Origin of the sequence: Psychromonas sp. SR45-3 (assembly GCF_014163575.1) — a bacterium.
Taxonomy (GTDB): Bacteria; Pseudomonadota; Gammaproteobacteria; order Enterobacterales; family Psychromonadaceae; genus Psychromonas; species Psychromonas arctica.
The window spans coordinates 115,344-165,999 of the sequence record NZ_JACJDP010000007.1 but is presented as its reverse complement, the minus strand read 5'-3'; the positions used below and the strand labels follow the sequence as shown (position 1 = coordinate 165,999).

Here is a 50,656-nt window from a genome sequence, read left to right as displayed (position 1 = left end):
TATTTCACCTATTTTAGCTATTTAAAAATAATAATTTTCCTCATTTTTCTGAATCATATCAATGTAATGTGACTAACAAGTCTCATCTTCAATACTTGTTCACTGTGCTTAATTTTTGTTTTTTATTTTTTGCTTTATTGATAACAAAGGAACATGCTTACGTAGTAAAGTTATTTGAGATTGGTGTGAGATCTGGGAGAAAGATATGTTTTTAACTTGTGATGGTGTTCCTGATAAATTAGGCGTTACATTTACATCTGAAGGTGTAAACTTTTGTGTCTATGCACGCCTTGCTAAAACAGTTGAGTTACTTTTTTTCGATCATAAAGATGCAAAAAAACCTTCTCATATTTTTAAACTTTCTGATGTCGCTAACAGAACCGCCTATTATTGGCATATTTCAGTCAAAGGTGTGAAAGCAGGGCAATTATATGGTTTTCGTGTGGACGGGCCTTATAGACCCTCTAGAAGAAATGAATTTTATCCTGAAAAAGTACTACTTGACCCCTATGCGTTGTTAGTAGAGCGTGGGAAAAATTTCTGTCGAGATGCCGCGCTAGGGAAACAATCCAATATCGATAAATGCCTAAAGGGTGTGGTTGTTGATATCGATGATTATGATTGGGGAGAGGATTTTCATCCACGCCATACTTTTGCCAAAACGGTAATTTACGAAATGCATGTAGGTGGTTTTACTCGTCATCCAAGCTCTGGTGTCGGCGATGATAAACGGGGTACTTATGCGGGCATAATAGAAAAAATACCTTATTTAAAAGAACTTGGGATCACTGCTGTTGAGTTAATGCCTGTGTATCAATTTGATCCTAGTGAGCATCATGCTGGTTTAGTCAATTATTGGGGTTATAGCCCTATCTCTTTATTTTCTGTACACCGTGAATATAGTGCTGACCAATCATTACTCGGTCCTATTAATGAGTTTCGAGATATGGTTAAAGCATTACATGCCGCCGATATAGAAGTTATTTTAGATGTGGTTTATAACCATACTGCAGAGGGTGATAAACAAGGCCCTACCTATTCGTTTAGAGGTTTTGACAGTTCAGATTATTATATTTTATCGCAAGATAAGAAACATTATATGAATTTTAGTGGCTGTGGTAATACCCTAAATGGTACCCATTCAGTTGTGCGTCGTATGATCATTGATAGTTTGCATTTTTGGGTTGAAAAAATGCATATTGATGGTTTTAGATTTGATTTAGCCTCGATCTTATCGCGCGATGAATCAGGGCATCCAATGCTAAGCCCACCGACGTTATGGAGTATCGATACTGACCCAATACTTGCCCCTGTGAAATTAATTGCAGAAGCATGGGATGCTGGTGGTTTGTATCAAGTTGGCAGTTTGGCAGGGCAGCGTTGGCGTGAATGGAATGGACATTTCCGTGATGACGTACGTCGTTTTGTCAAAGGTGACCATGGCATGATCACGCAATTTGTTGCACGTTTAATCGGTAGTCCGGACATTTATGGCGACCGCTCACTTGAGCCGGCAAAATCGGTTAACTTTATTACCTGTCATGACGGTTTTACCTTGGCTGATTTGGTCAGCTATAACGATAAACATAATCAGGAAAACGGTGAGAATAATGGAGATGGTTGTGACCATAACTTTAGTTGGAATCATGGTGTAGAAGGGCACACTACTGACCCTCATATTTTAAAATTACGTAATCAACAAATGAAAAATATGATGGTGATTAATCTACTTTCTTTAGGTACCCCAATGTTATTAATGGGTGACGAGATAGCACGAACACAAAAAGGCAATAACAATGGTTACTGCCAGGATAATATTGATTTTTGGCTGGATTGGGGTGACTTAGAAAAAAATAGTGAACAATTTCGTTTCACTAAAGCATTACTTGATCAACGCAATATGTTGGAATTTGTTTGTTTTGATGAATCAAAGCGTAACTCTTTGCATGACATTATTGCACAGGCTCGTATTAGCTGGCATGGAGTCAAGCTTAACAAGCCTAACTGGGGTGAAGATTCACATTCTATTGCATTAGAAAGCCAACACCCAGATTGTGGAGGAGTTTCATTTGTCATTTTTAATGCCTATTGGGAAGCATTACAATTTGAATTACCGAAAGCTCGACATGGTAAATGGTTACGTGCAGTGGATACCTCTTTGTCGGACGGAAATGACATACATATTGAAGGAGATAAAAAGCACTGGTTCAAGGACAGTTACTTAGCAGCGCCACGTTCAGTGGTTATTTTGACATGCTAAAGGGCAGTGGTTATTTTGATATGTTAATGGGTAGTGGTTATTTTGATATGTTAATGGGTAGTGGTTATCTTGACATATTAAAGGCGATTTTATTATTTTATGTTAAACATTGATTGGCCGATACAGGTATCCGTAACCAACTGTATTTTATTAATTTATCGTTTTGCTCTGATAATGAGCCTGCTAGTACCAGTAACTCTGCGCCTCCCGGAATCTTCATACTGATTTCACTAAGAGGCGAAAAATGCATTAAACTTACTTCTTCATGATTATCTTTGTAAAGTGGGGTGACATCGACACCTTTATGATCAGGATAGGCAACTTATCCCGTAAATTGTGTTTGTAATTGCACATGAGTCCTCTCTTCAGGTGAAAATTTCCACAATTTAACTAACCAATGATCATAGTTATTTTAAGCTGTTAACTAAATAGACTTTACTTTTATTGGTTAAGTCATAAGTTATAAATCATAAGTCATTAAATTGGGGGGGAGTTGTTTTCTTATCCAGCCCCTGAGATCTTAAGTATGCTTTTTAAACCAGAACTTGGCCGCTGTGATTGGCTAACTGTAACGCTTTTAGCCTTAGGGTATTGTTAAATAAACTAGGGTTACTTATGTGTTTTAACATCTGTTCATTGGGCAAACAGTCATCATCAACATAATCTACAAAATCGCCTGTTGAATCAAACACTAAAATATCAAAAGCTAATCGATCTAAACCGTATATACCACGATGGATCATATCCGCTGAGAATACTAATAGATCACCTGCTGCTAATTCAATTTGTTTACCCGTCGATAAACTATCACTGCTAAATTTTCGTTTACGTGCGAGTCGAACATCCAACTCTTCAGTACTATCCCAGCGTTTGTGAGAACCAGGTACAAGCTCCATGCCTGGTTCGTCAAATAGTGGCACGCGAAGATGTAATACTTGTGTTTCTTGAATTGCTTTTTGTTGACCTACGAGGTCGTGATCGTATTGGCAATCTCGATGCCAAAAGTTCTCTTGTTGCTGATTGTATGGATTAAAGAATAATTGCGTATTCATAAAAGCAGGGTGATTAGGGAGCACCGTATTAACCATATCCATTACTTTATTTGAGCTAATAAAATTAAATAGAGAAACACGATCATCATCATTTAAATATTCACTCCCCGTAATCAGTGAAGAATTAAATGCCTCTTCTTGGTAGAACCTTTTATTGGCCTGCTTCCATGCATTATGAAAGGTCAATATCACTTCTCTCAATGCACTTATTTCAGCTTCATTAAAATAGTTACGCATCACAAAGTAACCTTGATGGTCATAGCTTTGTTTGATGTTTTGGATGTTGTTGGCCATTAACGAGTGGTGCCTCAAGCGGTAAAAGTACATTTAAGGTATAACGGGTATAGCTGTTACCCAGTTTTTGGGAAATTAACCATTATGAATGTTAAGCGATATTAATTATCGCGTTATGATAACTGTAAATTAGTTAAAATCAAAAAACTAATCATGCTAACCCTGTAAGAACAAGTTGTATGCTGACCAATTTCATTAAGTATGTGATCAGCTATCTAGAGGAATGGGTATTAATCCTGTTCTTGTTTCGCGATATAAAAGCCAAGTTGTTGTATACCTTGTTCACGTTCTATTTCTGTTTTTTCACTAAAGTTAAGACGCATACAATGCCGATATTTGCCAGTAGCTGAGAATAAAATGCCAGGTGCAATACTGACGTTACCTTGTTTACATTGTGTCGATAGTTTTACTGCGTCATAGCGTTTGTTCAACTCTACCCACAAGATATAACCTCCCTTCGGAAAGCTGATACGCGTATCACTAGGAAAGTGTTGTTTGATGCATTTGATAAGATGATCTCGTCCTTGTTTATACAATAACCGTACTTTTCTCGTATGTCGTTCATAACCTCCACTTTTAATGAAATCTGCTATCGCCAATTGCGGTAAAGTTGGGCACATTGAACTGCTTACATATTTTACGTGGGTCACTTTATCTCGGTAGCGGCCAGGCGCGATCCATCCGACACGAATCCCTGGAGCAACGGTTTTAGAAAATGAGCTACACAATAAAACACGGCCATCTTCATCAAATGATTTGATACTTTTAGGACGGGGAGATTGGTAACTTATATCACCATAAATATCATCTTCGATGATGGTAATATCATAACTCTGAGCGAGCTGATAAAGGCGTTTTTTCGCTGCTTCAGGCATACTGTAACCCATTGGGTTATTGCACGTAGGGGTCACTAAAATAGATTTGATTGGCCACTGCTCTAGTGCAAGTTCTAAGGCTTCTAAACTTAATCCATTTTCAGCATTAGTTGGGATCTCGATAGCTTTTAAGTTGGCGGTTTTAATGGCTTGCATTGAACCATAAAAACTCGGTGATTCAACGGCAACAACATCACCAGGTTCAGTAACGGATCGTAAACAAACCGATAAACCTTCTTGGCAACCGGATGTGATCACTAGATCATCCGGGTGCAATACACAGCCCGAATGAGCAGCGAGCTTAGCTATTTGCTCTCTTAACACTAATGAGCCTTCAATATTACCATAGGGTAAACTCAGTGACGCTTGATGACGCATTAGTGATGTCATCTTTTTTAACAGTGGGGCCAAACTGGGCACTGTCATATTAGGCATTGCATGTTGCAGTTGTACCGTTGAAACATTTTCTTTGGCAAGCAGTACTTCTAGGACTTGTTGCCATTGTGATACTTCGATTGGTCTTTGGGCTGGACGAGAGGTCACTGGTAGAGTGGCTGCAATGGGTTTATAGGCAACAAAATAACCAGACTTAGGGCGGGCTTCAATTAAGTTTTCCATCTCAAGTTGATGATAAGCTTGTTGCACGGTTGAAATGCTGACGCAATGCTCTGTAACCAGTTGCCGAATTGAGGGCAATTTATCTCCCGCTACAAATAAACCATTGTGAATATTTTCACGTAAACCCTTTGCGACTTTATCGTATAATTTCATGCTATCCTTGCTTTCCTATTAATATCTACCTCAATCATTAAGTGCTGAAACTCTAAATTCAACTTGTTGTTTCTGATTTAATGAAAACGCACTGTTGCAGTTATGATGTTTTTATCTGTATTAATATACCTGTCAATATGAATTTATCACCATACAGTTTGTTCTTTTGTGCGCCATACAGTCATTTGTATTGGCTATCTGTATCTACAAAGTTATTTTATTTGAATCTGTATTGAGTTGTCGGCTTGTTTACAATGATCATTCACAGTAATTGTTAAGGAGAATGGGCATGCAAAAAAAAATAAATAAAATGGGGGCGATGATGAGACTTTATAAAACACGTCAACAATTGCAAAAATTGCCTGATTTTATACTTCAGGATATAGGCAGAACCAAAGCAGAGATCACACATGAATTAAATAAAAATAACTTGCTTAATCTTGCTGTTAGTCATTTCCGCAATCTGCTAAAGGGAGGCTAATATGGATTTATCATTATTGATGGCTATTGCCATCTTTGCATTTGTTATGTCAGTAACGCCCGGACCTAACAATGTAATGTTACTTGCCTCTGGCGCTCAATTTGGTTACCAAAAAACCTTGCCACATATTTTTGGTATTGTGATCGGTATTGCCTGTTTATTAGCATCTATACTATTAGGCTTTGGTGTTGTGTTTGAGCGTTATCCTGAGTTATATCAAGCATTAAAAGTTGTCGGTTCATTGTATTTATTTTGGCTAGCCTGGAAAGTAACAACGGCATCTACTGAGGTTACAACGTTATCTCCTTTACAGGTTGAAGGCCAACATACTGAGAGTCAACCAATGAGTCTGTTTTCAGCATCCTGCTTTCAGTTTGTAAACCCGAAAGCTTGGGCAATGTGTGTTGGTAGTATCAGTAGCTTTACGATTGCAGGGGAACAGTATATTGAGTCTGGGTTATGGATCATGTTCTGTTTTGCGATCACTGGTTTTGTTGCGATTAGCCTTTGGGCTTATCTTGGTGTAACCATTTCTCAACTATTAACTACACCAAAACGAAAAAAACGCTTTAATTATGTAATGGGTGGAATGACAGTAGGCACGTTGTTTTTCATTTTAAATTAGCTGCTTTAAAAAAATGTATATATAACCACTCTTGCTGTTAAAGTGCATTGAGTATTTGCAATAGCATCATTGAAATATAAAACCACCAGTTTAGTTAAATATGAACAGGTGGTTTTTAACAAGGATAGATAAAAAAACAATATTTAAAGGCTATTTATTAATTGCTTTTATCGCTTTTTACTATGGTTATCTGTTTATGGTGCCTGCCTCTGATTGTCTATTATCATTGTTTACTATCGTTGTCTTCTATCGCTGTCTTCACTGATTATCTGCTCAACCACATCATTCATATTGGTGGCATCAATGACTGGTTTCAAATATTGCGGGTGATAGGGGGCACCAGAACGATCGATATAAGCGGCAAGCATTCCGGCTGACATCGCGCCATGCGTATCCCAATCATGTGTAGCAACTAAACGAAGTGCTGAAATAGGCTGACCTAAATGATCTGCTACAAATTGATAAACTTTAGGATCTGGCTTAAAGCTACCGGTTTCTTCAACTGAAACGACTTCATCAAAATAATCAATTAACCCAGCGTTTTGTATTTGCTTGTTAATTAATGCTAATGAAGAGTTTGAAAAAGCAATCGTACGATAACCATTCTCTCGTAAATGTGTTAATGCAGATTTTATGTCCTCATGGGCTGGCAAACTTGCAAAAGTAGCTAGGATACTATCTCGATCATCCGCGCATAAAGTCACGCCTTTGCGGGCTGCGACGATATCTAAAATATCTGCCGCTAAGGCAGCAAAGCCTGTTTTTAGTCCCGTTACTGCAGCAACCGTTGAAGAATGCAACAGTGTTGCAAACCAAAGGGAACTGACTGAATCATCGCCAAAGGCTTGAGCAAACTTAGGTTTTAATAAATCTAAATTAAGCACGGTTTCATTGATATCAAATAATATAGTATTGCGAGTCATCATTATTCCTATTTAGTTTAATGGTTTAAGTTGAGTTAATTAACTATTTGCTAGAACAATACAAATAAAAAGCCGCACATGCAAAGTGTACGGCGAATCTGATGAGTTTCGACTTGGGCTAGGGTGATTAGCCGTCAAGGGCTAATATTCAACCCTTAACACACAATCAAAGACGCTCATTTTATAATTTAACAATCAACTTGCCTTTATTTGCTCCGGTGCTGAAAAGATTTAAACCATCAATGGCAGAAGTTAATCCATTCAATAAATGTGTGCGGTGTTTAATTTTTCCTGCCATCACGTAAGGGGTTAATTTTTCTAATAACTCTGGTACTTGATGGAAGTGATCCGGCATAGTAAAACCTTGGACAGTAATACGGCGCTTAATGATATTTAACCAACTTGGACCGGCTGCAGGCACTTCATTATGATAATCTGCAATTAAACCACATACCACCACACGGCCATGCGCATTAATACGGTCAAAGATTAAGTGTTGAATAGGGCCGCCGGTATTTTCAAAGAATAAGTCGATACCGTCAGGTGCCGCTGCGGCTAATTGTGCATCCAAATCATCCGTTTTATAATTGATTGCTGCATCAAAGCCTAATTCATTGATTATCCAGTCTGCTTTTTCTTGGCTACCTACAACACCAATGACACGCAAACCTTCTGCTTTAGCAAGTTGACCGACAATAGAGCCTACTGAACCGGCAGCGCCTGTCACAATTAATGTTTCACCTTTTTTCGGTTTACCGACATTAAATAAGCCTTGTACAGCAGTTAAACCAGGTAATGCAAAAACAGAGAGAATGCTCTCATCAGGCAAAGGTGCGGTTACTTTATTGAGACCTTCACCATCACTGACAAAATATTCTTGCCAACCCATCATGCCCATCACACGGTCACCAACAACAAAATCTGGATGGTTGCTAACAGTGACTTCGCCAATACCAGAACTACGCATAACATCGCCCAATGCAACGGGAGGAATATAACTATTTGTATCTGAGCTCATCCAACCAAACATAGCAGGATCTAATGACATGTAATTTTGTTTAACCAAAACCTGTCCCGGTGCAATCGTTGGGATCTGTTTTTCTACAACGTCAAATATTGATGAATCAATTACACCACTTTGAGGGCGTTTAATTAAGTTAATAGCGGTAAATGTTGTCATTGTTTGTTCCTTTTAATAAAGATTGAACGTAAAACGTGAAATAATTATGGCAATTTTAAACGGTAAGATATAGTAGCCAATTTAGTATTTACTATTGTCTTTATGACAATAATAAAACGCAGTAACATTGCCTCTTTATGCTATGTTGCCCGCTTTGTTTCAAATATTTTTGTGATAAGGAATACCATGGATCAACTACGAGCCCTTAAATATTTTGTTCAAGTTGTTGAAACGGGAAGCTTTACTAAAGCCGCGACGCTATTTTCTGTCCCTCCTTCCTCTTTATCTAGACGCATTGCGGATTTAGAGAAAAGTTTGGGGGCTACATTATTAAAACGTTCAACACGTGTGGTGACACTGACTGAAATTGGACAACGTTATTACCATCAAGTCAGTGATATTTTAAAGTCGTTGGAAATAACTGATGAATCTGTGCGTTCTTATCAAACCACTCCAATGGGGGTGTTAAACATCACTTCAACAGTTGGCTTTGGCGAACAAATTTTATTACCATTATTAGATGAGTTTTCAAGTTTATATCCGCAAATAACTTTGAATGTAAATTTAAGTGATGAATTAAGTACCCTCGCTCGCGATGAGGTGGATTTAGCTATTCGAGGTGGTTATGCGCCAGATGAGCGAGTGGTTGCCATTAAATTAATGAATAATGAATTTATTGCAGTGGCTTCTACAAACTATATCGAACGTTTTGGTTATCCCACTGATGCATTGAGTTTGCAGCAACATCATGGATTATATTTTAAAACACCCGTTGGCCCCACTCCTTGGTTATGCGAAATAAATGGGCAATGGCAGGATGTCTCGGCTGCGCCTGTGTTAATTTCTAATAATGGCCCTTGGTTATTGAAAAAAGCGATTGCGGGCAAAGGTATTTTAATGATGCCACGCTGGGCACTAGCGCATTATTTGCACTCTGGTGAGTTAATTGAACTCTCAATAACCCCGACTTTGACCATTACACAGAGCCCAAATTTAGGCATTTATTTGCTGTATCAGAAACAACGTTATCAAGTGCCTAAGTTGAAAGCCGCTATTGACTTTTTAGTAGCGAGAATCAAAGCTTATCAGTTAGACTCTTAGCAAATATAGCGTTAAAAAGTGATCAAACTTATCATTAGGCTCGATTAAATGGCAGCATTTCTAGATGTTATAAATAGTCTATCACTTCAGTGGGTATCTTGGTCTGTGGCTCAGTTAGCAGCCTTGTGTGGTCATTTGGGAATGTTTTTTGTGTTGGTCGGGATCCTATTTCTTTTGCAAAAATGGGTGTTGGTACTGGCAAATAACATGTTAAGCGGACGCCTTATCTACATCAGCGCTTGGATTGGTACGCCTGTTCATGAGTTGTCTCATGCATTGTGTTGTGTTTTATTTGGCCATAAGATTCAGCGGATTGTTTTATTTAACCCTGACCGACGTGGCACATTAGGTTATGTGACACACTGCTACGATAACCGTCAACTATGGAAAGTGTTGGGCAACTTCCTGATCGGTATTGCACCTCTATTCGGCGGGCTAGGCTGTATTTATTTGTTAACATTGTTATTATTAAAGGATAGCGATTCTTTATTGCTTATCATTCAAAACACACTTCTGAACGACTTATATTCCCTTCATTGGCATTCGTTGCTTGCTTTAAGTGGTGATCTTTTTTACTTCTTTAAAAACGCTTATTTAGCCTCTCCTTATCATGTTGTAACTTGGGCTTATTTATGTGCCGCGATCAGCTTACATTTATCTCCTTCAAAGGAAGACCTAAAAGGGGCATGGAGCGGCTTGCTCCTTTTTTTGGTCTTTTATCTAATAGGACAAGGGGGGTATCAATATTTAGGTGGTGAATGGGACTCTGGTTTAACAGGGGGATTGAATCTATTATCAACGCTGTCTGTGATAGGGATTATCTTTGCCAGTTTGTTATTATTATGTTTATTAGTCTATAGGATGACATGGCAGTTATTTAAAGGGCTGAGCCCATTTAAGCATTAAGTCCGTTTAAACATTAAGTACATTTAAACCTTAAACCATATTGATACGTGATTTAACAAGTACAGGCATTGATTAAAGTACTATTTATCAATGCCTGTTATTTGGTCATTCCCTGACTAACTATAACTATAATGATGGCTATCGCTATCGCTGCAGTGTTTCACCTTTAAAGCTAACCATTATTATTCGAGTCATTAGGCAAAACGGTGTTTTTGCACCGTATACAGACGCTGGCCTAATAAGATCGCTGCTACGGTTAAACCAACCGTAATACCTATCCAAAACCCTTTGGCTCCAAGCGGCGAAACTAATAAGTCGGTCATGCCTAAGATATAACCCAGTGGTAATCCAACTACCCAGTAAGAGATGAAAGTCCGTGTGAAAATAGCTGTCATTTCCTTGTAACCACGCAATGCACCTGCTGCCACCACTTGTATCGAATCAACACATTGGTAAATCGCAGAGAAAAGAATTAGGGTAATAGCTAGGTCGATAACTGCTCGGTTATCTGAATATAATAAGGCAATGTTTTCTTTGAAAATAACTGTGGATAGTGCTGTTATTACTGACAAGCCTAAACCAATAGCAAGTCCTGCATAGCTAGCTTGTTTCGCCTCATCATTTCTTTTTTGGCCGAGGTTAAAACCAACACGAATACTGACCGCATTAGCGATACTCATTGGTAACATAAAGACCATTGAAGAGAAGTTAATCGCAATTTGATGTGAAGCAACAATATTAGCACCTAATGGCGCAATTAAGACTGCTATTGCGGCAAAGATGGTGACCTCAAAGAACATAGCAACGGCTACAGGTAATCCTAATTTACTAATCGACAATAGATGTCTGAAGTCGGGTTTTGTAAATTGTTTAAACAGAGGGTAATGCTTTAATTTTCTTGTATAAAAAGCATAACCCGCTAATGCAAACGCCATCAACCAATACACAATTGCTGTGGCGACTCCACAACCAGCCCCCCCTAAAGCTGGCGCACCGAATTCACCGTAAACAAACATCCAGTTAAGTGGAATATTTGCTATTAGACCTAAAAATCCAATCACCATTGCCGGTTTGGTCAGTGATAAACCTTCGATGTAATTGCGCAAAGCCTGAAACAGCAAAAAAGCAGGTATAGCAAAAATCATGGCATACAAATACTGTACGGTTATCGACGCCAATAAATCGTGAATATCCATTATATTCATTAATAAGCCGGCGTTAAATAAGATCACCGCTATCGGAATAGATAATAATAAAGCCAGGTATAAACCTTGTTGTCCAGTTTTAGGGATTTGTAGCAGATCGTTTGCACCATGTGCTTGTGCGGTTAAAGGCACAATGGCCATTAAAACGCCTACTCCAAACAGAATACAAGGAAGCCAAATGCTCGATGCGATGGCTACTGCTGCCATATCTGTTGAGCTTACACCACCTGCCATTACCGTATCTACAAAGCCCATTGCTGTTTGTGCAAACTGTGCAATAAATATCGGAAAGCTGAGTTTAATAATTTTTTTAGATTCAATAATAAAAGGCACAAATCACTCCGAACTGGGCAAAAGGGCGAGTGTAAGCCTAGTACTCTGAGTGAGCAAATGAATTCGTAAAATATTTAAATGATATGGCTCTGATTTTATTTAAAAAACACAGCAGGATTCCTTTGAAAGGGTAAACTTATAGCGGTTAGATTTTTACTTTTATGCTCAGAATCAGTTTATTCTTAGGCTGGTGATTTGTGGGTCGTGAATGATAACAAGTAGCAATTATTTTTAATGTTTATATGAGGCGAGTTTTCTATGAGTTTGCAGTTACTTAAACACTTCTTCAATCCGCAGTCGATCACCGTTATCGGGGCATCTATTAATGTTAAGCGAGCGGGTTATTTAGTGATGAATAACTTATTAGCTGCAGGCTTTAACGGGCCTATTATGCCTGTAACGCCTAAATATACTTCGGTACATGGGGTACTTGCTTATAAGCAGGTGAGCGATTTGCCGATTGTGCCGGATTTAGCGGTTATTTGTACTAATGAATTTCGTATTCCTGACATATTAGAAGCCTTAGCCGAAAAAGGCTGCCACTCAGCAATTATTGTGACAACTGAAAGCGACCATGCGGTTTCTAATCGTATTTACGATATTGCTGCAACACATAAAATTCGTCTGCTAGGCATGAGTAGCTTAGGTATTATTAACCCACACAATTTAGTGAATGCTAGTTTAGCGCACTGTAATGCGTTACCGGGAAATATTGCTTTTATTTCTCAATCTGCGGCGGTTTGTACCACGGTATTAGATTGGGCAACCAGCAAGGGGATCGGTTTTTCTGCCTTTATTTCGTTAGGTGATGCGCAAGACATCTCCTTTGCTGAATTGCTAGACTATTTAGCGCGAGACCCTAAAACTCAATCTATTTTGCTGTATATCGATAATATTGATAATGCGCGCGATTTTATCTCTGCAGCACGTGCTATTGCACAACATAAAACGGTATTGGTGATTAAATCAGGGAGTTCAGTACTTGGCGCTAAAGCAGCGGCGTTGCACAGCCGCGGTGATTTTGGTCATGATAGCGTTTATGATGCGGCAATTAAGCGTGCCGGTATGCTAAGAGTACATGACTTACACGAACTATTTGCAGCAGTAGAGACACTTGCCTATTCCAATTATTTACATGGTGAACGGCTTGCCATTATTAGTAATGGGGGAGGTTTAGGCGTTTTAGCCGTAGATAATTTAGTGGAAGAAGGCGGGCGGTTAGCTGAACTAGATAACTCTGTGATGGATAAATTAAATGCTTGTTTGCCAGTAAATTGGTCGCATAATAATCCCATTGATATGATTGGTGATGCAGATCCGAAGCGATATGCTACGGCATTAGGGCATTTAATGGATAATGATAAAGTAGATGCGGTACTGATCATGCATTCACCTTCTGCTTTATCTGATAGTGAAGAGACAGCTCAAGCGATTATTGATGTGATTAAGCAGCATCCAAAACGAAAACAGATTAATATTTTGACCAACTGGACCGGAGAAGAAGCTGCTAAACCGGCGCGACAAATGTTTGCTAATGCAAAAATTCCGACATTTCGTACTCCTAATGGTGCGATCACCGCATTTATGCACTTAGTACAATATCGTCGAAATAAGAAGTTATTAATGGAGACTCCGACGACATTGCCTGATCATTTAATTTACGAGGCAGATATCGCAGCCGAGTACATTAAACAGCGTTTTGAACTGCAAGCCACTTGTGAATTTTCTGATCATGATCGACAAGCATTGCCACAAAACGTTAAATTGGATACTTATGCGACTAAACCTTTATTAGATGCTTATCATCTTAATACTATTGATACCGCTATCGCTAAAGATATTGAAGACGCTATCGAAAAAGCCAAAGTTATTGGTTATCCGTTGGCAGTTAAAATTAATTCGCCTGATATTCAATATAAGTCACAAGTGCATGGCGTGATGTTAAACATTAATAATGCCAGAGAATTAGACTCTGCTTTAAATTCTATTAAATTACGTATTAAGACCGCTTTGCCTGATGTACGATTAAATGGTTTTACACTGCAGAAAATGGTTGCGTCAGGATTAGCGTTAGAGCTGCGAGTCATGATCAAGCAAGATGCTATTTTTGGCCCTGTTATTGCCATTTCCCAAGACAGCGATGCACGCGACTTACAAACCACTTTAGAGAATGCCGTGGTTGCCTTACCCCCATTAAATATGGCGCTCGCACGCTACCTAGTGATTCAAGGTATTAAAGATAAAAAAATCAAAGTTAAGCAACATGCTAGGGACTTTGATATGCAAGCGGTATGTTTAATGCTGACGCAGATCTCGCAAATGTTGTTGGACAACCCTGAAATTAACGATTTAGATTTAAATCCGGTATTAGTTTCCGGTAGTGATGTGATCATCGTTGACAGCCAAGTCAAACTATCACGCACTAATGCTAACAGTCGCGATAATTCAGTTAATCGCTTTGCTATTAGCCCTTATCCCAAACAATTAGAAGAGATAGTCACGCTCAAAGATGGTCAGAAGGTATTAATTCGTCCGATTAAAGCTGAAGATGAAGTCAGGCATAAAACTTTTGATGATGGATTAACCAAAGAAGATAGATATAAACGTTATTTCTCACAACGAGGCTCAATGACTCACGAAGAGATGGCGATGTTAACGCAAATAGATTATCAACGAGAAATGGCTTTTATTGCGGTGCGTTTAGTCGGGGCTGAAGAGCAAGAAACGTTAGCAGTGATCCGCGCTTCCACTGACCCTGACAATACCGAAGCTGAATTTGGAATGGTGGTTAGCTCTGAGATGCAAGGATTAGGGTTAGGCAAAGTTTTACTCAGTAAATTGATTAGTTATCAAACAACAAAAGGAACCAAATACCTTGCAGGAATGACCATGTTAAGCAATCGAGGCATGGCAACATTAGCCAAAAAATTAGGCTTCTCTACAGAAAGAGATATAGAAGAAGGGGTGATTAATATGCATATGGAACTAAACAAAGGTCCTTCGGTCTGATTAGCCTAGATTACATATTAGTTAAACCCTATTAACATGACTCATCAATGTTTAGATCATTGTGTGTCACAGGTTCTATGCAAATAAGGCTTAGCAAATAGTAAGCCTTCTTGTATATTAAGCGTATTATTTCCCCAGACTTAAGAGTGTATAAATAATGAGCCAAGTCGACTCTCTCGTAGCAGAGAATATAGAAAAAAATCCACAAGAAAAATACCTAAGTGATTACCGTCCATCAGATTATACGATTACCAGTATTGACCTTGAATTCGATTTGTTTGATAACCAAACAAAGGTCAAAGCCGTGAGTCGTGTTGAACGAGTTAGCCAAGCGATCACGCCTTTATTTTTATTCGGTGAAGCACTAAATTTAGTTTCTATTTTAGTTGATGATGTTGATTATACTGACTTTGAATTAGTTGAAGGCGGCTTGAACATTCACAATCTGCCTGCGTCATTTAAGTTAGAAATTAACACTGAAATAGACCCTGCAGCTAACCAAGCCTTTGAAGGGTTATATAAATCGGGAGATGCTTTCTGTACACAATGTGAAGCTGAAGGTTTCCGTCGTATCACTTATTACCTAGACCGTCCCGATGTGTTGGCTAAATTTTCGACCAAAGTGATTGCAGATAAAGCGCTTTATCCTTTTCTATTATCTAACGGTAATCAATTAGATCAAGGTGACCTTGATAACGGTCGTCACTTTGTTTGTTGGCAAGACCCATTCCCTAAACCTGCTTATTTATTTGCTTTGGTAGCAGGTGACTTTGATCGTTTAGAAGATAACTATGTGACAAAAAGTGGACGCGATGTGAAATTGGCCTTGTTTGTTGATAAAGGCAATTTAGATAAAACACAACACGCGATGATTTCACTTAAAAAATCCATGCAATGGGATGAACAACGTTTTAATTTAGAATACGATTTAGATATCTATATGATCGTTGCCGTTGATTTCTTTAATATGGGCGCGATGGAGAACAAAGGATTAAATGTTTTCAATTCTAAGTTTGTATTAGCTAATTCTCAAAGCGCGACAGACCAAGATTACCTAGGTATTGAAGCCGTTATTGGACATGAGTATTTCCATAACTGGACTGGGAACCGTATTACTTGTCGAGATTGGTTTCAATTAAGCTTAAAAGAGGGATTAACGGTTTTCCGAGATCAAGAGTTCAGTTCAGATTTAGGTAGCCGCAGCGTGAATCGTATTGCGAATGTGATGACTATGCGTGACCACCAGTTTGCTGAAGATGCCGGACCTATGTCTCATCCTATTCGTCCTGAAAGTGTCATGGAAATGAACAATTTTTATACTTTAACCGTGTATGAAAAAGGTTCAGAAGTGATCCGTATGTTACATACTCTATTAGGTGAAACAAAATTCCAACAAGGTATGCAATTGTATGTGCAACGCCACGATGGTCAAGCTGTGACCTGTGATGATTTTGTTGCTGCAATGCAAGATGCAAGTGGCGTTGATCTAACCTTATTTAAACGTTGGTACTCACAATCGGGTACACCTAATGTATTTGTTACTGATCACTATGATGCAACCAATCGTACCTACCAGCTTACATTTAAGCAAAAGACGAAACCAACTGCAGACCAAAGCAAAAAACTTGCACTGCATATCCCCATCGATATTGAGCTGTTAGATAGTAATGGTAATTCAATTGAATTATTAGCAGGTAAAAAGAATCGCGTGTTAAGTTTGACTCAAAAAGAGCAAACCTTTGTCTTTAAAAATATACAAAGTCACCCAGTTCCTTGCTTGTTCCGAGGTTTCTCTGCACCGGTTAAATATCAATACGCTTATAGTGATGAACAACTATTAGATATTATGAGCTTTGCTACCGATGAGTTTTCTCGTTGGGATGCCGGACAGACCTTATTTAATAAATATTTAGTGAGTAATGTACGCGCCTTCCATAAAGGTCAAACACTGTCATTACCTTCTATTTTCATTGATGGGTTCAAATCTGTATTAGTCAGTGAAACATTAGATCCTTCTCTCGTCGCTGATATGTTTACTTTTACTAGTGAAAATGGTGCGCGAGAACTGTTTGACGTGGTTGATATCGATGCTATCCATCACGCACGTGACTTTATGTTGCAAGAGATTGCGACACAATTGCATGAATTGTTTGTAGATACTTATCTACGCCATAAACAGTTAAAAGCTTATCAACCCGATATTAATGATATTGCGATACGTAAACTAAAAAATCTAGCGTTAACCTTCATTGCGCGCGTTGATAAACAATTAGCAGATGAATATGTATCAGCACAAATTGCTAATTGTAATAACATGACCGATTATCTTGGTGCGTTAACTGCTGCTAACAACGGTTTATTACCTTGCCGTGAAGCTGTTATGCAGGCATTTGATGATAAATGGCATGAGAATGGTTTGGTGATGGATAAGTGGTTTGCACTGCAAGCTTGTATACCTTCAGATAATGCACTTAAGAATATCGAAGCGTTATTTACACACCGTAGTTTTGATTTTAATAATCCAAATCGATTACGCTCTTTAGTGGGGGCATTTGCACAGAGTAATACTTATCGCTTTCATAATATTGATGGTAGCGGATATGCGTTTTTGACGGATCAATTGATTAAACTTAACCGTCAAAATCCACAAGTCGCTTCACGTTTGATTACACCATTAACTCAATTTAAACGTCTTGATAAAAAGCGTATTGAGCTAATAAGAATGCAGTTGAATCGTCTACTAGCGTTGCCTGATCTGGCTGTTGATCTATATGAAAAAGTGACTAAAGCGTTAGCTCAAAAATAAACTTATACTTGGTAAGTAGTTATTTTAAAAACGCTTAATTGTAGTGGTATAGTTATCGAATCTGAGAATAAGCCTTTCTAAATTAGAAAGGCTTTTTTGTAAGGAAGAAGAATCGAAGGATAGATCCTTAAAATTTGTATTCAATCCCCGCTAATAATTCTGCGTCGACATACAGGTGATCGGAAGCATCTAATAAACAGCTACCATTATCACAAAACAGCTCGTCACTATTTTCTAAAAAGGTGCCGTAAACACGTAAATCACTACGTAATGCAAACTGTTTACTCAATTGATAACGTATACCCGCTGAAATACTGCCAGAAAAAGCAAATTTTGCATCATATCGACTACCCGATGGATTAAAGTGAGTTGCACCCATTCCTAATCCAATACTGGATGAGAATGGCGAATTAGTTCTAAATAATATTCTGCCACCTACATGTAGGTATTGCACGTAAACATCAACATCAAAGTCATTTGGTGATGAGAAGTTTTGCTTACTATTAGAAAAAATCAATTCTCCCTCTGCGTTTTTAGCGTAATACCAACCTAGAGAGACGGCCTGTGCGAGTTCAGAACTAATATCAACATCTTGTCCACTGTAATCATTCTTAATATCTTGATCGAGGCGTGCCCCTAAATAGCCTGTAACAGTCACATAATTGTTACTAGAAACGGTCTCGTTACTTAAGCTTTCTGCCAACGTTGGTAATGAAAAAGCGCTGAGTAGTAAAGTAGGCATTATGTATTGATACATTTTCATGGGAGTTCCAGTGTTAAAATATTGAAGAACATCATTAATAACTGACTTCAATAAAAATAAGTAAAGTTGTAGGGCTAACCGAAAACAAGCAAGCATTGATAACAATAAAAAATATTCAATATTATTGATAATGCCGATGTATAGATAGGATAAATTAAATAAACCATAAACTCGAGCGCTTTATTAAGGTTCAGTTACTACTTGAATTCAATATTTAATAATTTGCCTTGAAGCGCACAAAATTAATCGTATTGTAATATTTGAAACTTAATTAATTAGTACAATGACAGTGTCCACATTTGCTACCCCAAGATAAAATAAAATGAAGATGTGATATCAACCAGCCTCATGTCGTTAAACGAAATCGCATAAGCTTGGTTACAATTTAGTGATAAACATTAACAAAATATAGCGTATTGATATTATTTTCGCGATTGTTAACTAAGCTTAATGATGCTTTTGGTATAGCATTTAATCATCAGGTTATTGCTTTAGGTTCAAAGCTTAATAGATAAGTTAACGTTTTGGCGTACGTTTTCTTTTTTTCCATTTTTGTACAGAACTATAACGCCAGAATACGGTAAAGCCCCAATAACCAACAAATGCGCTAATACAACCAAGTATCAAGCAACCTAAAAACATAACCGGCGCAATGGTTTCTAAGGCATTAATAATCCAATGAAATGAAAGTTTAAAATGAAAGTCCATTAGAGGTTGTTGCAGTATGAATGCGCCTAAACGGTAAGCGCCATAAAACAACGGCGGCATAGTGAAGGGGTTAGATAACCAAACCAATGCAACTGAAATAGGCAGGTTAACAGAAAAAAACATCGCCACAAAAGTGGCAAGTAGCATTTGAAAAGGGATCGGCATCCACGCACAAAATAATCCAACGGCAACCGCACCTGCAGCACTACGCCTATTTATATGCCATAAGTTGGGGTTTTGTAATTTAGCGCCAAAATGTTTTAAATGCGGGTGAGCTTTTAATGTTTCTGGATTAGGGGAAAAACGTTTAATAAATTTTTTTGGCATATAATTAAACTTTATCTTTGTAAACGGGAAAAAATGAGAATAACAATATGGCTCTCAATCGCTGTTTTTGTTACCACTCTGTATTGGCCACAACTAGTCAATTATAGTGGTATATTTAGTTGTGTGCTGTGTATTTTTGTTTTTTTATGTTGGCCAAGGTGGAGATATTTGGCTATTTTGCCATTTACAGCACTTTATTTTAGCCTTTTTAGTTACGTTAGTTTATTTGGCGGGTCTTTTGAATCCATTAATTATAAACCGCTACTTGCCAATGATCTGTTAACAACACCTTTAGTAGCAAAAGGTTTAGCACCACTGCGGTCACCTTCACGTGCTTCAATATCCAATCCTGAACAAGGAAAACATCAATTAGCAAATAATATTTCAAACATTAAAGAACATAAGCAACAAGTAAGTCAGACCTATTCTACACTTAGCAGACAAGACAATACCATAATTGTCAGGGTTAAATCATTAATCAATACAAAAAATACTGGTTATTTTATAGCAAGAATTATTTCCATCAATGACCAATACTGTGATTTTTGCCCATTAGTTGAAATGCGTTGGTATAAACCCAATCTGCAAGTTCAAGCAGGCCAAGTACACCAATTTAAAGTGAGGTTTAAAGCGTTACAAGGTAAAGCTAACCCCTATGGTTTTGATCGGCAAAAATGGCGCTATTCACAGCACATAGCTTATATCGTGAATATTAAACAACATATTAAAGTCATTGATAAGCGCGTATCAATACGGGCAAGTTTGTATAAAAAAGTGATGCAAGCTACTAACGAACTGTCACAGCAAGGTAGTCTACTGACTCTTATTTTTGCTGATAAAAGTCTATTAAATGAGCACGATAAAAGCTTGATTAAGCAGCTTGGTATTGCCCATTTATTTGCCATCTCTGGGTTGCATATCGGGTTGTTGTTTATATTGTCTACGGTGATTTTAAATGCACTATTTAAGCAATTATTACCAGAAAGATATTTAGGTTGGTTTCGTTGGCGCTTAGTAAACATCGTTGGGTTGTTGGTGTGTGTAAGTTATGGCTATATTTCCGGGTTTTCTTTACCGACAGAGCGTGCATTATTGATGTTGTTAACGAGTGTGTTAGTTCTCTCAAGTAAACAAAAAGTCAGCCTGTTAGATTTACTCCTTTTATGCCTGTGGATCATTTTGATGCTAGATCCATTATCTATTTTGAGCAGTAGTTTATGGTTATCTTTTATGGCAATGAGTATCATATTGGCATTTATTTGGTTATTACAACGGCCTCAGCAAACTGCAGAACAGAAAAAATCATGGTATCAGGCCAAATTACAACGATTATTCATTACCATTAAAGGTTTATTGCTATTGCAGTTAGTTTTAACCTTATTTATGTTGCCAATTCAATTAATTAATTTTTCAGCAATTAGTCTTTATGCACTACCGATTAACTTGATTGCCATTCCATTATTTTCTTGGTTCATTATTCCATTGACGTTACTCGGCGTTCTGTTTTTACTGTTAATAGAACCCGTAGGGGTTGCTCTATTCACCATCAGTGATCAATTACTTAGCTATTTTCTGCATTACTTCTCAATACTTTCTGCTGGATACTTAATGTTATCTCAATTGCATATTGTATTGATCTTAACCTTTATCCTTTTCAGTTTATCCTTTTTATTATTGAGTTTAATACAGCGTTTTTTTAATATCAGCCACACTAAAATGTGGCTATTACCGTCAATACTGTTGGTCTTTGTCGGTATTAGAGCTGTGGAGCAAAAATGGCAAAATGAGCAGCAGTGGCAACTAGAGGTTTTTGATGTTGGACAAGGTTTAGCAATCTTAATTTATAGTGACGGCCATAGCATATTGTATGATACGGGGCCAAGTTATGGCGGTCGCTATGCTGTCGCAGAAAGCACTGTTTTACCTTATTTACAAGCGCGTGGTATAACGCAGTTAGACTATTTTTTTATTAGCCACAGTGATAATGACCATGCAGGAGGAAGAGAGGCGATTCAAAATAACCTGCACATAAAACAGGCTTATGCAGGTGAAGCTGATTTAATGAATCAAAGAAATAATCTTCAGCCTAATCGTTATATAAATTATCAACAATGTATCAGTGGGCAAGTACACCAGTTAGGTAAATTAACGCTGACCACCTTATCTCCCTCATCAGTAGGTAGCAATAACAATAATAATTCCTGTGTATTACAGATCAGTGATGGCGTTAATAAAGTGCTATTAACGGGCGATATCAGTAAAGCTGTAGAACACAAATTAATAGTCGAAAATCGTCAATCTATCAGTAACAAAAATGTTAATAATTTACAGGCTGATATTTTAATTGCTCCACATCATGGTAGTAACACCTCTTCAAGTTTGGCATTTATAAATCAGGTTAACCCGCAATGGGTGGTGTTTTCGGCGGGGTACAAAAACCGTTGGCGTTTCCCTGTTGAGAAAGTGGTAGATCGTTATCAACAGTTAGGTATTAAGCATTTAACCACAGCAAATACTGGATTTATTAGATTTAATGTGCAAAATCATCACATTGAAGTAAAAACTTATAGAGAAGATCTTGCCGCTTATTGGTATCATCGGCATCTTGCATTGTAAATGGCTTATTTGGTGTATTCATGACAGAGAATAAAGAAAACGGTTGGTCGGTATTAAAGCGACTTGTGAGTTATATTAAAGAATTTAAACTGGCGTTATTTGGCGGGATTATCGGTATGATCGGTTACGCCCTCGTTGATATGGCGCTTATCTGGTCCTTACAACCTTTAATCGACGATGGTTTCACAGGTAAAGACCCGAGTGTGTTACAAATGATGCCCTATTTTGTGATCATTGTTATTGGACTCCGTGGTATATCTGCATTCTTGAGTTCATATTGTATGGCTTGGGTAGGCACACATGTTGTGATGAAGCTTCAACGACAGCTCTTTTCACAGTTGATACTGTTACCTATCTCATTTTTTGATAAAACCAATACCGGTGACTTATTATCAAAAATAACCTATGACGCAAGCCAAGTTTCTAACGCGGCCAGTAATGCGCTTGTGAAAATTTTCCGTGAAGGAGCCACTGTTATTGGCCTTGTCGCGTTAATGTTTTACCAGAGCTGGCAGTTGTCATTAGTATTTTTTGTGGTTGCACCGATCGTTGGCATTGCTATTAGTATTGTCAGTAAACGTTTCAGAAAAATAAGTAAAAACTTACAAAATGCGATGGGGCTCGTTACTACATCATCGGAACAAATGTTAAAAGGGCATAAAGAAGTCTTAATGTTTGGTGGTCAAAAAGTCGAGAATGAAAAATTCAAAAAAGTCAGCAACACGGTGCGTTCTCAAAATATGAAAATGGCGAGTGCAAATGCGATTAGTGTTCCAGTAATTCAAACTATCGCTTCATTCGCTTTAGCGTTTGTGCTTTATCTCGCGACCTTCCCGCAAATCATGGATACCTTATCATCGGGTACTTTTGTGGTGATCATCAGTTCCATGATGGCGTTAATGAAGCCAATTAAAAATGTGACACAAGTGAATAACGAAATTCAAAAAGGGATCTCTGCTAGTACTAGTCTTTTCAATATGTTAGATATGACACAAGCGAAGGATGAAGGAACATATGAAGCAGAACGTGTTAAGGGTGACATCAGTATTGATAATATTGTTTTCACTTACCCTACGGCTGAAAAGCCAGCGTTAAACAAAGTCAGCTTTGAAGTTAAATCAGGTCAATCTGTGGCGTTAGTAGGTCGTTCTGGTAGTGGTAAGTCCACCATTGCTAATTTGTTAACTAGGTTTTATGACATTGACTCCGGTGAAATTAGATTAGATGGTAAAAATATAGAAGAATATCGTTTAACCTCATTACGTAGCCAAGTTGCTATTGTGTCTCAAAATGTACATTTGTTTAATGACACAATTGCTAATAATATTGCGTACGCCAGTGAAGATAAGTTTACTGAACAAGATATCATCGATGCTGCAACGACAGCCCATGCGATGGAATTTATTAATGGATTTCCCGATGGACTGAACACCATTATTGGTGAAAATGGGGCAATGTTATCTGGTGGTCAACGTCAACGCTTAGCCATTGCTCGTGCGTTATTACGTGATGCACCTATTTTGATTTTAGATGAAGCGACTTCTGCACTTGATACTGAATCTGAGCGTCATATTCAAGCTGCATTAGATGAATTACAGAAAAATAGAACCTCGATCGTCATTGCGCATCGTTTGTCTACTATTGAGCATGCAGATCAAATTTTAGTGATTGACCATGGCAAAATTGTAGAGCAGGGTACGCACGCAGAATTATTAGCACAAAGAAAGATTTATCATAGCTTAAACCAGATGCAAGCATCGGGAGAGTTGTAATGCCATTTTGGTATCAACCAACACGTTGGTGGGCATGGTGCCTATGGCCTTTTGCGTTGTTAATGCAATTTATTAACATTTTTCGCAGCTATTTTTACACAAAAGGGTGGTTAAAAAGTTATCAAAGTGCATTACCCGTGGTGGTGGTTGGTAATATCTCCGTAGGTGGCAATGGCAAAACGCCTTTTGTGATCAGCTTGTGTGAATTATTAATGGCACAAGGTTATAAACCGGGTGTGATCAGTCGAGGCTATGGCGGTAAAGCAAACAGTTATCCTTTGTTGGTGACTATAGATAGCACGGGAAAAGAAGCGGGTGATGAGCCTGTTTTAATCCACAAACGCTTAAATATTCCGGTAGTGGTTGATCCAATACGTGCAAATGCGGCGGCTTATCTTAATCAACATTGTGATGTTGATGTCATTATAACCGATGACGGTCTACAACATTATGCATTGCAACGCGATATTGAAATTGTAGTCGTTGATGGTAAACGTCGTTACGGTAACCAACACATTATGCCGATGGGGCCTTTAAGAGAACCAATCAGTCGTTTAAATAGTGTAGATTTTATTATTAATAACGGCGAACAGCACGCAGGTGAATTTACGATGATTTTAGCTCCATCTGCTGCTAGGAAAGTGAATGGAGAAGGGGCTTCTCTAGCTGTACAAGAAGTGAATGCCTGCGCTGCTATTGGCTATCCTCCACGTTTTTTTGATACCTTGGTAAAACAAGGTTTTAGTGTTAAAAAACAGGTGGCATTTGCTGACCACCACCCCTACAGCCAAGAGGATTTCAAACAATTTGACGCTAATATGCCATTATTGATGACAGAAAAAGATGCCGTTAAATGTGTCGCATTTGCGCAACCAAATTGGTGGTATTTACCTATTGATGGACAACTATCCATTGACTTTACTCAGCCTTTTTTAGAAAAATTAAAACAGATTAAGGAATCGAAATGTTAGATATTAAATTACTGGATATTATTGCTTGTCCAGTGTGCAAAGGTAAATTAGCTTATGACAAAGTTAATAATGAATTAATCTGTAAATTTGATCATTTAGCTTATCCAGTTCGAGACGGGATCCCGGCTTTATTGTATGTTGAAGCACGAAAACAGAGCGCAGACGAGGAATAACTATGTCATTTATTGCTGTCATTCCTGCCCGTTATCATTCAACACGTTTACCAGCGAAACCACTGGCGGATATTTTGGGTAAAACCATGATTGAACGCGTTGCAAATCAAGCTCTACTGAGTGGAGCAAAATTAGTTATTGTTGCAACTGATGATCAACGGATTGTGGATGCGTTACAGAATGTACAAAATATCGATGTTTGTTTAACGTCTCCAGACCATGAGTCAGGCACTGATCGTCTTGCTGAAGTTTGTGCTATTTATCAGTTTGCCGATGATGAAATTATTGTCAATGTGCAGGGGGATGAACCGCTTATTCCACCGGTTGTTATAGAGCAAGTCGCCAATAATTTATTTGCTAATCAGCAGGCCAGTGTTGCAACATTAAGTGCGCCTATTACCGACCAATATGATGCATTTAATGTTAATGCGGTCAAAGTGGTGACAGATAAAAATAACCTCGCATTATATTTTAGCCGAGCAACAACCCCGTGGGATAGAGATAACTTTACGCCACAAAATCAACAGGCCAAACAGGTTAATTTAGCACACTTACAACGCCATATTGGTATTTATGCCTATCGAGTTAGTTTTTTAAAACAATATGCTGAACTATCGGTTTCACCATTAGAAGTGATAGAAAAATTGGAGCAATTGCGCGTATTATGGCATGGTTTTAAGATCCACGTAGAGGTCGCTTGTGAAATACCACCTGCTGGTGTTGATACAGCCCTGGATCTGCAGCGTGTGATTGATGTTTTAGCAAATACAAGCCAACACACTATGGAGTTATAACACTTATGCGTATTTTTATTATCTGCTGTGTGAGTTGGTTATTAATCGCTTGTGGTGATGAGCGAGATGATCGTTTACAAGCAAATATTAAAACCGCTGATTATTTGATCGAGAATCTAGGCACAGACTTAGATGCAGGGCGTATTCGTAATGCGATTATTTTACAGCAATACGCTCAGTTACTCGCAGCACAAAAACCGTCACTTAAACCCTTAGTTACTGAGCTATCTAAGGATGCTAGTCGATCTGGACCAATGTATTATTCATTGAGTCATCGTTTGTCTACGTTGCAATCAAAGCCTGAATTATTGGGTGATATTGATGCGCAGTTGTCAGAAAGTGATACCTTAATAGAAGCGTCCGACCCTAACTTGTTCAGTGATGCATTGTCAGATCCAATCAATGTAATCGCAGATATGTCTGAAGGAAAGCTAGCGCGTGTTAATGCCATCAGCCAAGCACAAAGTTTGCAAGCGAACGCGGCAGAAAATAATGGTGCGGGGAGTCAGTTAGTAGGTAATCCAAGTTACGGGCAGTGGCAAACAAACAGTAGTGGCGGTTCATTTTGGCAATGGTACGCTGCGTACTCTCTGTTTTCTGCTATTTCCCCACGTTCGATTGGTTACCATAACTGGTCATCTCGACGTGATTATAGTTATTACAATGATGTTGGTCGCCAACGTTATACCTCACCACAACAAAAACAGTCTCAAAATGATTTAGCACAACGAACTAAAAAACAGTTTGCCAATAAAGGCGGTTTTAATAGCCCTTATGCCAAATCAAAAACGGGCGCGAGTCGGATGTCTACAGCGAGTAAAAAAGCACAAAAAGCCCCAAGTTTTGCATCTAAGTCTAGTTATTCTAAGCAAAAGTCTACCAGTACTGGCAGTAGTAGCTTTAGAAATAGTAAATCGACCACGTCACGCGGCGTTAGTCGCGGTAAATAAGGTATTGATATGAATGAGTTAATTACAACATTGGAAAACAATAGTTCCCTAATCGGTTACTTAGCTATTGATATGGCAGTCGCGATGTTTTTTCTCGGCTGTATTCGCTATATGATGGGGCTGTTTAATAAGTTAGATACTACCGATGAACTGGCTACCAAGGACAACTTTGCATTTGGTATTAGTATGGCTGGCGGTGTCGCGGCTATGGGCATCGCACTAAGTGGTGCAATTACTGGCGAAGTGGCAGGCTCTTATAAAATAGAGTTAATTGGTATGCTCAGCTACGGAATAGCGGCATTAGTCTTGATTAAAGCAGGCCGCTATATTCACGATAAATTTGCCTTACCTTCTTTTAATAAACAAGATTTGATCGGTAATCGAAATATTGCTGTTGGTTTAGTTGATGCTGCTTCTGCTATTGCAACGGCTATTGTGGTGCGTGCTGCCATTATTTGGGTAGAAGGGATCAGTGTTGATACCTTTATTGCATTAACGTGCGTGTGGATAGTGTCACAGGTAATGCTAGTGATTATTACGCGTATTTTTGAATGGAAGTACTCGAAAAACAACGGTATTACGTTTCAAACTGCATTAGTGAATGAGCATCTTGCATTATCCATTCGCTACAGCGGCTATTTAATCTCTACGGCAATGTCAGTTACGGCAGCTAGTTACTTTATTGAATTTAATATCGACGAATTATGGTTAGGGCTAGCACAGTGGGTCGTGATCAGTGTGGTATTAATGGTGCTATTAACTCTGTTAACAACCGTTGCTAAATTATTAGTGTTATGGGGCATTGACCGTCGACAAGAAGTTGAAGATCAGCAAAATATCGGTGTTGCAACGATTGAGTTAACAACCTCATTTTCTATTGCTTTATTACTAATGGCATTAATGTCGTAATTTACAACCTCCTAAATCGATCAGGCCATCTTTAAGATGGCCTTTTTTATAAGCGAATATCAATCTATGTCCTTCAATGCTGACAAAAATAACAAAATAAAACTTCTTGTTGACGATACACTATTAATTTTAATCATGGCTACCTTAGCCTGCTGTGGTTTGATTTACGAATATCTTTTATCCCATTATTCAGCTCGAATTTTAGGCAGTGTTGAAACGGTTATTTATGCCATTATCGGGATCATGATAGTGTCTATGGGCTTGGGAGCGTTTGCTGCAAAAAGAATAAAGGATGCATTTCAAGGGTTTGTGGTATTAGAGTTAATCGTTGCATTGATCGGTTGCAGTGCAACGTTGTTAATTGCTTCGGTGATCGGTTTTAGTCAAACCTTGCCACAAATTATCGCTGATACCTATCAAATACCTAATGATGTATTAGTGAATGGCGATTTTCTATCAACGCTAAGTTGGATAAGCCTGCAACTACCTTACCTCTTTGCATTTATTCTGGGCTTTTTAATTGGCATGGAAATCCCCTTAATTGCGCGTATTCGAGAGACAGTTTACGGTCATCACCTCGCCCATAATGCAGGGACTATTTACGGTGCCGACTATATTGGAGCTGGTATAGGCGCGGCTATCTGGGTATTGTTCATGCTGAAAATAGAAATCAGCCAAGCAGCAGCATTAACTGCGTCATTAAACCTTATCGCAGGTTTCATCTTTTTAGTTCGCTTCAGAAGCTATCTTCGTTTTAAAGTTAAACTGATCCTAGGGCATGTGTTGTTAGGGCTGTTAATTGTATTAATTTTTGTTTCTGGAGGGCATTGGCAAAAGCAAATGCAAAATATGTTGTATTTAGATAAGGTGGTTTATCAAACGCAGACACCCTATCAGAATCTAGTTTTTACTGAGCGTCTTCTAGGCGGTGGTTATGAACCTATTTATAATTTCTATATTAATGGTCGATTACAGTTTTCGAGTTTAGATGAACATATTTATCACGAATTTTTAGTGCACCCTGCGATGCTGGCGTCTGCACGTCATGACAGTGTTTTGATCATTGGTGGGGGTGATGGTCTGGCGTTAAGAGAAGTACAAAAATGGAAACCTACCGACATTACTCTAATTGACCTTGACCCTAACTTAGTCGCTTTGTTTAAACAACCTGAGCAATTTTTGCCTCCTCATTTAAGCAGCAAGATCAAGTCGTTAACACTGGATAGTTTTAATCAACCAGGTGTTGAAGTGATTCATGATGATGCTTTTATTGCGATTGATCGCTTGTTAGCTGCTAACACTCACTTCGATACGATTATTGTAGATTTACCGGATCCTAGCCATCCTGATCTAAATAAATTGTACAGTGTGAATTTTTATTACCGATTACAGCATTTATTAAATGGTGATGGTGCGATTGTAGTTCAATCTACATCGCCATTTCATGCAAAGTCTGCCTTTATTTCAATCGGAAAAACCTTGCAGCAAGCGGGCTACCAAACTCAACAATATCATCAAAATGTACCTTCATTTGGAGAGTGGGGGTGGACCATTGCAAGTAAAACTGGGTTGCCTCCTTTACAACGATTATCTGCATTCAATGATATTGATGTTTCAACAAAATGGTTAACGTTGCCGTTATTAACGGGGTCATTTGTATTTAATAAAGATTTTTATGCAGATAAAGCAAATATCAAAATTAATTATTTAGGCAGTAATGCTTTATATCAATACCATCAACAGGCTTGGGAGGTTGAAACAGAGTTTTCTAATTAAGCGCTTCTATGTAGTTCAAGTTAGCTTATTTTTAACACTTTTTGATGCAAGCTTTTTTATAAGGTCTCAATCTATTAGTTTAATATACGCTTGGTTATTGCTGACGGTTTGATAACGAAACTGTTGATCAACACTAGCAGCTAGTTTCAGAAATGTTGTAAAAACTAAGCGTATATGTGTTATAGCATCGCTAATGACAGGATTAACAATAAGCACAGATATTAATTGATTTTTATGTGAAATGGTTGTTTATCAGCTTTAAATTACTTTAAATAAATATTAATTAATCGCCGCTTCCTTTTCTTTAGTCATAAATACATCTTATTTTTGCAACCCAATTGTCATTGTCATTTCTTATCCTAGTTTAAAAGCATAAGAGGTGTAGATAACATGATTTCAAGCCAGCAAATTTTTAAAAAGTACTTTCCTCAATTAAAAGAAACATCTTTTAAACATAAATTGTTACATTCTGTGTGTAAAAAACTACTCCACGAAACTACCTTTATTCACTTCGCAGAGTGTTATCCGAATTTACAGGGGTTTGACCTAATAGAGAAAACACTAGAATACTTTGATTTTAGTTTTGCCACTATTGATAAACAAATTGAGCGTATTCCTGTCACTGGTCGTGTCGTCATTGTTGCAAATCATCCAATAGGCACGTTAGATGGATTAGCATTGTTACATTTAGTCAGAAAATTGCGCAGCGATGTGAAAGTAGTGGCCAATGAACTCTTAATGGAAATAGAGGCATTGCATGAATTATTATTGCCGGTTAATAATTTCTCTGGTAATACCGCCAAAAAAGACCTGTTAAATATCCATGATTTTCTCAGTTGCGATGGTGCTGTGATCATTTTTCCTGCAGGGGAAGTGTCTCGCTTTACTGCTACCGGGGTTAAGGATCGCACTTGGCATAAAGGCTTTTTAAAAATTGCGTCACGGGCTAAAGCACCGATTTTACCGGTTCATATAAAAGCACGAAATTCTTGGACATTCTATGCATGCTCTTTGTTCTATAAACCACTCGCTAGTTTATTGTTAGTGCAGGAGATGTTTAATCACAACCAGCAGAGCATTCAAGTTAGTATTGGGAAATTAATCCCCTTTGATAGTTATGGTAAAAACAAGCTTTCCACTAAGGTTAAAGTTAATTTATTACAAAATGAAGTGATCAGAGTCGCCAAAGGTAAAGTAAGTTATTTTAAAACGGAGTCGGTTATTGCACATCCTGTGGCCAGAGTCGATTTAAAGCAAGCTATTGAAAAATGTAAGCTGTTGGGCTGTACATCAGATAATAAAAGTATTTATTTATTAGAGAAACCAGAACACGGTGTGATTTTAAAAGAGTTAGGTCGTTGCCGTGAAGTCACCTTTAGATCGGTTGGAGAAGGTACTGGGGAAAAGCGAGATTTAGATAAATACGACCTTAATTATATGCATCTGATATTGTGGGACCAAGAGCAACTGGAAATAGTAGGAGCTTATCGTTTCACGCCCACTTCAAAAATAATCTCGAGTCAAGGGGTAGAGGGACTTTATAGCAGTAAGTTATTTCGATATGAAGCAGATATGCAACCTGTATTTGAACGGGGGATTGAGTTAGGGCGCAGCTTTGTACAGCCTCGTTATTGGGGGAAGCGTAGTTTGGAATATTTGTGGCAGGGGATTGGCGCTTACTTAGCGATGAATCCGGAAATCCGTTATTTATTCGGGCCTGTTTCGCTGAGTTCAGCGCTACCTAAGAAGGCTCATGCATATCTTGTCTATTTTTATCAATTATATTTTCCTGCTCAAGGTACCTTGGCAAGTGCACGAAATGCTTACTTAATATCCGATGAATTAGATAACGAGTTATTTAATTATTTTACTGGCGAAAATTATGCAAAAGATTTTATGAAGTTAAAAACCATGATGAGTAATATTGGTGTGAGTGTACCAACACTATATAAACAATATACTGAGCTTTGTTCTGAAGGAGGCGTGCAGTTTGTTGATTTTAATATTGACCCTGACTTTAATCATTGTGTCGATGGGTTAGTGGTGGTTGATTTAAGCTTTATAAAAGAAAAAAAGCAACAGCGTTATATTGATATGCATTTACAAGGTAATAAACAAGGTCATGTCGCTTTATAAAGGTGACAAGTTAATGGCGATTTTTTAAATATTTCTTGAATATTTAATAAAAATGAGAGTTAAGACACTTAAATTTTGTTTGTTTTGCTGTTCGCTTCAATGGGCGCTATAATACGCGCCCTATATTTGACCTTACAAGGAACTAATCGGTGTTCGAATTCCCCCAAATTAATAAAAGCAGTATTAAAAATGATGTGCTTTCAGGTTTAACCGTTGCATTAGCACTGGTCCCTGAAGCGGTAGCCTTTGCCTTTGTGGCTGGTGTTGAACCAATGGTAGGCTTATACGCTGCGTTTATGGTGGGATTAATTACTGCTATATTTGGTGGTCGTCCGGGTATGATTTCTGGTGCAACGGGTGCAATGGCTGTAGTAATGGTTGCATTAGTGAGTGAACATGGTGTGCAATATTTATTTGCAGCTGTGTTATTAACAGGTCTATTACAAATCTTATTTGGCGCATTTCATTTGGGTAAGTTTATCCGTATGGTACCGCATTCTGTAATGATAGGATTTGTTAATGGCTTAGCGATTGTTATCTTTTTAGCACAATTGGGTCAATTCAAAGTAAAAGATGCAAGCGGGGGGCTAACGTGGTTACAAGGCGAAGCGCTGTACATCATGCTTGGCCTCATTTCATTAACAATGGCTATTATTCATTTTTTACCAAAATTGACTAATGCGGTGCCTTCTACGTTAGTGGCCATTTTAGTGGTGACATTATTGGTTTATTTTGTCCCTGCTTTAGATACACGTACAGTACTTGATTATCTGCAAAGTATGACGGGCGATCAAAATGCAACCATTGCGGGTTCCTTACCAACGTTTGCTATTCCTGCTGTGCCATTTAACTTTGAAACGCTACAAATTATATTGCCATATGCGTTGATTCTTGCGGCGGTTGGTTTAATTGAATCGCTACTAACATTAACAGTGGTTGATGAGATGACCGGTACGCGTGGTCGACCTAATAAAGAGTGTGTTGCACAAGGTGCATCTAATATGGTTAATGGTTTGTTTGGTGGTATGGGTGGTTGTGCAATGATTGGACAATCAATGATTAATATCAACTCCGGTGGTCGTGGTCGTTTATCGGGTGTGACAGCTGCTTTAGCATTGCTTGCTTTTATCTTATTTGCTTCAGGTCTCATTGAAATTGTGCCACTAGCTGCTTTAGTGGGGGTGATGTTTATTGTGGTATTAGGTACTTTTGAATGGGCTTCATTTAAAATGATGCGTAATGTGCCGATTAAAGATGCATTTGTTATTGTGTTAGTGAGTGGTGTAACGGTTGTTACTGACCTTGCTATTGCGGTATTTGTGGGTGTCATTGTTTCTGCTCTAGTATTTGCCTGGGAGCATGCTCGTCATATCCATTCTAAAATTGATATAAGTGAAGATGGTAGTGAAAAATCTTACCGTATTAATGGTCCTTTATTCTTTGGATCTGTTAGTAACTTCCTAGAATTGTTTGATGTTAAAGATGATCCGCGCCATGTCATTGTTGATTTTGCTGAGTGTCGCGTTGTTGACCATTCTGCTATTGAAGCAATCAGTGTGTTAAATGGACGTTATACTAAAGAAGGTAAAAAATTACATATTCGTCATTTAAGTAAAGATTGTCGTAAGCTATTGAATAAAGCAGGCGTATTAGTTGAAATGAATGTAATTGAAGATCCATCTTATGCGGTTGCATCAGACCAACTGGGTTAAGTGGTTATATAAACCTTATTGATATACTAACCTTTAACATTCAGATGAAGGGTTAGTATTTAAGGTGTAGGGTATTAAGCAGGATAATCGCATGCTTTTTTGTTTGATGGTTTGATTCTTTTATAATATATGAAACTATTTTTTGAGCTTGTTTTAGCGGTTTGATTGGCGGGTAGGACGGTAGTCTGCATCACATTTAGGGCTTAGTTGTGTGGATTTTGGATTCCAAACTGAAAACCATATATGTTTGTTTCGAAATGTTTTCTTTCTATTTTTCATTTTATTCTCCTTTTAGTTAGTAAGCACGATAACCTGTAAATATTACAATTTTATGACCATTTAAAAAAAAGATTTGTAGGAAAAATTAAGGTGTTAATAAAATAATAAACAAACATCTTTTTAGTAAGAATCTTTATAAAATTGTTATTGTAGTAGCCACAGTTATTGTATGCTTACCACTCAGAGTGTCATCGGTTGTTTACATGAAAAACCAATGATTAAAAAATAGCTATTTTAATTATTCGAAATACGCAGTGATATTTGATGTCTATATTATTTATAGAAAACTGCATATAAGTTGAGTTAAAATAATAAAAGTTTTAATTTTATAGACAATAATGATTACTGAAATTATTCATAAGTCGTAATAACTTAGTTTTATATTATTTGTCAATTAGCGTAATTGGTTGAGGTAAATTGTGATTAAAAAAATTGGTGTTTTAACAAGTGGTGGCGATGCGCCAGGTATGAACTCTGCAATCCGAGCAGTAACACGTACTTGTCTTTCACACGGTATTGAAGTGTTTGGTATTTACGATGGTTATGCAGGACTACATGCGGGAAAAATAGAACAATTAGACCGTTATTCAGTTTCAGATATTATCAACCGCGGTGGTACATTTTTAGGGTCTGCTCGTTTCCCTGAATTCAAAGAAGAAAGTGTACGTAAAGAAGCGATTAAACAATTAGAAAAGCATGGTATTGATGCATTGATCGTGATTGGTGGTGATGGTTCATACATGGGTGCATTAAAATTAAGTGAAATGGGTTTCCCATGTATTGGTGTTCCTGGAACTATCGATAACGATATCGCAGGTACTGATTACACTATTGGTTTTATGACGTGTTTAAATACAATTGTAGAAGCGGTTGACCGTCTACGTGATACTTCTTCGTCACATAATCGCATTTCAATTGTTGAAATTATGGGCCGTCATTGTGGTGACTTAACACTATGGGCTGCTGTTGCTGGTGGTAGTGAGTACGTGATTGTTCCGGAAAAAAACTTCGATGAAGAAAGTTTGATTAGACAACTTAAAGTCGGCGAAGATAAAGGTAAAAAGCATGCGATTATTGCTATTACCGAGCATATCACTGACGTTAATGCGTTAGCAAAACGTATTCAAGAAAGAACTAAGCGTGAAACTCGTGCAACTATTCTAGGCCATTTACAACGTGGTGGTTCTCCAATGGCCTTTGACCGTATTTTAGCAAGTCGTATGGGGTCATACGCTGTTGAATTGCTAAAAGAAGGACAAAGCGCGCGCTGTATCGGTATTAAAAATGGTCAAATGGTTCACCATGATATTGCTGAATGTTTACAAACAATGCAACGCCCATTTCGCCAAGATTTATACGACTTATCAAAAATATTATACTAAGCCATCAGTAGTATATAATAATCGGCTAAGCCTACCTTCGGGTGGGCTTTTTTATATCGATAGGATTATCTATGCCCGATCATCAAAGTAACGTTTTTATGGATTTCATTCGTTATAGTGAAAACTGTCAACAATTGCAGCAACTGCGACCCACTTATTATCAATTAGGTTTTATTTGCAGTGTTCAAGCATTACCTGAATTAATCGATCTTGAGCAGTGGTTAGGTTATTTATGGCAAGAGGGAGCTGATATGACTTTTGAGAACCAACAACAAGCTGCTGACTTTGCCAATAATGTGTTAAAACTAGTTGCAGAATTACAGTCCTTGTATCAGCAAGCGATCCCTCTAAATGGATTAAATTGTAAAACTTGGATTGATAATGAACAGATATTAAGTGTTAATGCAGTACAGTTTTCAGCAGGATTTTTAGCCGCTATTGAATTGTTTAATAGCCATTGGTTAGGCCTTGAAGACCAACCAGAAGGGCAAAATTTACTACAAACCACCATTTTACTATTAAGCAAACTGGCACCAGCAGAAGACGTGGATCAAACGTTATTAGATCTTTTTCAACAATTACCAGAGACAGATGAAATATTACAAATTTTGCCCCAACTATTAAGTAATTTAGCTTACAGTGCCGCGTCAATATCATCATCTGATGCATAACCATCAACAACTTTTTAATGCTTGGAGTTAATCATGCTTGAACACAGTGAAATCACTAATGAATACTTTTCATTAGTTTCAGAAAATGACCATTTTGTGGTTATTAATAAACGACCGGGCATTAATTTCCACAGCGAAGACGGTGAATATGGCGTTGTTGTTGCTGTGGAGAAATTTTTAGGTAAAAAACTTTATAGTGTACATCGTTTAGATAAAATGACTTCAGGGCTGTTATTATTGGCAAAATCATCGCAGGTAGCGCATAGTCTGTCTGAACTATTCAAAGCACAACAAGTTCAAAAGTATTACCTTGCTATTGCTGATAAGAAGCCTAAGAAAACACAGGGGCTAATTAAAGGAGGCATGGAGAAATCGCGTCGTTCAATGTGGAAACTGACACGTCACCAAGATAACCTCGCTATCACACAGTTTTTTAGTTATGCACTAGGTGAAGGTAAACGATTATTTATTGTTAAGCCTAAAACCGGTAAAACGCATCAAATTCGCGTTGCATTGAAGAGTGTAGGAAGTGCTATTTGCGGCGATCCTATCTATGCGACTGAAGATGCATATCGATATGACAGAGGTTATTTACATGCTTATCAAATTCAATTTACTTATGAGCAACAAGTTTATCGCTTTAGTGTCGAACCTGATATTGGAGTGGAATTTTTAGCACCGGCTTGTCAGGCTAAATTAGCAGAAGTTAATGAGTGCGAACATTTGCAGTGGCCGAAAATCTAAGTGCTTGTGAGCAGCAAAAGCGTTAATCGTTAAACTAACGCTTTTGGTTTATTTGGATTAAGCGAATTCAGTCCAAATAGGCGCATGATCTGAAGGTTTATCAATACCTCTTAGTTCATAATCAATATCTGCTTCTACTGTTTTTTCAGCTAATGAATGTGTTGCTAATACCACATCAATGCGTAACCCCCGGTTGTCATCAAAACCACGAGAGCGGTAATCGAACCAGCTAAATTTTTCATTTTCTTCTGGATGTAATAAACGGAACGTATCGGTAAACCCAAAATCCATTAAGGTAGCTAACCATTCACGCTCTTCCGGTAAGAAGCTACATTTTTTGGTTTGTAACCAGCGTTTTGCATTCACTTCACCAATACCAATATCTAAATCAAGTGGAGATATATTAATATCACCCATCACTATCACTTGCTCATCGGCTGTGTGATTCTCATGTAAATAAGTATTTAAATCTTTATAAAACTGACGCTTATAGGGATATTTAGTTTCATGAGTTTGGTTTTCTCCTTGTGGGAAGTAACCGTTGAGAATATGTACTGGTTGTCCATCTTCATCGGCTACCGTCACCATGATCATACGTTTTTGATGATCTTCATTATCAGTAGGGAAACCATATTGCACCGCTGTTGGTTTTTGTTTGCATAACATTGCGACACCGTAATGTGCTTTTTGGCCATGAAAGTAAACGTGGTAACCCATCGCTTCTACCGCTTCAACTGGAAAGGCATCATTATGTACTTTGATTTCTTGTAAACCGATCACATCTGGTTGATGTTTATCGATAATCGCTTGTAATTGGTGAAGACGCGCGCGCAGCCCGTTAATATTGAAGGAGATAACTTTCATAAAATAATAGCCTTTACAGAATCGAAACGCTGAATGTACCTTGTTGTGCTTATTTACTCAACCGAGTAATGATAATTAAAGTCTACGCAGCGTATTCAACTGGTTTTGTATTAACATTAGTCGTGATTTTCTTGCGGCCTTTTTAAAGACTAATGACTTACATTGTTTGTATAACGACTCACAATTGTAATAACTTTAACAATGTAGTTTAGGGGCTGATTACGCTTAGGTTAGGAGATGGCTCCAGTAAATTTTTTAATATCTTGTTGCCAGTGTGTTGCTAAAAAGTCTATAAAAGCACGCACGACTGATTGTTGATAATTACGCGAAAGGTAAACGGCCCATAAGTTATGGCCAGGAGAATAATAGTCAGGTAGCACTTCAACGAGTTCTCCGCTTTGTAAATAGGTATTTGCTAAATCACACGGAATATTAGCAATGCCCATACCTTTGAGCGTAGCATTAATAAGGACGCCCATTTCATTACATTGCAAGTTCCCCTTAACCGTTATTTCTTGATCACTGTTGGTAGATGTAATTCGCCATTTAGTGGCGCTACTATGTACCAAGCAGTTATGAGTTATTAAGTCTTGCGGAGTTTTTAATGCTGCAGACTTGGTTAAATAAAGGCTTGAAGCACATAATACACTGTCGATGTGCATCAATTTACGAGCAATAAGTTGCTCATCGGGCTGTTGCATATAACGAAGCGCAACATCAACGCGCTCATCAACTAACTGTGACAAGTTATCAGACAGAATAAGTTGAATGTTTGTATTCGGGTGTAATGCCAAAAATGCTTCAACTTTATCAAAAAGCAACGCTTGTCCAAGCCCAATGGGTGATGCAACTCGAATCGTACCCACTAGCTCATTATTGTGGCTATGAGCACGACTTTGCATGTCTGAAACCGTGCTGATTATTTGTTGGCAATACAGTAAAGCTTCTTCTCCTTGCAAGGTTAAACTTACTTTACGCGTGGTGCGATGAAATAATCGAAGTGATAGCCATTGTTCTATTTCTTGTACATGGCGGCTGACCTGTAGGCGGCTTAAAGATAAATGTTCAGCAGCTTTAGTAAAACTGCCTGCTCGTGCAACTTCGATGAAGCTCTTTATTGCCGTTATCTTATCCATTAGTAACCTTTTTAGAACCAATATGTATCTTAATTCTATATTTATCATTGTAAATCGAACAAGTAAACTGCTTTTACTCGCTCAGCGTTAAACATCAAAGAAGGAACATAAAATGAAATTAGCAATATTAGGTGCAACGGGTTGGATTGGAAGCCACATTTTGGAGCAAGCTGTAAAGCGTGGTCATGAGGTGGTTAGTCTTGTACGTGACCCGATAAAAATCAGTGAACAAAAAACGAGCGTTGTTTCGTTTGATTTACAAAGCGAACAAGATATAACCTCCTTGATAGGTGATGTTGAAGTCTTGATTGTTTCTGTGGGTGGACGTGCTAACGGTAATCACCAGCTAGTGGCTGAAACTGCACAACGTTTGATGACTGCACTTGATGGCAGTAATACTCGCATTGTTTGGGTAGGCGGCGCAGGAAGCTTAGAAGTGGCGCCTGGAGTTACACTCGTTTCAACCCCTGAATTCCCAGAGGATTATAAGCAAGAAGCATTAGCGCAAGTAGAAGCATTAAATGTGTTCAAAGACAGTAAAAGTAATGCATCATGGACATTTGTTAGCCCGGCTGCGTTTATTTATCCTGGGGGCAGTGAAGGTCAATACCGTATAGGCGATAACACATTTTTTACTAATACCGACGGTGAAAGTAAAGTATCAGTGACTGATTATGCGATTGCGATGGTAGAGGAAGCTGAAAATGCAGCGCATTTAAATCAACATATAAGCATCGCTTACTAATCTATTTATCAATAGTTTAACAGTACCAATAATAGTGAATCGAGCTTGATTATCTCTACGCTTAATCAAGCTCAATGAATAAAAGAACATTTAATCAATCTACGTTGAGTCAAAATACATTTGATAGAAGTGCATTTGTTAAACGTAGAATAGATATATAATTAAATGTCCTCTAAACATTCTATACAAAGTTTCATTAACCATTGGCTGATTATTTTAATCAGCCAATTTTTTAATTAGTTATTTTAAGGTAATTTATTAACTTGGGATCATCAATCTGATTGTTTTGTTAATTTAACGCGATTAATACATGGTGTAAGTGCTCGGCTGTTTCTAAACCACTATCGGTTAGATAACCTCCGTCATGTTGCGTAGTAAGACCTTTATCAAAAAGAGATTGTGCGGCTTGGATAACTGATGGGGATGCTTCTTTGTGAATTTTTAATCCTTCTAATTGTGATTTTTGTGGGAACTTAGCAAGTAATTTCATTTCTTCGAAAAAAGTATCAGAGTAAGTTTTAATCATCTTTAATTCACTTCTATAGTATTAAGGAACTTTCATCATATGCTCTGTTATATAAAAAGCAAAATTTACTCGAAGGGAACATGGGCTAGATCAATTCTCTGTAATATTCTGTTATTAAAGGTGATTTAGCGCACTTAAACAGATATTAGTATAGCAGATTTAGTCTGTTTTATGCATACGGGATAAAACTTCTTAATTTTACACGATCAATAAAGCGAGCGAATAAAAAAGGAATGCATTTGGCATTCCTTTTATGGGGTGACACTTTAACCGTGCTATAAAAAACGCACTATAAAATTTTATTCCGAGGTTAAAGGCACTTTGGTTTGATCACTTTGTGCCGCTGCATTAGGCGCATTTTTAGTTTTAGGGTTCTTAATGAGAGGATTTTCGACAGAAGTATTGTCACTCACAATTTCATTTAACTGACCATCTTTAAATGTAAGTAAAATTTCTGATTGCTGAATGTCTTCACCGCCAGGTTTGATATAACGAATGTAATACCACTTTGATGAATCAAACTGATCGATTAACATCGGCGAGCCTAACACGTAAATAACTTGCTCCTGTGTCATGCCTATCTCAATTTTGGCTAGTTTTTCACTGTCAATATAGTTTCCTTGCACTACATCAATTTGGTAAACAAAGGTATCGTACAAATAAGAGCAACCTGAAAGTGAAAAGGTAACTATAATACTAGCGAATATTTTTTTAATGTTCATGGGCTCATCAATCGTTAAAGGGTGAAAATGATGAAGCTGATAATACCCAAGCAAAGCAGACATGTAAAAATATAAGCGAAGAAATTTTGTGTTTCTGTTTTATCAAGCAGAACAAGTTAAGTAATTGTTTAAAAATAAGACTAAATAGGTGCTAGAAACAGAGTTAGCTTTAAATTTGTTGTAAAATTACGTAGAATTCAGCTCTTTTATTTTATCCCAATCTTTTTGACTCTGTGAATTATATAAATGCCATTATTTGCGTTAGGAATTAATCATCAAACTGCATCAGTAGAACTGAGAGAAAAGGTTGCTTTTTCGCCTGATTCTTTATCTATTGCCTATGCTGATTTGTTGACTCAACCCTTTGTCAAGGAAGCGGTTATTATTTCAACCTGTAATCGATGTGAAATCTATTGTCATTTTGAACAGGAAGATCCCAGTTCAATATTACATTGGTTAACGCAGTTCCATGGTATTGAAACGGACAGCTTGAATGATAATTTTTATTGCTATCAAGATCAGCAAGCAGTAGCACACTTATTTCGTGTTGCCAGTGGCTTAGATTCATTAGTGCTGGGTGAGCCGCAAATCTTAGGGCAGATCAAGCAAGAGTTTGCTACTGCAAGCCAATACAAAGCGGTCAGTAAAACACTGAATAAATGGTTTCAACATTCTTTTAGAGTGGCTAAACGCGTGCGTACTGAAACACAAATTGGCGCAAATGCAATTTCTGTTGCCTTTGCAGCCGTCTGTTTAGCAAGACAAATATTTAGTGATTTAAAACAAAGTCGGGTTTTATTAATCGGAGCCGGTGAAACCATTGAACTAGTAGGTAAATATCTACTTGAGCATGAAGTGCCTAATATCACTATTGCTAATCGTACCCTAGAACGTGCGATGGATTTAGTTGAACAATTTGATGCTAAAGCAATCACACTGGGCGAAATTCCTAACCACTTATCTAAATCAGATATTATCATCTCTTCAACAGCTAGCCCATTGCCCATTATCGGCAAAGGTATGGTGGAAAGTGCATTAAAAGATCGTCGTCATCAACCCATGTTATTTATTGATATTGCGGTGCCTCGTGATATCGAGCAACAAGTTTCAGAATTAAACGATGCATATTTATATAGTGTGGATGATTTGCAGGGCATAATAGAAGAAAATAAACAAGCTCGTGCCGAAGCCGCGATTGAAGCAGAAAAAATTATTGTCGGCTGCGTTGATATTTTCATGGCTTGGAGAGAATCTTTAAAAGCGGTTGAAACTATTCGTTTATATCGTCAAAACAGTGAGCAATTAAGAGATGAATTATTACAACGTGCTATTACTTCATTAGCGAATGGCAATGATAGCGAAAAAGTATTAAAAGAACTGGCGTTTAAATTAACCAATAAATTAATCCATCACCCTAGTCAGGCTCTCACTACAGTCAGCCAGACCGGTAATGAACAAGATTTAGAGTTACTCAGAGTAACATTGGGTTTAAACCAAAAAGATGATTTATAAAGAATATATTAAGTAGCTCGACTACTTACCTGTTCATAAAAAGAGATAAAGATGAAAGCATCAATTGTTGCAAAGTTAGAAATTTTAGTTGAACGTTACGAAGAAGTTCAAGCCTTGTTAGGCGATCCTGATACCATTAGTAATCAACAAAAATATCGTGAATTAACGAAAGAGTATTCACAGCTGGAAGAAGTAGTGTTGTGTTTTAAATCATTTCAAAGTGCACAACAAGACCTCGCTGCTGCTGAACTTATGTTAGAAGACGATGACGAAGATATGCGTGCAATGGCGGAAGATGAAGTTGTTGAAGCAAAGGTTAATGTAGAAAAATTAGCTGATCAGTTACAAATTTTATTATTACCAAAAGATCCTAATGATGATCGTAACTGTTTTGTTGAGATCCGTGCCGGCGCCGGTGGTGATGAAGCGGCGATTTTTGCGGGCAACTTATTCCGGATGTACAGTAAGTATTGCGATAGCAAAAAGTGGCGTGTCACGATCATGAATAGCAATGTCAGTGAGCAGGGTGGTTACAAAGAAGTGATCATGCAAATCGAAGGTGAAGGTGCTTACGGGTTAATGAAATTTGAGTCTGGCGGTCACCGTGTACAGCGTGTACCTGAAACTGAATCACAGGGACGCATACATACTTCTGCGTGTACTGTTGTAGTGATGCCTGAAATTCCAGAATCTGAAGCGATTTCAATTAATCCTGCTGATTTAAAAGTTGATACGTTCCGTGCATCAGGGGCTGGTGGTCAACACGTTAATAAAACTGACTCGGCTATTCGTATTACTCACGTACCGACTGGTACAGTGGTTGAATGTCAGGATCAACGTTCACAGCATAAAAACCGTGCGCAAGCGATGTCGGTATTGCAAGCTCGTTTACAACAAGCTGAAGACGAAAAGAACAATGCCGAAGAGCAAGATATTCGCCGTAGCTTAGTCGCTAGTGGCGATCGAAGTGAACGTATTCGTACTTATAACTACCCGCAAGGTCGTGTTAGTGACCACCGTATTAACTTAACTATATATCGTCTAAATGAAGTCTTAGAAGGTGAGTTGGATGCACTACTGGATCCTATTTTACAAGAAGACCAAGCAGACAAATTAGCGGCATTAGCACAAGGTACATTATAATTGCGTATTGATGATGCTTTGGTATGGGCAGAGTTCACGCTTGTAAATAGTGACTCTGCGCTTTTAGATGCACAGGTATTGTTAGCATTTGTACTTGGTAAAGAAACGATCTATTTAATAACATGGCCAGAGCGCGATTTAAGTGCACAGCAAAAGGCACATTTTGAATCGTTAATAGAACAACGTGTTAATGGTCACCCAGTTGCTCATTTAGTTGGTCAGCGCGAGTTTTGGTCATTACCGTTAAAGGTCAATAATAGTACCTTAATACCGAGACCGGATACTGAAGTATTAGTCGAAGTTACGCTTAACAACATACTTGAAAAAAATCATCCTAATGCCCATATATTGGACTTGGGCACTGGCACTGGAGCGATCATTCTTGCTCTGGCCAGCGAATTACCTAAAGCACACTGTGTGGCGGTAGACTTCAGTGAACAGGCTGTTAAATTGGCGACTGAAAACCGAGATAATTTAGACCTAAAGCACATACAGATATACCAAAGTGATTGGTTTGAAAATGTGCAGGGGCGGTTTGATGTGATTGTTAGTAACCCGCCTTATATTGACGCTAATGATAAACACCTTAACCTTGGCGATGTGCGTTTTGAACCTCTATCTGCTTTAGTCGCTAATGAACAGGGGTTATCTGATATACGACATATTTGCGAGCAAGCAAAAGGTTATTTAAATGCTGATGGTTGCCTATTATTTGAGCATGGTTTTGAACAAGCTGTGTTAGTTAGTCAAATTCTGCATGAAAATGGATTTACAGGTATACGAACGGAACAAGATTACGCAAATAACGACCGAGTGACACTAGGATTTTTAACGTGTTAACGTTCATATTATAAATTTATATTTTTAAATAATATTAATAAAACAACTGTAAGTTTAATGACTTACCTCTAGGATAAAGATGTATTCTATTTTAAAACACACACATATGACCTTCATTCTGCTGGCTATAGTTATCTTTATTTTAAGATTCTTCTGGCTAAAGTCAGGGCATGTAAATGCACAAAAAGCCGTTTACAAAAAAATTCATTTACACACTCATTTAACAATTATCGTTTTAGGACTAGCGTTAATGGGACTTTTGCACTTTAATCCTTTTGTTGAAAGTGGATATTGGTTATTAGAAAAACTCATTGCTTTTGTTGCTTATTTTGCAATGGTACAAGTCGCATTAAATGAAAAAACTAAAAAACATATTCAATGGTTAGCGTTTATTGGTGCTTTCGGTTGGTTGGCCTACATAGCGAAATTAGCATTCACTAAACAAGCCATTTTATTAGTGGGGTAAAAAGTGGAATTAGATGAACAAGATGCAATAGAACAGCGCATTCTTAATGCAAGTATTATTCATGAAGGTATTGACTATAGTGCATATTCGCTTTTGCAATTGGCGAGTATGGCGGAATCTGAAATTACTGGTCAGTCGATTTTACAATTTCAAGATTCAATGCGCTTGCAGATGATTGTGATCAAGTCACAAATAAAACATGAAACAACGAACGATCTTAATAAACTAAAAGTGCTGTTAAATACACTTTATCAAGAGCAAGGTTTTAGTGGTGATTGGAAAGCTTTTTTCGAAGTTAAAAATGCTTTAGTCTCTAAAGTATTAGCGCGTCGTAAGGGCGTTCCCATTAGTTTGGGGATTTTATTGATTGAAATGCTAAAGGAGACTGGTTTTTCTGCACAGGGGATCTGCTTTCCAAGTGGGTTTATTGTTAAAGTTGAATTAGAGTTTGATGTTATCTATGTCGACCCATTCAACGGCGAACTAGTTAGCTGTAAGCAACTAGAATTAAAAGTACGTGGTCAGTTGGGTAATCATGCTCGACTAACTGCTGAAATGCTCAACGCAGATTCAAATGAAGTAATTATAAAACGTTATATTAGCGTTTTAAAAGCGGCTTATATTCAAGCCGAAAATATCGAATTAGCCTTGTTGTGTAGTGATATATTATTACGCCTTGATCCCGAAGATGCTTTTGAAGTAAGGGACCGAGGTTTCTTATTTCAACAGTTAGAATGTTTTCGCTTAGCGTGCAATGATTTCACCTATTTTATAGAACAGTGCCCAGAAGACCCGATTGTTAATTTATTAAAACAACAAATTAAGCAAATGACAGATGAGCACAGTGCTCAGACAATTCATTAATCACGATCCGGTATGTCGTGAATACTTGGTTATCCAACAATGAATTTACTGTAATATTGGGATAACAAGTTACAACTAACAAGAGAGAAAAAATGACTCAGAAAATTATTAAAGTAGGCAATATAGACGTTGCAAATGATCTTCCTTTTGTATTATTTGGTGGAATGAATGTTTTAGAGTCTCGCGATTTAGCGATGAAAATGGTTGAAACCTATGTGGAAGCGACCACTAAGTTGAATATCCCTTATGTATTTAAAGCCTCTTTTGATAAAGCGAATCGCTCATCAATTAATAGTTATCGTGGTCCTGGTTTAGAAGAAGGTTTACGTATTTTTGAAGAGATTAAATCTACGTTTAATGTGCCAATTATTACTGATGTACACGAACCTTACCAGGCTAAGCCAGTAGCTGAAGTCGTTGATGTTATTCAATTACCTGCTTTTTTAAGTCGTCAAACTGACCTTGTGCAAGCAATGGCAGAAACGAATGCGGTGATTAATGTAAAAAAAGCACAATTCTTAGCGCCACATGAAATGCAACATATTATTACTAAATTTAAAGAAGCTGGTAACGACAAAATCATTCTTTGTGAGCGTGGTAGTTGCTTTGGTTATAATAATTTAGTAGTAGATATGTTAGGTTTTAGTACCATGAAAGAAACCGGTTATCCGGTTATCTTTGATGTAACCCATTCTCTACAAAAACCGGGTGCACGCAGTGATAGTGCCGATGGTCGTAGAAGCCAAGTGGTACAATTAGGTTTGGCGGGCATGTCGCAGGGAATTGCTGGTCTATTCCTTGAATCTCATCCTGATCCAAGTAATGCTAAGTGTGATGGTCCTTGTGCATTACCATTAGATAAACTAGTGCCATTCCTAACACAAATGAAGCAAATGGATGACTTAGCAAAAAGTTTAGCGCCAATCATCACTGAATAAGGTTACTTGTGTTATTAACTAAACAAGCGCGTACTTTTATCGCCGTTGCTGCCTTCTTGGGCGCAACGGCGGTTATGTTTGGAGCGTATGCTAGCCATGGTTTAGCGCTATGGGCAACGCCCGCTCAAGTGTTACAAGTACAACTTGCTGCGCAATATCAGTTATTCCATGCCATTACGTTATTGGTGGTTGCTGTGTTGGGCTGTGTGTTTACATTACCTGTGCTTTCTCAACGTTCACTTACAATAAGTCAGTATTGTCTTACGCTTGGTATTTTTTGCTTTAGTGGGAGCTTGTATTATTTGGTCTTTTTAGGTTCAAAGCTGCTGGTTTTAATCACTCCCGTGGGAGGTTTATTACTGATTTTTGGCTGGTTATCTATTGTTGTTTCTATGATTTTTAAACAAAAATAAAGGTTTATTGATGAACAATAAACTAAGGGTTATATGTTAGGTATTCTTTTATATTGTCGTCCAGGTTTTGAAAACGATTGTGCCAATGAAATTCAAGCAAAAGCTAGTGAGCTTGAAGTATTTGGTTATATTAAAACGTTAAAAAATAGTGGATTTGTTTTATATCATTGCTATGACCCATCACAAGTTGAAGCATTAGCTGAGCAATTAAACTTTGCTCAATTAATTTTTGCACGTCAAATGATTGTGGCGGTTGCGTTAGTAGAAGAGTTGCCTGCTGAAGACCGTATTACGCCGATTTTAGCCATTACTCGCCAATTACCAATGGCCGGCGATGTTTATGTAGAATGTCCTGAAGGCGATGAAACTAAACCTCTGCTTACTTTTTGTCGTAAATTTACTGTACCTTTTAGACAAGCATTAAAAAAACACAATAATCTGACCAATAAAGAGAACCATAAAAAGCGACGTACACATGTTTGCTTTATGGATTATGAAACTGCCTACGTGGGTTATTCTTTACCCAACAATCGCAGTGACGAACATATGGGGATCATGCGTTTAAGGTTCCCCAATGAAGCGCCAAGTCGTTCTACATTGAAGTTGGATGAAGCGTTCCAAACCTTTTTGACTAAAGAAGAACAAGCTTTACGTGCTCATTCCGGTTTGCGCGCAGTCGACTTAGGTGCGTGTCCCGGCGGTTGGACTTATCAATTAGTAAGACGTGGTATGTTCGTTAGTTGTGTCGATAATGGGGCGATGGCCGATAGCTTAATGGAAACAGGTCAAGTTACCCACTACATAGAAGATGGTTTTAAATTTGAACCTGAACGTAAAAACATTCATTGGTTAGTGTGTGACATGATTGAGAAACCCAAGCGTGTTGCAAAATTAATGGCGCAATGGTTAATTGATGGTTGGTGTAAAGAGGCGATTTTTAATCTCAAGTTACCCATGAAACAACGTTATCAAGAAGCCACTGACGATTTAAAAATATTAACTGATATGATTGATCAAGCTGGTTTTAACTATGAATTACAAGCTAAGCATTTATATCATGACCGAGAAGAGATAACCGTGCATGTACGCCTAACGGATAAAATCTACGGCCCATTATAATCCTTATATTGCTTAAATGAGTGGCTAATTTCTGCTTCTGCAATCTTAGTCGCTGATACTCATTGAGCTAAAATGCCCAAATTATATTGTCATTCATATAGCCACTACCTAGTCGATTATATCGCCCATTACAAAGCTTAAATTTATTGCAAATACATTGTATCTAAATACAAGTAAATGGGGCTGCTTAACTCGTACATATAAAAATCCACACCTGCTATCTTACTTAAATCCATTTTTCTTAATTCAACACCCGCTTGAATAGTCGTAAGCAAAATACTTTGCTCACTATAACCGGGTGCAATTGTTAAATGTTGATCGTAACGGTCGCGGTAATTTGGATGCCCTTTATTATAGTGACGATCGGTAATAATTAAGGTCACTGGTAACGCGTTAGGGGCGGGATTATAAAAGCCTATAGTTATCTTGCTATAATTCTGCCAATTGCCCGGAAAGTAACGAAGTGCGGCGCCACTATATTGTCGTGGTACAAAGGTGATTTGCATCATACTGCTTGAGACTGGTTGTGTAATTGGCTTATTAATCATTAATGGTTGATCTGCTTTCCAACGAGTTAGCTCGATCTCTTGATCAAATGAGGCTAAGACGGGGAAATCTATTTGTGCTTTTGCTTCATCATAAATCAATAATGCAGAACGGTGCAGTACTAAACCTAATAACAGCAAGTAGGAGACTTTAAATAGCCAATGGATAGGGTGTTTGCTAAATAAAATTATGCTTAATAATACTCCCATGTAATTGAGAAATAAGTCTTGTACCTCCATTTCACGTGAAAAATACGGTTGTATTATTTCAATGCTCAGGCCAAAAGCAAAACATAATAGTGTAAGAGTGAAGCACTGTTTTAGCAGGGAGAATGCTCTGATGGTTGAGTGGTAATGCAGTAGTAAGAAACTCCAAAAACAAAAAACACTAAGATGGCCGATAGGCCATAATGCTTCAATTAATCGTTGTGAAAATAAGCTACCCACATCAATGAATAGTAATAATAAAGCACAGACAGCCAAACCAGCGAAAATTATTTTTTTAAACATCTTTTAACTCAATGGGAGTGAAATGATAATGATTAGTGATAAGAAGGTTATTGTTACATTATTGAGTACTTATGTATTTTGTCTGCCTACTTTTACCGCTACTGAAGATAGTCACTAGATACCGCTACTACATATTCATTATGTGCACATGGAGCTGTGCCTTTTAGAACATTGATTATCAATGCTATTCAAAAAGGCACTTACATTTTAGGAGCAATTAACCTGTAATAGTATTGATTTTACTGGCTATAGCCTTCTAAGAAGCTACCTATTTTTTTGATCGCAATAGCCATTTCATCAACCCGAGGCAGACAAACGATACGGAAATGATCGGGTTTGTGCCAATTAAATCCAGTTCCCTGCACAATTAGTATTTTTTCTTCAACTAATAAATCCATGGCAAAACGTTGGTCATCTTTAATATTAAAACGCTTTTGATCTAATTTAGGAAAAAGATATAATGCCCCATTGGGCTTAGTACAGCTAATACCCGGAATATCATTTAATAATTTCCAAGCCGTTTGTGTTTGGTCGTATAAACGCCCACCTGGCACTGTTAATTCATTAATACTTTGGTAGCCACCCAATGAAGTTTGTATTGCGTGTTGCATTGGCACATTGGCACACAAACGCATACTGGCTAAAATTTCTATGCCTGAAATATAATCACGCGCTTGTTTTTTAGCACCACTGATCATCATCCAACCTACTCGAAATCCACATACGCGATAAGCTTTAGACAAACCATCAAAGGTCACAATCAAAATGTCATCGGCTAAGGTTGCAAGCGGAATATGAACTGCATCATCATAGACAATTTTTGAGTAAATCTCATCGGAAAAAACAATTAAGTTGTGTTGACGTGCCAACTCAACTATTTGCTCTAATAACTCTTTACTATAAACAGCACCGGTTGGATTGTTTGGATTAATTAACACGATGCCTTTAGTACGAGAGGTGATTTTTGATTTAATATCGTCGATATCTGGAAACCAGTCTGACTCCTCATCACAAATATAATGAACGGCTTTACCACCTGATAGATTCGCAGCCGCAGTCCATAATGGATAATCTGGTGCAGGCACTAATATTTCGTCACCATTATTAAGCAAACTCTGCATCGCCATTACGATTAACTCGCTGACACCGTTACCAATATAGATATCGTTTGTATCTAAAGATAATAAACCTTTCGCTTGGTAGTGCTGCATTACCGCTTTGCGTGCAGAAAATAGACCTTTACTATCACAATACCCCTGGCTATTTGGCAAGTTTTTGATCACGTCCATTAATACTTCTTCTGGAGCTTCAAAACCAAATTGGGCAGGGTTACCTATGTTCAATTTAAGAATGCGTTGACCTTCGTCTTCTAATTTCATCGCTTGCTTTAATACTGGTCCTCGAATGTCATAACAGACGTTATCTAGTTTGTTTGAACGAACAATTGAATACATTTAAACCCCTTAAACCCTAATTTTCATAATGCTTTTGATATTGGGTTAAAGTACCTCATCTCAATGCGTTAGTGAAGATGAAATAAAAAATATGTGGGGATAAATGCAATTGATGGTGAATTTAATTCAATTAATAATATAAAAGCTTTAATATAATTAATTATTAAAATAGAATTTCAACTTCTTTGCTTTTGTTAGGACAAAATATGATTGAATTTAAACACTTAAAAACATTATCAGTATTAAGTAAAGCAGGGAGTTTAGTAGAAGCTGCAAAACAGTTACATTTAACCCAGTCAGCGTTATCACATCAGCTTAAAGAATTAGAACAACGCCTTGATTGTTCACTATTCAT

The 50,656-nt window shown here is 37.7% G+C and carries 43 protein-coding genes (1 of these 43 running past the window's edge); 30 read left to right on the top strand and 13 right to left on the bottom strand.

Translation table 11 applies throughout. From position 1 onward, the window contains the following. Positions 1-205 precede the first annotated feature (205 nt). Entirely contained in the window at positions 206-2,260 is a 2,055-nt protein-coding gene (glgX, locus tag H5084_RS06400) for a glycogen debranching protein GlgX (RefSeq protein WP_182689928.1), read from the top strand. Between the two features lie 533 nt (positions 2,261-2,793). Here the strand turns inward: glgX and H5084_RS06395 are convergent. Both H5084_RS06395 and H5084_RS06390 read right to left on the bottom strand, forming a co-directional pair. After that, positions 2,794-3,606, bottom strand: a complete 813-nt coding sequence (locus H5084_RS06395; RefSeq protein WP_182689927.1) for a phytanoyl-CoA dioxygenase family protein — start codon at positions 3,604-3,606, stop codon at positions 2,794-2,796. Positions 3,607-3,836: 230 nt separating this feature from the next. Next, on the bottom strand, positions 3,837-5,252 hold the full coding sequence (locus H5084_RS06390; protein ID WP_182689926.1) for a PLP-dependent aminotransferase family protein: 1,416 nt from the start codon (positions 5,250-5,252) through the stop codon (positions 3,837-3,839). 289 nt (positions 5,253-5,541) lie between these two features. Here H5084_RS06390 and H5084_RS06385 point away from each other — a divergent pair, with 289 nt between their 5' ends. Together H5084_RS06385 and H5084_RS06380 are read left to right on the top strand one after the other, a co-directional pair. Then, positions 5,542-5,733 carry a hypothetical protein gene (locus H5084_RS06385; protein ID WP_028867702.1) on the top strand — a complete coding sequence of 64 codons (192 nt, stop codon included), beginning with the start codon at positions 5,542-5,544 and terminating at the stop codon, positions 5,731-5,733. 1 nt (position 5,734) lies between these two features. Then, complete coding sequence (locus H5084_RS06380; protein WP_182689925.1) at positions 5,735-6,358, top strand: LysE family translocator; 624 nt, start codon at positions 5,735-5,737, stop codon at positions 6,356-6,358. Positions 6,359-6,591: 233 nt separating this feature from the next. On the opposite strand, the gene H5084_RS06375 is transcribed toward H5084_RS06380, so the two are convergent. Continuing rightward, positions 6,592-7,281 (bottom strand): haloacid dehalogenase type II, encoded by a 690-nt coding sequence (locus tag H5084_RS06375; RefSeq protein WP_182689924.1) that lies wholly within the window; start codon positions 7,279-7,281, stop codon positions 6,592-6,594. 181 nt (positions 7,282-7,462) lie between these two features. Continuing rightward, entirely contained in the window at positions 7,463-8,461 is a 999-nt protein-coding gene (locus H5084_RS06370) for an NADP-dependent oxidoreductase (RefSeq protein ID WP_182689923.1), read from the bottom strand. Positions 8,462-8,647: 186 nt separating this feature from the next. Here H5084_RS06370 and H5084_RS06365 point away from each other — a divergent pair, with 186 nt between their 5' ends. Continuing rightward, on the top strand, positions 8,648-9,562 hold the full coding sequence (locus H5084_RS06365) for a LysR family transcriptional regulator (protein ID WP_182689922.1): 915 nt from the start codon (positions 8,648-8,650) through the stop codon (positions 9,560-9,562). A gap of 48 nt (positions 9,563-9,610) precedes the next feature. After that, entirely contained in the window at positions 9,611-10,468 is an 858-nt protein-coding gene (locus H5084_RS06360) for a M50 family metallopeptidase (RefSeq protein WP_182689921.1), read from the top strand. A 194-nt stretch (positions 10,469-10,662) separates the two neighbouring features. Here the strand turns inward: H5084_RS06360 and H5084_RS06355 are convergent, their stop codons facing one another. Beyond that, on the bottom strand, positions 10,663-12,006 hold the full coding sequence (locus H5084_RS06355) for an MATE family efflux transporter (RefSeq protein WP_182689920.1): 1,344 nt from the start codon (positions 12,004-12,006) through the stop codon (positions 10,663-10,665). A gap of 258 nt (positions 12,007-12,264) precedes the next feature. Here H5084_RS06355 and H5084_RS06350 point away from each other — a divergent pair, with 258 nt between their 5' ends. Both H5084_RS06350 and pepN read left to right on the top strand, forming a co-directional pair. Continuing rightward, complete coding sequence (locus tag H5084_RS06350) at positions 12,265-15,015, top strand: bifunctional acetate--CoA ligase family protein/GNAT family N-acetyltransferase (RefSeq protein WP_182689919.1); 2,751 nt, start codon at positions 12,265-12,267, stop codon at positions 15,013-15,015. A 157-nt stretch (positions 15,016-15,172) separates the two neighbouring features. Beyond that, positions 15,173-17,821, top strand: a complete 2,649-nt coding sequence (pepN, locus tag H5084_RS06345; RefSeq protein WP_182689918.1) for an aminopeptidase N — start codon at positions 15,173-15,175, stop codon at positions 17,819-17,821. A gap of 127 nt (positions 17,822-17,948) precedes the next feature. On the opposite strand, the gene H5084_RS06340 is transcribed toward pepN, so the two are convergent. Then, positions 17,949-18,584 (bottom strand): outer membrane beta-barrel protein, encoded by a 636-nt coding sequence (locus H5084_RS06340; protein ID WP_182689917.1) that lies wholly within the window; start codon positions 18,582-18,584, stop codon positions 17,949-17,951. 516 nt (positions 18,585-19,100) lie between these two features. Continuing rightward, the gene (locus H5084_RS06335; RefSeq protein WP_028867711.1) at positions 19,101-19,619 is read right to left on the bottom strand and encodes a DUF2062 domain-containing protein; all 519 of its coding nucleotides are present in this window, start codon (positions 19,617-19,619) and stop codon (positions 19,101-19,103) included. 168 nt (positions 19,620-19,787) lie between these two features. Here H5084_RS06335 and H5084_RS06330 point away from each other — a divergent pair, with 168 nt between their 5' ends. The 13 genes from H5084_RS06330 to H5084_RS06270 all read left to right on the top strand — a co-directional run bounded on the left by H5084_RS06330 (position 19,788) and on the right by H5084_RS06270 (position 36,504). Further along, positions 19,788-22,235 (top strand): DNA internalization-related competence protein ComEC/Rec2, encoded by a 2,448-nt coding sequence (locus H5084_RS06330; RefSeq protein WP_182689916.1) that lies wholly within the window; start codon positions 19,788-19,790, stop codon positions 22,233-22,235. Between the two features lie 20 nt (positions 22,236-22,255). Next, positions 22,256-24,007: a lipid A ABC transporter ATP-binding protein/permease MsbA gene (msbA, locus tag H5084_RS06325; RefSeq protein WP_028867713.1), complete on the top strand. Its 1,752-nt coding sequence runs from the start codon at positions 22,256-22,258 to the stop codon at positions 24,005-24,007. Continuing rightward, complete coding sequence (lpxK, locus tag H5084_RS06320) at positions 24,007-24,978, top strand: tetraacyldisaccharide 4'-kinase (protein ID WP_182689915.1); 972 nt, start codon at positions 24,007-24,009, stop codon at positions 24,976-24,978. Before msbA ends, lpxK begins: the two co-directional genes overlap by 1 nt. Next, positions 24,972-25,151, top strand: coding sequence for a Trm112 family protein (locus H5084_RS06315; RefSeq protein ID WP_028867715.1), 180 nt, complete (start codon positions 24,972-24,974; stop codon positions 25,149-25,151). Before lpxK ends, H5084_RS06315 begins: the two co-directional genes overlap by 7 nt. Before the next feature lie 2 nt (positions 25,152-25,153). Beyond that, positions 25,154-25,945 (top strand): 3-deoxy-manno-octulosonate cytidylyltransferase, encoded by a 792-nt coding sequence (gene kdsB, locus H5084_RS06310; RefSeq protein WP_182689914.1) that lies wholly within the window; start codon positions 25,154-25,156, stop codon positions 25,943-25,945. A gap of 5 nt (positions 25,946-25,950) precedes the next feature. Continuing rightward, entirely contained in the window at positions 25,951-26,895 is a 945-nt protein-coding gene (locus H5084_RS06305; RefSeq protein ID WP_182689913.1) for a hypothetical protein, read from the top strand. 9 nt (positions 26,896-26,904) lie between these two features. Further along, entirely contained in the window at positions 26,905-27,804 is a 900-nt protein-coding gene (locus H5084_RS06300; protein ID WP_028867718.1) for a DUF350 domain-containing protein, read from the top strand. A gap of 66 nt (positions 27,805-27,870) precedes the next feature. Continuing rightward, positions 27,871-29,580 (top strand): polyamine aminopropyltransferase, encoded by a 1,710-nt coding sequence (locus tag H5084_RS06295; RefSeq protein ID WP_028867719.1) that lies wholly within the window; start codon positions 27,871-27,873, stop codon positions 29,578-29,580. A 390-nt stretch (positions 29,581-29,970) separates the two neighbouring features. Beyond that, positions 29,971-31,716 (top strand): lysophospholipid acyltransferase family protein, encoded by a 1,746-nt coding sequence (locus H5084_RS06290; protein WP_182689912.1) that lies wholly within the window; start codon positions 29,971-29,973, stop codon positions 31,714-31,716. Between the two features lie 149 nt (positions 31,717-31,865). Further along, the gene (locus H5084_RS06285) at positions 31,866-33,428 is read left to right on the top strand and encodes a SulP family inorganic anion transporter (protein WP_182689911.1); all 1,563 of its coding nucleotides are present in this window, start codon (positions 31,866-31,868) and stop codon (positions 33,426-33,428) included. 698 nt (positions 33,429-34,126) lie between these two features. Further along, on the top strand, positions 34,127-35,089 hold the full coding sequence (gene pfkA, locus H5084_RS06280; protein ID WP_028867722.1) for a 6-phosphofructokinase: 963 nt from the start codon (positions 34,127-34,129) through the stop codon (positions 35,087-35,089). Positions 35,090-35,160: 71 nt separating this feature from the next. After that, positions 35,161-35,760 (top strand): UPF0149 family protein, encoded by a 600-nt coding sequence (locus H5084_RS06275; RefSeq protein ID WP_182689910.1) that lies wholly within the window; start codon positions 35,161-35,163, stop codon positions 35,758-35,760. 33 nt (positions 35,761-35,793) lie between these two features. Further along, positions 35,794-36,504: a TIGR01621 family pseudouridine synthase gene (locus H5084_RS06270; RefSeq protein ID WP_182689909.1), complete on the top strand. Its 711-nt coding sequence runs from the start codon at positions 35,794-35,796 to the stop codon at positions 36,502-36,504. A gap of 57 nt (positions 36,505-36,561) precedes the next feature. Here the strand turns inward: H5084_RS06270 and xthA are convergent, their stop codons facing one another. Together xthA and H5084_RS06260 are read right to left on the bottom strand one after the other, a co-directional pair. Next, positions 36,562-37,368, bottom strand: a complete 807-nt coding sequence (gene xthA, locus H5084_RS06265) for an exodeoxyribonuclease III (protein ID WP_182689908.1) — start codon at positions 37,366-37,368, stop codon at positions 36,562-36,564. Between the two features lie 230 nt (positions 37,369-37,598). Continuing rightward, positions 37,599-38,504, bottom strand: a complete 906-nt coding sequence (locus H5084_RS06260; RefSeq protein WP_182689907.1) for a LysR family transcriptional regulator — start codon at positions 38,502-38,504, stop codon at positions 37,599-37,601. 112 nt (positions 38,505-38,616) lie between these two features. Between H5084_RS06260 and H5084_RS06255 the strand changes: the two genes are divergently transcribed. After that, positions 38,617-39,249, top strand: a complete 633-nt coding sequence (locus H5084_RS06255; RefSeq protein WP_182689906.1) for an NAD(P)-dependent oxidoreductase — start codon at positions 38,617-38,619, stop codon at positions 39,247-39,249. Positions 39,250-39,538: 289 nt separating this feature from the next. Here the strand turns inward: H5084_RS06255 and H5084_RS06250 are convergent, their stop codons facing one another. After that, positions 39,539-39,775 carry a TIGR02647 family protein gene (locus H5084_RS06250; protein WP_028867728.1) on the bottom strand — a complete coding sequence of 79 codons (237 nt, stop codon included), beginning with the start codon at positions 39,773-39,775 and terminating at the stop codon, positions 39,539-39,541. A gap of 299 nt (positions 39,776-40,074) precedes the next feature. Then, complete coding sequence (locus H5084_RS06245; RefSeq protein WP_182689905.1) at positions 40,075-40,497, bottom strand: outer membrane protein assembly factor BamE; 423 nt, start codon at positions 40,495-40,497, stop codon at positions 40,075-40,077. Positions 40,498-40,743: 246 nt separating this feature from the next. On the opposite strand from H5084_RS06245, the gene hemA reads away from it, so the two are divergent. The 8 genes from hemA to rlmM all read left to right on the top strand — a co-directional run bounded on the left by hemA (position 40,744) and on the right by rlmM (position 47,792). Next, complete coding sequence (gene hemA / locus H5084_RS06240) at positions 40,744-42,009, top strand: glutamyl-tRNA reductase (protein WP_028867729.1); 1,266 nt, start codon at positions 40,744-40,746, stop codon at positions 42,007-42,009. Positions 42,010-42,060: 51 nt separating this feature from the next. After that, positions 42,061-43,152, top strand: a complete 1,092-nt coding sequence (prfA, locus tag H5084_RS06235) for a peptide chain release factor 1 (protein WP_028867730.1) — start codon at positions 42,061-42,063, stop codon at positions 43,150-43,152. Beyond that, on the top strand, positions 43,153-43,992 hold the full coding sequence (gene prmC / locus H5084_RS06230; RefSeq protein ID WP_182689904.1) for a peptide chain release factor N(5)-glutamine methyltransferase: 840 nt from the start codon (positions 43,153-43,155) through the stop codon (positions 43,990-43,992). A gap of 79 nt (positions 43,993-44,071) precedes the next feature. Then, on the top strand, positions 44,072-44,458 hold the full coding sequence (locus H5084_RS06225; protein WP_028867732.1) for a SirB2 family protein: 387 nt from the start codon (positions 44,072-44,074) through the stop codon (positions 44,456-44,458). A gap of 3 nt (positions 44,459-44,461) precedes the next feature. Continuing rightward, positions 44,462-45,322 (top strand): tetratricopeptide repeat protein, encoded by an 861-nt coding sequence (locus tag H5084_RS06220; protein WP_310735738.1) that lies wholly within the window; start codon positions 44,462-44,464, stop codon positions 45,320-45,322. A gap of 92 nt (positions 45,323-45,414) precedes the next feature. Beyond that, positions 45,415-46,260 carry a 3-deoxy-8-phosphooctulonate synthase gene (kdsA, locus tag H5084_RS06215; RefSeq protein WP_028867734.1) on the top strand — a complete coding sequence of 282 codons (846 nt, stop codon included), beginning with the start codon at positions 45,415-45,417 and terminating at the stop codon, positions 46,258-46,260. An 8-nt stretch (positions 46,261-46,268) separates the two neighbouring features. Next, a complete protein-coding gene (locus H5084_RS06210; protein WP_310735737.1) occupies positions 46,269-46,673 on the top strand; it encodes a DUF423 domain-containing protein in 405 nt (134 codons plus the stop codon). A 33-nt stretch (positions 46,674-46,706) separates the two neighbouring features. After that, positions 46,707-47,792, top strand: a complete 1,086-nt coding sequence (rlmM, locus tag H5084_RS06205; protein WP_182689903.1) for a 23S rRNA (cytidine(2498)-2'-O)-methyltransferase RlmM — start codon at positions 46,707-46,709, stop codon at positions 47,790-47,792. A gap of 143 nt (positions 47,793-47,935) precedes the next feature. Here rlmM and H5084_RS06200 read toward each other — a convergent pair whose 3' ends face one another. Together H5084_RS06200 and H5084_RS06195 are read right to left on the bottom strand one after the other, a co-directional pair. Further along, entirely contained in the window at positions 47,936-48,847 is a 912-nt protein-coding gene (locus tag H5084_RS06200; RefSeq protein WP_182689902.1) for a VanZ family protein, read from the bottom strand. Positions 48,848-49,086: 239 nt separating this feature from the next. Further along, positions 49,087-50,301, bottom strand: coding sequence for a pyridoxal phosphate-dependent aminotransferase (locus tag H5084_RS06195; RefSeq protein ID WP_028867738.1), 1,215 nt, complete (start codon positions 50,299-50,301; stop codon positions 49,087-49,089). A gap of 206 nt (positions 50,302-50,507) precedes the next feature. Here H5084_RS06195 and H5084_RS06190 point away from each other — a divergent pair, with 206 nt between their 5' ends. Continuing rightward, a protein-coding gene (locus H5084_RS06190) for a LysR family transcriptional regulator (protein ID WP_182689901.1) crosses the window boundary here: on the top strand, positions 50,508-50,656 show its 5' portion. Its footprint extends 778 nt past the window's final position; 149 of the gene's 927 nt are visible here — the first part of the coding sequence; its start codon is at positions 50,508-50,510; the stop codon falls past the right edge of the window.

Bases quoted from the DNA above. Each gene is read 5' to 3' on its own strand.
- H5084_RS06300 (WP_028867718.1), top strand. From the start codon at position 26,905: ATGAATGAGTTAATTACAACATTGGAAAACAATAGTTCCCTAATCGGT.
- H5084_RS06380 (WP_182689925.1), top strand. From the start codon at position 5,735: ATGGATTTATCATTATTGATGGCTATTGCCATCTTTGCATTTGTTATG.
- H5084_RS06255 (WP_182689906.1), top strand. From the start codon at position 38,617: ATGAAATTAGCAATATTAGGTGCAACGGGTTGGATTGGAAGCCACATT.
- H5084_RS06200 (WP_182689902.1), bottom strand. From the start codon at position 48,847: ATGTTTAAAAAAATAATTTTCGCTGGTTTGGCTGTCTGTGCTTTATTA.
- H5084_RS06365 (WP_182689922.1), top strand. From the start codon at position 8,648: ATGGATCAACTACGAGCCCTTAAATATTTTGTTCAAGTTGTTGAAACG.
- pepN (WP_182689918.1), top strand. From the start codon at position 15,173: ATGAGCCAAGTCGACTCTCTCGTAGCAGAGAATATAGAAAAAAATCCA.
- H5084_RS06390 (WP_182689926.1), bottom strand. From the start codon at position 5,252: ATGAAATTATACGATAAAGTCGCAAAGGGTTTACGTGAAAATATTCAC.
- H5084_RS06295 (WP_028867719.1), top strand. From the start codon at position 27,871: ATGTCCTTCAATGCTGACAAAAATAACAAAATAAAACTTCTTGTTGAC.
- kdsB (WP_182689914.1), top strand. From the start codon at position 25,154: ATGTCATTTATTGCTGTCATTCCTGCCCGTTATCATTCAACACGTTTA.
- H5084_RS06270 (WP_182689909.1), top strand. From the start codon at position 35,794: ATGCTTGAACACAGTGAAATCACTAATGAATACTTTTCATTAGTTTCA.
- H5084_RS06250 (WP_028867728.1), bottom strand. From the start codon at position 39,775: ATGATTAAAACTTACTCTGATACTTTTTTCGAAGAAATGAAATTACTT.
- H5084_RS06335 (WP_028867711.1), bottom strand. From the start codon at position 19,619: ATGCCAAAAAAATTTATTAAACGTTTTTCCCCTAATCCAGAAACATTA.
- H5084_RS06305 (WP_182689913.1), top strand. From the start codon at position 25,951: ATGCGTATTTTTATTATCTGCTGTGTGAGTTGGTTATTAATCGCTTGT.
- H5084_RS06350 (WP_182689919.1), top strand. From the start codon at position 12,265: ATGAGTTTGCAGTTACTTAAACACTTCTTCAATCCGCAGTCGATCACC.
- xthA (WP_182689908.1), bottom strand. From the start codon at position 37,368: ATGAAAGTTATCTCCTTCAATATTAACGGGCTGCGCGCGCGTCTTCAC.
- H5084_RS06260 (WP_182689907.1), bottom strand. From the start codon at position 38,504: ATGGATAAGATAACGGCAATAAAGAGCTTCATCGAAGTTGCACGAGCA.
- H5084_RS06375 (WP_182689924.1), bottom strand. From the start codon at position 7,281: ATGACTCGCAATACTATATTATTTGATATCAATGAAACCGTGCTTAAT.
- lpxK (WP_182689915.1), top strand. From the start codon at position 24,007: ATGCCATTTTGGTATCAACCAACACGTTGGTGGGCATGGTGCCTATGG.
- hemA (WP_028867729.1), top strand. From the start codon at position 40,744: ATGCCATTATTTGCGTTAGGAATTAATCATCAAACTGCATCAGTAGAA.
- H5084_RS06290 (WP_182689912.1), top strand. From the start codon at position 29,971: ATGATTTCAAGCCAGCAAATTTTTAAAAAGTACTTTCCTCAATTAAAA.
- H5084_RS06225 (WP_028867732.1), top strand. From the start codon at position 44,072: ATGTATTCTATTTTAAAACACACACATATGACCTTCATTCTGCTGGCT.
- prfA (WP_028867730.1), top strand. From the start codon at position 42,061: ATGAAAGCATCAATTGTTGCAAAGTTAGAAATTTTAGTTGAACGTTAC.
- glgX (WP_182689928.1), top strand. From the start codon at position 206: ATGTTTTTAACTTGTGATGGTGTTCCTGATAAATTAGGCGTTACATTT.
- H5084_RS06245 (WP_182689905.1), bottom strand. From the start codon at position 40,497: ATGAACATTAAAAAAATATTCGCTAGTATTATAGTTACCTTTTCACTT.
- H5084_RS06385 (WP_028867702.1), top strand. From the start codon at position 5,542: ATGCAAAAAAAAATAAATAAAATGGGGGCGATGATGAGACTTTATAAA.
- msbA (WP_028867713.1), top strand. From the start codon at position 22,256: ATGACAGAGAATAAAGAAAACGGTTGGTCGGTATTAAAGCGACTTGTG.
- kdsA (WP_028867734.1), top strand. From the start codon at position 45,415: ATGACTCAGAAAATTATTAAAGTAGGCAATATAGACGTTGCAAATGAT.
- H5084_RS06395 (WP_182689927.1), bottom strand. From the start codon at position 3,606: ATGGCCAACAACATCCAAAACATCAAACAAAGCTATGACCATCAAGGT.
- H5084_RS06360 (WP_182689921.1), top strand. From the start codon at position 9,611: ATGGCAGCATTTCTAGATGTTATAAATAGTCTATCACTTCAGTGGGTA.
- H5084_RS06340 (WP_182689917.1), bottom strand. From the start codon at position 18,584: ATGAAAATGTATCAATACATAATGCCTACTTTACTACTCAGCGCTTTT.
- rlmM (WP_182689903.1), top strand. From the start codon at position 46,707: ATGTTAGGTATTCTTTTATATTGTCGTCCAGGTTTTGAAAACGATTGT.
- H5084_RS06315 (WP_028867715.1), top strand. From the start codon at position 24,972: ATGTTAGATATTAAATTACTGGATATTATTGCTTGTCCAGTGTGCAAA.
- H5084_RS06275 (WP_182689910.1), top strand. From the start codon at position 35,161: ATGCCCGATCATCAAAGTAACGTTTTTATGGATTTCATTCGTTATAGT.
- H5084_RS06195 (WP_028867738.1), bottom strand. From the start codon at position 50,301: ATGTATTCAATTGTTCGTTCAAACAAACTAGATAACGTCTGTTATGAC.
- H5084_RS06370 (WP_182689923.1), bottom strand. From the start codon at position 8,461: ATGACAACATTTACCGCTATTAACTTAATTAAACGCCCTCAAAGTGGT.